Origin of the sequence: Aureibaculum koreense, from assembly GCF_034296135.1 — a bacterium.
Classification (GTDB): Bacteria; Bacteroidota; Bacteroidia; order Flavobacteriales; family Flavobacteriaceae; genus Aureibaculum.
The window spans coordinates 173015-230685 of record NZ_JAXKVV010000002.1; the positions used below are offsets into that span (position 1 = coordinate 173015).

Below are 57671 nucleotides of genomic sequence, written 5' to 3' on the forward strand. Positions count from 1 at the left end.
GAAAAAGCCGCCAGCAGGTTGCGTGAAGAATTGGAACTGGCCATTGAAGTCTATCCTGATTTTAATTTGGAAGCCTATAGAAACGCACAACAACAACCCGTGTTTTTTGGTTCTGCATTGAATAATTTTGGAGTTAAAGAATTATTAGATTGCTTTATTGAGATAGCTCCTCCTCCACAACCCAAAAAAGCGGAAGAACGTTTGGTAGATTCCAAAGAGAAAGAATTATCTGGATTTGTTTTTAAGATCCATGCCAATATGGATCCGAAACATCGTGATAGGTTAGCGTTTGTAAAAATAGTTTCTGGAATTTTTAAGCGTAATGCTCCATATCTACATGTAAGACATGATAAAAAAATGAAATTTTCCAGTCCCAATGCTTTTTTTGCAGAGAAAAAAGAAATTGTTGAAGAGTCCTTTCCTGGTGATATCGTAGGTTTACATGATACAGGCAACTTTAAAATTGGAGATACCTTAACTGAAGGCGAAGTACTGAACTTTAGAGGTGTTCCAAGCTTTTCACCTGAACATTTCCGTTATGTAAACAATGCTGACCCAATGAAATCCAAGCAGTTATATAAAGGATTAGACCAATTAATGGATGAAGGTGTGGCTCAATTATTTACCTTAGAAATGAATGGTAGAAAAGTGATTGGAACTGTTGGAGCTTTACAATACGAAGTTATCCAGTATCGATTGGAACATGAATACGGAGCTAAGTGTACTTATGAAAATTTGAATGTCCACAAAGCCTGTTGGGTTGAACCAAGTGACCCTAAAAATGCTGAATTTGCAGATTTTAAACGAGTTAAACAGCGTTATTTGGCAACAGATAAACAAGGTCAATTGGTTTTTTTAGCCGATTCTGCTTTTACCATACAAATGACGCAGAGCAAATACCCAAGTGTGAAATTACATTTTACAAGTGAGTTTTAAGATATAATTTTATATTTTTAGTTAACACCCCTATGGTCCCTCAAGGGGACAATACTATAAATATTAATTCTCAGTGGAAAACAGGATTTTTGCTAAATCATTAATCTAGGTTAATTTCTATAAACGAATTTTAGTTGCAACTAATTGTCCCCTAGAGGGGACCATAGGGGTGTTTTTCAATTTAGAACTAGAAATGATGATTATTTTTCTATTTTTAGAATCTAATTTATTCATGTTTATTCATGGTTTGTAGAATGCAAAAAAAGGCTCCATTACGGAGCCTCTTTCAATTTAACTAATCACTTTAATTATTTATGGTTTTATAACCTTAAAAACACCAGTATTTTCACCAATATTTACCTTTACAACATACGCCCCTGAAGCTAAATGTTGCATATCCAGTTTCGATTCTAGGTTTAAAGATTCTTTGAACATAATTCTTTGTCCTATACTATTATAAACATTGATAGATGAAATTTCTTTGCTAGACAGCAATGTCAACTCACCGTCAGTAACAGGATTAGGATAGTACTTAAAACCTATGCTTTCAAGACCCTCAACTTTTGATGCTTCAACACCCATTAGCTTGTAATCATCAATACCTACGCCCCAAGTACGTGAATTTTCATCATCATATACAAACTTCACTTTAAAATCGCTATTTATAAATGCCGAAACATCTAAAACAGCTGTTTTATTCTCACCGCTATTTTTTAAGCTAGTGTTTTCAGATTCTGTTAAAATATTTTGCCAGACCACTCCATCCCAAACATACACATTAAAACTACCGTCACCAGCAAAAGCTCTAAGGTTGTATGTAATTTCAATACTTGCCTCAACAATGTTTTTTTGTTCTAAATTTATGGTAGGACTTGTCAAAGAAACTACATTATGGTTAAAATCACCAGAATCATAATCATTAAATACCACTCCACCAGATTGAAAAGAAGCTGGATTTTGAATTCCACTACCTTTTAAATTGTTTTTATAACCGAAAGTCCAAGACTGACCGTTGTCTGCATTTGTTGCCGACCATCCGTCAGGCATACTAGTTGCATTAAAATCCTCATGTTGTAATTGGGCATTCGCTATGAAGCCAACACAAACTAAAATATATATAAAACTTAATTTTTTCATCTTTTTAATTTTTTGATTTAACATTGACTTCCTAAATTTCTATTTCCACACGTTGCACAAATATGGCTACATTACCAGCAGCATCGGTTACTGTCCACTCCCTTACCCATAAATCTGCACCATCTCTAGCTCTAACACATTTGGTAAAAGCTGCATCCATTTTAATATGTTCTCCACTTGGAATTGCCTGTCCACCAACGTTGCCTGAATAAGATATCATGAATGAAACATTTGGGTAACCATATCTATCTCTCGGTCCAATATCCAAATAATGTGGATTACTATTTACTAATTCAATATTATCGTTTGCATTGGTTCCAAAACCTATAAAACTATTCGGTTTGGTAAAATCTACATTTGCATATTTATGACGATCTTTATCTGCCGCCGTTCCAACTTGTCCACCTGCATTTATCCACAAGGCATAACCCATTACTTCTCCGAAATAAATTTCAGTATCCCAACCGGAATTCGTATCAACATTGTTTCTCATTTTTCCGAAGATTTTAGCGGTACGGTCTAATGCTTGAACATAATGTCCTTTATCCCAATAATGTTCCTTATTAGATTGCATTCCGTTAAATACAATACTTGAATTAGTATTAGTAGTATTAAATTCTACATCACAAGACTCTCTACTTTTATATTGTCTATATTCTATGGTAACCTCAGAACAGTTGTCGGAAAAAGTAACCTCAGGTAATTGAGACATATCTTCAATAAGAATATAATCAATAAAATTGTTGGCAGTTGGTAATTCTGTATCGTTTTCAACACAACTACATCTAACATTTGTTTTAACAGCACCGCCCATTACCCATGATTGGCCATTAACGGTTTGTCCGTTTTTATTGTTTCTGGTATCTATTTTTACTTCTATCTCATCTACTGTACCCGCTACATTGGTCATTTCAAGTTCAAAAATTTTAATACAACACTCTCCTGTTGGAAAACTGCTTATAGTTTCAGTTAACTCGGCAAAACTACCATCGGCAGCTGAAATCTCAATATGAATATATCTACCGTCGGGTGTTAATTCAGAAATTGGTAGTTCAACAGTTACGGTTCTCGGTCCTGAATCGGTCTGAATTGGAATTGTGGTAGTTTCAATATTATTATAACCGCTTAATGCAGTAAACACACCTGAGCTGGCAGTGCCATTGTTCTTTTTTCTAAATACGTAAGCCAACATTGATTGGGCATGTTTTGCTTCACTAGTATTTGAATAATTAATTGCAGTTGTGGCTGGTAATTCAGTTCGGTAATACCAAACGTTTGAGCTACCCCCTGTTGGCACAACTCTTGTTGCAGCATATTTATTGCCAGAAGCATCTTCAATCTCAATAGTATTTCCAGGATTATTCCCTTTATATACGATCTCAACTACAATACGTTCCATATCTGTTACATCTCCTATATTTAATGTAGCAGGGACGTTATTTTTTAAACCGATGCTTAATAATTCTACTTCAATGCCGTCATCACAAGTGTAAGACCACCCTGGGTCCGTAGCACTTGTAAAAACATTTGATTTAATTGGTATCTCTTTTGAGGTTGGTTTTGGCTTTTCATTTGAAAATGCCGTAAGTTGTGATAGCAATAAAACTAGCACTAACATTTGTGTTAAATAATTTTTTTTCATGATGTTTAGCTTTAATTAGATTAGCGAAAAAATCGCTGTTTTTTACTCCTATTTAATATGTAACAACTAAAACTTTAAAACTCCTACCCCTATTCCTAAATTTTTTTTAAAATAAATTTATTTCCTGTTTACAGAATTGAAATTTTTCTAGTAATAATTCGTTATTTTTATATTAATTATATAAATACTTGCACTCTTTTTTAATCTAACGAATGGACACAACAAAAATTATTGAACTTTTAAGTTATACGCTACCTGCTATTATTACCGGTATGGTAGCTGTTTTTTTCTTTAAACAAATAAGTAAGAACGAGTCAAATAGACGGACCTATAATCTTTTGAAAGAAAATCAAAAAACGGCATTGCCCTTACGTTTACAGGCCTACGAGCGTATGACTCTTTTTTTGGAACGTATTTCTCCAAGCAATTTATTGGTAAGGGTAGTACCTTCTAGCGAGGACAAACCTGCATATTTTAAAAAATTATTAGCCAATGTGGAGCAGGAATATGAACATAATTTGGCTCAGCAAATTTATATCAGTAGCGATTGCTGGAAAACCATTGTAACCGCAAAAAATAGCACTTTAAATGTTTTAAAAGAAGCTATGCTACAAGGCGAGGTAAAAACTGCCAATGCCATGCGAGAAGCGGTGTTACAACAACAGTTAAATGAAGAAACACCTACCCAAGTTGCCATTGAATATGTAAAACAAGAAGTTAAAAAAATATTCTAATTATGAGTAAAATAGTCCTAACAATAATATTTTCGTTGCTTTTGTCCGCAATAGGATTTGCTCAACTTGTACCAGCTGATACTATAAAAAGTAATGAAGGTAACATTATTATTCAGCCTATAACACATGGAACTTTGGTATTACAATGGAACAATACTACTATTTATGTGGATCCTTATGGCGGAGCTGAACTTTTTAAAGGTATTGCCCCACCTGACCTTATTTTAATTACAGACATTCATGGTGACCATACCAATTTGGAAACTTTAAAAGGGTTAGATTTAGAAAAAGCAAAATTTATTGTACCAGCGGCAGTAGCCGAAATGCTTAAGCCAGACTATGCTGACCAACTTGAAATTATAAATAATGGTGAAATGTCGGTTCAAGGCGATATTTTTATCAATGCCATACCAATGTACAATTTACCTGAAGATGAAACCTCTAGACACCCAAAAGGGCGTGGCAATGGTTATTTTTTAAATCTTGGTGGAAAAGCTATTTATATTAGTGGTGATACTGAAGATATCAAAGAAATGCGTGGTTTGAAAGATATAGACATTGCTTTTGTCTGTATGAATCTACCTTACACGATGGATATTAACCAAGCTGCCGATGCTGTTTTAGAATTTAAACCAAAAGTCGTTTACCCCTATCATTACCGTGGTAAACCGGACATGAGTGATACTGAAGCCTTTAAAAAGTTAGTAAACTCTGAAAATACCGAAATTGAGGTTAGATTAAGAGATTGGTATAAAAAATAAAGCAGCAATTATTTTGCAAGAGATCTTCATAATTTTAGGCTCTCCAAATTCTCCGGCTGGCGAATTGAGCCAAATCTCTAAAAGTAGACTAAACTGTTGCGTTCAGCATTACAAAGAAGGAAATTTAGTACTTTGCACGGGTGGTTGGGGAGCACATTTTAATGTTGCTAAAAAACCACATGCTCTATTTGCAAAAAAATACTTAGTTGAAAGTGGAGTAGCAGAAAATGACTTTTTAGATTTTGCTCTATCCTCGAATACCGTTGACGACGCGGTAAAGATAAAACCGATCATTGCAATCTTAGAAAATCCAAAATTGACAGTAATTACGTCCGACTATCACATAAAGAGGGTAAAATTGATTTTTAATGAGATTTTAGCTGATTATAAAATAAAATACATTGGTGTGATAAATAATTTACCATCGGAAGAATTGGATGCTCTAGTTTGTCATGAAAAAACAGCGATAGATCTAATTGTAAAAAACGGATTATACTATTAAATTTATTTAACAATAGAAGTTGCCGCTGGGCAAATACGCTCAACAAATTGTTTATATGCTTTTCCGGAAGGGTGCAAACCATCACTAGCCACCAATTCTTTATCTTGTAAACCCTTACGGGTAATGTCAGTAATATTTATAAACTTTACGTCATTAGCTTTTGCTGTTTTTTCAGCATAATGATTGTATTCATCAATCTCTTTTGAAATTGCTCCAGAATTACTATTTCCTTGGCCAAAAGGTGTATAGGCGTAATCAGGAATGGAAATTACTATTACATTCTTTTTTTTATTATTTGCCATCTTTATAGATTTTTCTAACAAACTGGTAAATTCTCTTTTATAAATATCAAATGATTTACCTTGATATTGGTTATTAACTCCAATAAGCAAAGTAACGAAATCATAAGTGCTTCTTTTAGTACCATAATCTATCGCTTTTAATAGGTCTCCAGTTGTCCAACCCGTAGTTGCAATTATTTCTAAGTCTAACTGAAGGTCATGGTTTTCTTTTAAGCACTTAACTAATTGAGCAGGAAAACTTTCACTTGAATCAACACTTTCGGCTACTGTATAGCTATCACCCAAGGCCAAATAGAATTTTGTAGAATTTGACATCGTATTTGTCGTGTCAAGACTGGTAGTACTAGTTGTATCAGAAATTATTGCTGTGGAATCATTTTCGAAAGTTATATCATCATTTTCTACAACCAAAGTGTCTTCAGCACTACACTGCGAAAAAAAAACGAGGAAAAATAAAAATTTAATTAAACGCATCATAATTTTAAAATATATACGAAAAGATGCTACTGATGGTTTTATTGAGAATAAAAAACTAATTATCTTAACTTGTTGTGCATTTTGAATCAAAATAGTATCAAAGTGTCGGTTCGAGTGATTTTGAGGTACGAAAAATTGTATAGAGAAATAATTAACAGGCTAAAATTCTTATTCTCGATATAAATTTTACTCATTTCAATCGTAAAATCCACTCGAACTGACAGAATTTTATCAAAATGCACAAGAGGTTATCTTATTAATTTTTTATATCTAATCCTCTTAGGCATCAAATCGCCACCGAGACGCTTCTTCTTGTTTTCTTCATATTCCGAGAAACCACCTTCAAAAAAGTACACCTCGCTATTTCCTTCAAATGCCAAAATATGTGTACAAATTCTATCTAAAAACCAACGGTCGTGACTGATAACTACCGCACAGCCTGCAAAATTTTCAAGACCTTCTTCTAAAGCACGTAATGTATTAACATCTAAATCATTAGTAGGTTCGTCTAAAAGTAACACATTACCTTCTTCTTTAAGTGTCATAGCTAAGTGCAGACGGTTTCGTTCACCACCAGATAGGGTATTTACTTTTTTATTTTGTTCGCTTCCAGAGAAGTTAAATCGACTTAAATAGGCACGGGAATTCACCTGCTTTCCTCCCATTAAAATCAATTCTTGTTCATCGGAAAAATTCTGCCAAATGGTTTTTTCGGGATCAATATTTGAATGCGATTGATCTACATAAGCTATTTTGGCAGTATCGCCCACAATAAATTCCCCTTTATCAGGTTGCTCCTCACCCATTATCATTTTAAAAATAGTGGTTTTTCCAGCACCGTTAGGACCGATAATTCCAACAATTCCCGCTTGAGGTAAATTAAAGTTTAAATTTTCGTACAATAATTTGTCGCCAAAAGCTTTGCTGACACCTTTAGCCTCAATAACATTTGTACCCAGACGCGGACCATTGGGAATATAAATCTCTAATTTTTCATCCAATTGCTTTTGATCTTGACTTAGTAACTTATCATAATTCTTAAGCCTCGCCTTTTGTTTGGTTTGGCGACCCTTTGCACCTTGCCTAACCCATTCCAGCTCACGCTCTAAGGTTTTTTGACGTTTAGAAGCTGATTTGCTTTCTTGAGCTAATCGTTTAGATTTTTGATCGAGCCAAGAAGAATAATTCCCTCTCCAAGGTATGCCTTCTCCTCTGTCCAGTTCGAGAATCCATCCTGCAACATTATCCAAAAAATATCTATCATGCGTTACGGCAATTACCGTCCCTTTATATTGTGCCAAATGATGCTCTAACCAATGCACAGATTCCGCATCTAAATGGTTTGTAGGCTCATCTAACAATAAAATTTCAGGTTCTTGTAACAGTAGTCTACAAAGTGCAACCCTTCTTCTTTCTCCACCCGATAAAACTTTAATTGGCGTATCTGGTTCTGGAGTTCTTAGAGCGTCCATGGCAATTTCCAATTTGGTATCCAGTTCCCATGCGTTAGAAGCATCAATTTTATCTTGGAGTTCGGCTTGCTGTGCCATTAGTTTCTCCATCTTATCGGCATCTGAATACACTTCTTCCAAACCAAACATATCATTAATTTTATTGTATTCATCCAAAATGGCAACTGTCTCTGCAACACCTTCTTTAACTATATCAATTACAGTTTTAGTTTCATCTAATTTTGGTTCTTGCTCTAAATAACCCACCTTATATCCCGGTGCAAAAACCACATCACCCTGATAGTTTTTTTCAACTCCTGCAATAATTTTTAGTAAGGTAGATTTACCTGAGCCATTAAGACCTAAAATACCTATTTTAGCCCCATAAAAGAAACTCAAATAAATATCTTTTAAAACCTGTTTGTTAGTGTTTTGATAGGTTTTTGAAACCTTGTTCATCGAAAAGATGACTTTTTTATCGTCACTCATTGTTTTTCTGTTTATCTGTTTGTGGTTGTACTGTTGTTCTGTTTGTGGTTTTTGGTTCTTCTGTTACCCCGTTTGCCTTCGTTATCGCTTCAGGGAGCTTGTAGTTATTTTTTATTGAATTTTTGGCCTTTGATGTTAGAATTACGAAGATAGTACATAAATGCTCCAATTTTGTTTTTCTCGGTTTCGCACATTTCAATTAGTTTATCATATTGTTCTTTATTGATCAATTTTTTATCAAAAGAACGATAGGTCTGTGATTTTAATTCTCCCACAGATCCTTTGGAGTAGCTCAGAAAATTATGGAATTCTTTATTGCCATTTCTGTCAAATCCTTCTGCAATATTATCCATTATAGATCCTGAACTTCTTTCCATTTGATTTCTCAAACTAAAATTATTCTTTAACAAGGTGTTCTGAAATAAATATTCAACATATAAACAAATATCGCGGGCAATAATCCAAACTTCTAAATCTTCAAATTTCTTTATACTCCCCAAAATATTCTTGTTTATACCTTTTTAATAAAAAAACTACTATTTTTTTTCTTATCTGGGTTTAGTTCTAACTTAAAACAGAAAAACCATAAACAATTTATACCCTTCCCTTAAGTGCGTTAAACACCCAAGCAATGGCAAAAAAACCAATACCTACTGAAGCAAAACCCCATCCTGCAACGTCGTCATATCTAAAAGCACCAAGTGCAATTAAGACTATACCAACAATAATCATTATTAATGTGGCATAACCCAGTACGGTATTTTTATTCATTGACATATTTTGTAGTTTTGGTTCAACTGCAAATATCGTAATTATTTGATAAATTCTCTAACGTAAATGCCTTTGTATTGCTATTCTTCACTCTTTTGACTTTTCAAAAAAAACTATTTGCACATAAAAACTATCCTCTTAATTTTAATTCTTTCATAACCTTGTTAAACGTATCAGATGTAGGTGTTAAATAGATTTCTCCATCAACAATCAAGGTTGGATACTTTATAGCACCATCATACAATTCTTTAGTATGCCGTCTTGCCTCTTCATCATTTGCCAAATTTTTATAAGTAAAATCAATCTCGGCCATTCTTAAAAAATTTTTAAAAGCTACAGTATGTGCATCACCTTTTTTGCCGTAAATAGTTATTTCCATTTTCTAGCCTATAAAATTAATTTTTCTATGTTGCCCGTCACAATAGGGTTTGTTAGAGCTAGCACCGCATCTACAAAAAGCAGTTACCTTATCTTTAGTTTCAAGAGAGCCATCAGCTTTGGTAATTTCGCAAGTGCCGTTGACTAAAAGCGGCCCATTCTCAGCTACGCTTATCTTGATTTTATCATTCTCCATATTATCGTTTTTTGGTACCGTTTTAATTGACAATGCACCTGATGGACAAGCTTCTACCTGTTTTTTGATACGTTCAGAAGAAGCTCCATCCATATTTATCCAAGGTCTGTTTTGCGGATTAAAAACCTGCAAAAGACCTTTCCAGCAAAGTTTAGAATGAATACATGTATTTGGTTTCCAAACAACTGTCAAATCATCATTGCTGTATTCTTTTACTATTTCTTTTTTTGAATCCATTTTATAATGCTTTTTGAAATTTATTGATACATTTATTAAACTCCGTATTTAATTGTTCGTCCACTATCTTATCTTCACTATAATTGTCCTTAAAAAAAGGGAGTGAAAAATTGGCAATAATATCGGCTCCCATCCTCGGAAACTTGCCCAGGGCAATTTCCATTACGGATGCCCCGCCCCTACCTCCAGGAGATGCTGACATTAACAACATTGGTTTGTTTTTCCATACCATTTTATCAATTCTTGATACCCAATCAAATATATTTTTAAAAGCTACCGTATATGCACCATTATGCTCTGCCAATGAGAGTAATATTCCATCTGAATCTTCCAATAGCTTATTGAATCGTTTGGCATCTTCGGGAATTCCATTTTTATTTTCTTTATCAATACCATAAATAGGTAACTCAAAATCGTTCAGATCTAATAAATTTACTTCTACATTCTTTAATTGTTTGGTAGCCAAAACAACCAATTTTTTATTTATTGAGTTCTTACTATTACTTCCCGCAAAAGCAATTACTTTCTTTTTTGTCATTTAATAAATTCGTTTTAAAATGATTTCATTTTCTCAAAGATACGATAAAAATTTCTTGAAATTATTCGTCTTAAAATTAAGCTGACACCAAAATTTTATGTACGATGAATTACTCTGCGTCGGTATAGCTGAATTTTTATCTTACCTCACCCGTAACTGTAAAGAAAAATTACAGTTACGACCTCTCCGAAGGAGAGGTGAAAAATGGACGACATGAAAGGATATTTTGATTCTGAAATCGTTTATTTTTGTATTTTAGCCAACGTTACCGAAATCTATTATATGAATATAAACTTCAATAAAAACGAGGACCACAACAAATTACAAGTTGCAGCTCTCAAAAACAAACTCCGAAATGTATATAATGGCGGTGGCAAAAAACGTATCGAAAAACATCATGCCAAAGGCAAACTAACTGCTAGGGAACGTATTGACTACCTGTTGGATGACAACTCTGACCGAATAGAAATTGCGGCATTTGCGGGTCACGGAATGTACGCCGAACATGGCGGCTGCCCGTCAGGAGGTGTGGTCGTAAAAATCGGCTATGTAAAAGGCAAACAATGTATTGTCGTGGCCAATGATGCTACTGTAAAAGCCGGAGCTTGGTTCCCTATTACCGCTAAGAAAAATTTAAGGGCTCAAGAAATTGCTATTGAAAATAGATTGCCCATCATTTATTTAGTGGATTCTGCCGGTGTTTATCTGCCTTTGCAGGATGAAATTTTTCCCGACAAAGAACATTTTGGACGTATTTTTAGAAATAATGCCATAATGAGCAGTATGAGCATTACCCAAATTGCCGCGGTTATGGGCAGTTGTGTTGCCGGAGGTGCCTATTTGCCAATAATGAGTGATGAAGCCTTGATTGTGGATAAAACGGGAAGCATTTTCCTTGCAGGAAGCTATTTGGTAAAAGCAGCCATTGGCGAGAGCATTGATAATGAAACACTTGGTGGAGCAACCACACATTGTGAAATTTCTGGGGTAACGGATTATAAAGCCAAAGATGATAAAGACGCTTTAGATACCATTAAAAATATCGTCGATAAAATTGGTGATTTTGACAAAGCGGGGTTTAACCGTGCAAAAGCTGTAAAACCTAAGGAAAATCCCGAAGAAATTTATGGAATTCTTCCAAAATCGAGATCGGAACAGTACGATATGTACGAAATCATTAAACGTTTGGTTGACGATTCCGAATTTGATGAATACAAAGCGGGTTACGGTAAGACATTAATTACTGCTTATGCCCGTATTGACGGCTGGGCTGTTGGTATTGTTGCCAACCAACGTAAAGTAGTAAAAACTAAAAAAGGCGAAATGCAGTTCGGCGGTGTCATTTATTCTGATTCTGCAGATAAAGCCACGCGATTTATTGCCAATTGTAATCAGAAGAAAATTCCATTGGTTTTTTTACAAGATGTTACGGGATTTATGGTAGGTAGCAAATCGGAACACGGTGGTATTATAAAAGATGGTGCTAAAATGGTAAATGCTGTCAGCAATTCTGTAGTGCCAAAGTTTACGGTGGTTATTGGCAATAGTTACGGTGCTGGAAATTATGCCATGTGTGGAAAAGCTTATGATCCACGACTTATTTTTGCTTGGCCCAGTGCTGAATTAGCGGTTATGAGCGGCAATTCTGCCGCAAAAGTATTGCTACAGATAGAAAAAGCATCGCTACTTAAAAAAGGAGAAAAAATTACTAAAGAAAAAGAAGATGAACTTTTTAATAAAATTAAAGATAGATACGACAATCAAGTCTCACCATATTATGCAGCTTCTCGAATTTGGACAGACGCGGTTATTGACCCGTTGAACACGAGAACTTGGTTAAGTATGGGTATTGAAGCTGCCAACCATGCTCCTATTGAAAAGAAATTTAATTTGGGAATATTGCAAGTATGATGATTAAAATAAAAAAATGGTTATTTCCAATACTATTTATTCTTTGTGTTAAAGGGTTTTCTCAAATTGAGTTGAGACGGAATCCATATATAAAAAGTTCAATTGTCTTTAAAAATAAGGATTCCATTTCAGGATTCGTTAAATTGAATGGATCAGCATTTGATATTAGATTTAAAGATAGTATCAAACAAAAAAAATCGAAAAAAATTAAATATAAAGAGGTTGAAAAGATAATGACTCTTGTGGATTCTTTAAATCCTAGAGAGTTTTATTATAAAAAAACCGACCAAACAAAATTCTTTTATTTTATAGAATTAATACATAATGATTTTATAAGCATTTATGTCAATTCAAGTGACCGATTAAATTTATTCTATTACGATTCAGGTATGGACCGAAGATCGGCAAATGAATTTATGAGTGAAATGAGGAGTGAAAATAACTTTCTGAATTTATTAAGTCCAGACCAATTTGGATTAGTTTTTTTTAATTCATATAATAATTTCTTTAATATATCGAGTGGTGGTTTTAATCTGGAATTTGAGCGTATTGACTTTTTTTTACATAAGGAAGGGCAAGATAAATTAGTTTTAGTGGGGGTTACAGGAAGTCCGTTTTCTAAAAATTTTAAAAAAAACAGCTTCAAAATATTTCGAAGATTGCCCAAAATTGGTCGAAAAATTAAAGGCAAAGGAATTAAAATTAAAGAATTTACCTGAAATCATAGAGTATTATAAAACAGTTTGTAAAAGAATAAAAGATGAATAAAGCGAATTTTAGAATATTTAGCCTGGGGATTTTTATATTTCTTTTTGTGTTACCAATGACTGGACAATCAAATAAAGGAGCAACATTATATTTTAGAAACGGAACGGATATCAAAGGATTTGCAATAATAACCAACAAACAAAAAATTAAATTCAGAAAGGAATTAAATTCAAAAAATATAGTTTACACCAACAAAGAAATAGATTCGATAAGAATTAAAGTAAATAAATGGCCTGGATATGAAATTAATACTTATCACTATAAAACATTTGGGAAAAAAAATAAGCCCATATTATTAAAACCAATTACTTATGGAAAAGTAACACTGTATTTACATAAAAGTCTCGATCGCCATAGTGGAGTTTATAATAATAAAAATTATTATGTTTCTAAGGAAAACATGGATAGTGTGACACATTTAGGAAGAATAGGTCCGTTAAAGTTATTTGACAAAAACATAATAAACGAAGCCATCGAATATTTTAAAGATTGTCCAGAATTAGTTAAGAAAATTCAAGCTAGAGAATACAAAAAACGAGATATCGTTGAAATAGTTGAATATTATAATGAACATTGTGAATGAAAAAAAAATGCAGAAGTAGGCTTAAACAGATTCCTCGTACCTTGGAATGACAAGGGTAACAATGCAATCAGAATAACGGATTAATCACAAACAATAATTAGTGCCAATTTGTGAAATTAGTGTCTTAACAGAAAAACCACAAACACAATAACAGAACAACCTAACAAAATGGGAAGAGCATTTGAATTTAGAAAAGCACGGAAAATGAAACGTTGGTCGGCCATGGCCAAAACCTTTACACGCATTGGTAAAGATATTGTAATGGCAGTTAAAGAAGGTGGTCCAAATCCTGAATCGAACTCTCGGTTAAGAGTTGTCATTCAGAATGCCAAGGCAGCTAATATGCCCAAAGACAATGTAGAACGTGCCATAAAAAAGGCCTCTGATAAAAATACGGCAGACTATAAAGAAGTCCTTTTTGAGGGCTATGCCCCACATGGAATTGCCGTGCTGGTAGAAACCGCAACCGATAATAATAACAGAACGGTAGCCAATGTAAGAGCTGCTTTTACAAAATATGACGGGAATTTAGGCACTTCAGGTTCAGTAGTCTTTATGTTTGACCATACCTGTAACTTTAGAATTTCAACCGAAGAGTTAAAAATGGATTTAGAAGAACTTGAACTCGAACTAATCGATTTTGAAGTTGAAGAAATTTTTGAAGATGAAGATGGACTGATGATTTACGCTCCTTTTGAACAATTTGGTGCTATACAAGCGTATTTAGATGAAAATAAAATTGAAATTTTATCTTCTGATTTTGAACGTATTCCTACAACTACCAAAAAATTAAGTGAGGAAGAAAAGGCAGATGTTGAAAAGTTATTGGAACGTTTAGAAGAAGATGATGATGTGCAAAATGTATATCACTCCATGGAAGAATAGTGATGAATAAACGTTATACTTTAAACGAACTTTCCGAAGTTGCGAATCAAATTGTTGAATCAGCGTCAAACAAAGTACTATTGTTTTACGGTGAAATGGGTGTAGGCAAAACAACCCTTATCAAAGAAATCTTTAAACAATTAAGTGTTGAAGATGTAGTAAGTTCACCAACCTTTTCTTTGGTTAATGAGTATCTATCCCGACAAGGTGAAACCATTTATCATTTTGATTTTTACAGAATAAAAAATGAAGAAGAAGCGTTAGATATGGGTATAGAAGAGTATTTTGACAGTAATAACTGGTGCTTGGTGGAATGGCCAGATAATATTAAAAATTTGTTACCTTTAAATGCTGTAAAAATTAAGTTGCTATTGAATGAAGATGGAAGTAGAAGAATTGAGGTTGAAAATGAAAAAGAAATCTAAATAATTAGGTTTAGAATTAAATTCAAAAGATTGCTTCGTCGCCTCTAAACTTTGAATTGGTTTTGAAATTTTCGTTAAGACTCCTCGCAATGACTTGTATGTTAAAACAAATTAATTATTATAAAATTAACTAATAACATAGTAACCAATAACTCAATAACCTAACCTATGAGTAAACAATATTCGCCATTTAGCAAAGAACAATTAATGCCAAAACCTGAAATGCTTGAAATTAAAAAGCAAAAAGGCGAACTGTTTATCGGTCTTCCAAAAGAAACGCATTTACAGGAAAAACGTATTTGTTTAACGCCAGATGCCGTTGCTGCTTTAACCAATCAAGGACATCGTATAATAATTGAGTCCACCGCAGGTGAAGGTGCAAACTATACGGATAATGAATATTCTGAGGCTGGTGCTAAAATATCTTATGATGCCGAAGAAGTTTTTGGATGTAACCTAATTTTAAAAGTTGAACCTCCCTCACTTAAAGAAATTGAATATATAAATCCACAAAGTGTATTATTTTCTGCATTGCAACTCAAAACACAGCATAAAAAATATTTTGAAGCTCTAGCCAAAAAGCGAATTACAGCAATTGCTTTTGATTTTATTTCTGATGAACACGGTATTTTTCCCGTAGTAAAATCGTTAAGTGAAATTGCTGGCATATCTTCTATATTAATTGCTGCCGAACTGATGAACAATAGTAGTGTTGGTAATGGTTTGCTATTGGGCAATATTGGTGGTGTTGCTCCTCCTGATGTAGTTATTCTCGGTGCTGGAACAGTAGGTGAGTTTGCCGCACGTTCGGCTATTGGTTTAGGGGCACAGGTCAAAGTATTTGATAGTTCGGTAACTAAATTAAGGAGATTACAGAATAATTTAAGAACACCCATTTTTACATCAACAATTCAGCCCAAAACCTTACAAAAAGCACTGATGCGGTGCGATGTGGCCATAGGTGCAGTTAGGGGAAGAACAAGAACTCCTATTTTGGTGAATGATGATATGGTACAAAATATGAAAAACGGATCTGTTATTGTTGACGTAAGTATAGATAGTGGCGGTTGTTTTGAAACTTCAGAAATTACGACACATACGAATCCTACTTTTGTAAAACATGGTGTAATACACTATGCTGTACCCAATATTCCTTCACGATATTCAAGAACGGCATCATTATCCATAAGCAATATATTTACGCCTTATTTATTGGAAATTGGTGATGAGGGCGGTATTGAAAGTGCCGCAAGATTTGATAAAAGTTTACAAAGGGGTATGTACTTTTACCATGGTATTTTAACCAACAGAGCTGTGGCCGACTGGTTCAGTTTACCTTATAACGACATCAACTTACTTATTTTTTAAAACTAAAACCATTTGATGGATATAAAACGCCGATTTGTTTTTTTTGGATTTGGATTTTCTTTGGGTATAATTTTATTGTTGTTCTTTTTAAATGGTAAAGAGGCCTCCTGCAATTATTTTCCTAACGCCAGAATGCTGGAAATTTTGAGAAGTAAGCACCGAGTTTTTGATGCCGAAGTTTATCAGATAATGAATAATAAAAATATTGACTCCACTGAAGTTGCTGAAATGTTACTTAATGGAGATATAGATTTTTCTAAAAGTAAAGTCCGCCAAGAACCCTGTCGTTATTATTGGATTGACGGTTATATAAAAGCAAAAGAAGCTTCTATCTATGTTGAAAATTGTGATACGATTGTTACTGTTCAAAAATTATTGTTCTCGGAATAACTGTTTATTTTATAATCTATATGTAATGAAAATTAAATCACTTTTAATCTTATTAATAGTAAGTTTGTTTTGTAATACCATATTTTCTCAAGAAACTATAAATGGTGAAGTAAAAGACGTTGAAGGTAATCTTTTGGAAAACGTAAATGTGGTTTTAAATCCATTATTCTATGGTACTATTACCGACAAAGATGGCCAATTTAAGTTTGAAAACATACCCTCAGGAACCTATACTGTTACATTATCACATATAGGGTATAAATCTATAAATGAAGAGGTTAAAGTATTTGAAAAAGACGTATTTCTTAAATTTCAATTGAAAGATGATTTGCTGAGCTTACAAAACGTCATTGTAACTGGCACCTTTGAACCTAGGGTTCAGTTGGAATCAAGCACTTCAATAAGTATTTTAGATTCCAAGTTGCTCAAACAAGTGTATCCGCAAGGTACAGCGGATTTGCTTCAAAATATTCCCGGTACGTTCGTAGATGCTTCTGCAGGTGAAGTGTTTACTAAGGTTTATACGCGTGGTATATCAGCTTCTGCAGAAGACGATATGGGTTGGTACTATGTTTCTTTACAAGAAGATGGTCTCCCTGTCAGCCTTTTACAACACTCTTATTACAGCCCAGATCTTTTTCATCGTATGGATTTGACAACCGAAAAAGTGGAAGCTATTCGTGGTGGAAGTTCAGATATTACAGCAATGAATGCTCCTGGAGGTATTTATAATTTCATATCAAGAAAAGGGAGAAATGAATTTGGAGGTGATGTTCAAATCTCAAGTGGTTTTCAGGGAGAAGATAATTATATCTACAAAATCGATGCGAATATAGGAAGCCCATTAGGTAATAATTGGTTTTTAAACGCGGGTGGACATTACAGAGTTGACGACGGTGCAAGGAATACCAATTTTAAATTTAGTAAAGGCGGCCAATTCAAATTCAATGTGATTAAGCAAAATGACCACGGTTATCTAAAATTTTATGGTAAATACTTAGATGATTTCACGAATAGATATACTGGTGTTGCGGCGGTAAACTGGGACGAACCTACTCCGGCATTTGGACAAAATTTTAATTCCACATCTCTATTAATGCCTAGTTTTAGTGCTACTATTCCAGATGGAAGGTATTTAGATCAGAGCAAATCAAACGGTTTTAATCCCTCTAAAGGGGTACACGCCAAAGACCTAGCCTTTGGATTCGATATTTCCCAATATTTAGGAAATAATTGGACTCTGAAAAACAATCTGAAATTTTCAACCAAAGACGCCAATTGGCAAACTTCCATAAGTAATGCTTTTGTCTCCTTAGATAATCCGTTAGCTTATTTTATTAGTGGGGCCGATTTCCCTATTGGTCAAGTAGTTTTTAAAGATGCTAAATCAGGTTCAGAAATTGCCCGCCTTAATAATAGCAGAATTCTAGCAGGTCAGCCCAGTATTTACTTGGGAGATGGCACATTACCAAATGATGCTATTATGGGTACCTCCGCTTGGTACAAAGAAAATGAAGCAGATGAATGGATGAACCAGTTTACGTTGAGAAAAAAATTAGAAAATCATGATCTTACAACTGGTTTTGCTTTAGGTTTTTCAAATACTTCAATGTTTACACAAGGTAGTTTTGGATATGTAACCTACGAACCTAATCCTAGAATGCTCCAAGTTACCCTTGAGAACCCAAATGAACCTATAATCCAATTATCTGACTCTAATGGAATCAGCAATTACGGGGGCTTGTTCTTTGTAAATGCCAGGGCCAACGTTAGTCAAATCGCTGCTTTTGTAAATGATTACTGGAAAGTTTCCGATAAAATCCATATTGATTTAGGTATGCGATACGAAACCATTACGCATAATGGCAGTAAAGACCGTTTTGCTCCTTTTTCACAAGACGGAGGTCTTGACGGGAATAGCAATACTGCGTACGACAACGGTATTTTATCTCCTACAGGAGAAAAAGATAATTTTGATTTTAACTATAATTACGTTTCATTTTCTGCAGGCTTTAATTATAAAATTGATGATACTTCTGCCCTATTTGCACGATTCTCGCATGGAAATAAAGCCCCTGAACTAAATTATTATTTTAATAACTTCTCAAATGTTCCCATAAACCAGAAAGGAGAAGTTCAAAAGATAAATCAAATTGAACTGGGTACAAAATATAGTCGTAATAACTTCTCTTTTACCAGTACACTATTTTGGAGTCAACTAAAGGACATTGGTAGCACTAATTTTGAATTTGACCCAGATAATAATAGTATTTTCTATACTCCTATTCAATTTAATACCTCAAGAACTATTGGGCTAGAATGGGAAAGTGTTTACACTCCGCTGCAAAATTTCATTTTTCGATTTAATGGTGTCTTTCAAGATGCCAAAGCTACGAAATGGAAAATCTACGATGCATCAGGTTCCGTTGATACTGCAGACGATGTTATTATTGATTATTCCGGTAACATGTTACCATTCAATCCTAAATTGATGTTCAATTTAAGCAGTGAGTTTGAGAAAAACAAGGTGTCTGCATTTTTAAAATGGCAATTTATGGGAAAACGTGAAGGAAATGTTGCTAATGGATTTAAGTTGCCAGCCTATAGTGTTTTTAATTTGGGTACAGGTTATCAAATAAGTAAACAACTATCATTAAACTTATTAGTAACAAACTTATTTAATTCGGAGGGTCTAGCCAATTTCTATGGAGCGAATAGTTTTGGGGCAAGTGCCAATGGTGCAACGACAGAATATATTAATGCGAACCCCGATCAGAGCTTTGTGGTCTTTCCTATATTGCGAAGAAGGGCAATGTTGCAGTTGAATTATAGTTTTTAAGTCACAATTCCATAAAATATTATACGATGGGACAAGTCGCGACTTGTCCTTGCAATAATTATTTCTTAGCCTTATAAAAAACCTGCTGAACAGCACTACGTACATTTAATTTATAGATATTACCATGAGTTCTGCTTGGATAAACCCTGTTGGAAAGAAATATATACACTAATTTTTCTTTAGGATCTGCCCAAACAAAAGTTCCGGTAAAACCTGAATGGCCAAAACTTTCGGCACTTACCTCTGGTGCTGGGTAAGCATCTTTTAAAGTTAATGTATCATTTCCAATAGAGGGTTTGTCAAATCCTAAGCCACGTCTGTTGTCGTTTTCTGGATATTGAATTTTTATAAATTCTTTTACTATTTCCTCAGAAAAATAGCGTTTACCATCATAAATACCGTAATTCTGATACATCTGCATTATTTTCGCCAAATCAGTTGCCGTAGCAAATAGGCCTGCGTTGCCAGAAATTCCACCAAGCAGTGAAGCATTTTCATCATGTACCCAACCTTGTGTCAATTCTTTTCTGAAAATGGAATCGTATTCTGTAGGGACAATTTTATTTTTAAAATTTTTAGTTTTTGGAACAAATCCCATTGTTTTTGCACCTAAAGGTTTGTAAAAATTATCATCCAGGTATTTATCGTAAGGCATACCTGTAATTTGTTCGATCAATTCAGGATAAATCAAAAAAGTAAGTCCCGAATATTTATATTTCTTCTCTTTAGAAACCTTTGACCGATTTGCCATTCGGTATATTTTTGTATTAAATCTATTTTTAATATAAATACCGTTATAAGCCTGTTTTTCAAAACGTTTGTTTGATTTATACCTTACAAAACGCTTTTTTATTTTTCCGTTTTTATTAATTACTTTATTTAAGAAAACTATATAAGATTGCAACCCAGCTTGATGGGCCAGAATTTCTCGTAGGGTGAGATCTTTTTTATCCTTCATATGTTTCCAAGGCTTCCAATAGGTACTAAAAGGTTTATCCAAATCGAGCTTGCCTTCATCAACCAATTTCATCAAAGCGGGTAAGGCAGCGGTTATCTTTGTGACTGATGCTAAATCGTATATATCATCTAAGGCTACTTTTTGAATAGAATCATAGGTGTGAAACCCATAAGCTTGATGGAAAATAATTTTACTGTCTTTGGCTACTAAAACTTGAGCTCCTGGAAAAGCTTCGTTTTTTATAGCCAAGGTCATTATAGAATCAACATTGCGGTAGATATAGGTAGAATCCAAACCAACCTCAGAAGGATGGGAATAAGTGAGTGTACTATTTTGAGTAAAAACGGAAAAAACCGATAAAAGCATCAAAAAAGTGATTATTTTTGAATGAATTATCAGTTTCATAAAATGTGTTTTAATAACTAATTTTCCGTTTCATAGATTTGGAAAACAAATTAGCTTGTCAATTATCCGCTAATAGTTCCCTTCCCCTTGGGAAGGGTTAGGGATGGGCTTAAAGCTTACTAAGTACTTCTTGAACTTTGTCAGCTGCTTCTTTAAATTCAGTGGCAGAAATTATTTCCATACCACTATTATCAATCAATTCTTTTGCTTCTTTGGCATTTGTACCTTGCAAACGTACAATAATTGGCACATTAATGGCATCGCCCATATTGGTATACGCATCTACAACACCTTGTGCTACCCTATCGCAACGCACAATTCCACCAAATATATTTACTAAAATAGCTTTTACGTTTGAGTCTTTTAAAATAATTCTAAAAGCCGTCTCTACACGCTTTGCATCAGCGGTTCCACCAACATCTAAAAAGTTAGCAGGTTCTCCACCGGCTTGTTTTATTAAGTCCATGGTGCCCATTGCTAATCCTGCACCGTTTACCATACAACCAACATTTCCGTCTAGATCTACATAATTTAATCCAGCGGCTCTAGCCTCCACTTCAATTGGGTTCTCTTCACGTAAATCACGCATTTCAGCATAATCCTTATGTCTAAATAAAGCATTATCATCAATCGATACTTTGGCATCTACTGCCATGATTTTATCATCAGAGGTTTTTAAAACCGGATTTATTTCAAATAAAGAGGAATCAGATTTTACATACGCGGTGTACAGAGAAGTAACAAATTTTACCATTTCTTTCTGGGCAACGCCTGACAAACCTAAGTTAAATGCAATCTTACGAGCTTGAAAAGGCAATAAACCAACAGCTGGGTCAATTTCTTCAGTAAATATTAAATGTGGGGTTTCTTCCGCTACAGTTTCAATATCCATACCACCTTCTGTAGAGTACATAATCATATTTCTACCACTTTCACGATTCAATAGCACCGACATATAGTATTCTTCAGGTTCATTTTCACCAGGATAATAAACATCTTCCGTAATTAACACTTTACTAACCTTTTTCCCTTCTGGAGGGGTTTGAGGTGTTTTAAGCATCATTCCTATAATGTCTTGAGAAATAGACTCTACTTCAGCTAAACTTTTTGCTAATTTTACACCACCGCCTTTACCTCTACCTCCGGCATGTATTTGTGCTTTTATAACCCACCAACCCGTACCGATTTCCGTAGCCAGTTGCTTTGCTACATCTACTGCCTCTTTATGGTTATTGGCAACCATACCTCTTTGAATTCTAACCCCAAAACTGTTTAATATTTCTTTTCCTTGATATTCGTGTAAGTTCATTCTGTATATTTTGTAAATAAGTTGTACAAAAATAACAAACCATTTCTTAATTCAATTAACTTTTAAAATAAATTGCTTTTTTCTTAAAATAATAGTTCTTTAACATTTTTTTAAGTATTTATTCTTGTTAAATAAATACTTTCGTGTACAACTCAATAATTCAACTGGTTTTAATGAAGTTTAATCTATTCATCCTATTCCTTTTTTTATGTTCTTTATCTTTTTCGCAACAAACCAAAAAGAAAATTGAAGCTTTAAAAATAAATGCCCCAGCTGTTATTAATGGGGTTTTAGATGAACCTTTTTGGCAAGATACTGATATTGCCAAAGATTTTGTAATGTTTCAACCTGGAGATGGAGATGCGGAAAGAAGCAATAAAAAAACCACAGTTAGAGTAGCCTATGACGATGAAGCCATTTACTTTGGGGCTACGCTTTATGATGATACTCCTGAAAAAGTACCCATGGAATTTGGTAATAGAGATCAGTTTGGTAATACCGATTTTTTCTTGATTTCTATCAATCCAAATAATGACGGACAAAACGATACAGAATTTGCCGTACAAAGTACAGGGGCTCAAGCCGATGCCAAAGTGGCCAATGGCGATGAAGATTTTACATGGAACGCCGTATGGTACAGTAATGCAAAGTTTAATGAGAATAGTTGGGTAGTTGAAATAAAAATTCCTTATTCGGCACTACGTTTTTCAACAAATGTGGAAACTTGGGGGATTAATTTTCACAGAAGAATCCATTATATAAATGAACAATATGTATGGAATTACATAGATAAAAGTAAAGGAGAGATTACGCAGTATTCAGGATTGTTAACGGGTTTAAAAAACATAGAAGCACCAACACGGTTAAGTTTTTCACCTTATGCCTCCGCTTCAATAACAAATTATGATGGCAACACAGAGTTTGATAAAAGTATTGGGCTAGATTTAAAGTACGGCATCAACGAAAGTTTCACGCTTGACGTTACGCTTATACCTGATTTTAGTCAAACCGCTTTTGATGATCTTGAACTTAATTTAGGACCATTTGAACAGCGATTTGATGAACAGCGGGATTTTTTTACCGAAGGCATAGAATTATTTGACAAAGGAGGTCTTTTTTATTCAAGACGAATTGGAAACAGACCTGTAGGATATAGTGCAGTTGATGATGAACTCGGTACAGATGAAATAATTACCAATAATCCTGATAAGGTTAATATGCTAAATGCCATTAAGTTGTCCGGAAGGACCAAAAAAGGATTGGGTATTGGTATTTTCAATGCCATTACAGAAAAAACTTCGGCCACTGTAAAAAATACGCTTACAGACAAAAAAAGAAATATCACAACCGAATCTTTGGCCAACTATAATGTGTTGGTTTTAGATCAACAATTTAATAAAAACTCATCTGTAACCTTAATCAATACCAATGTTACCAGAAATGGTAGTTTTAGGGATGCCAATGTTACAGGATTGCTTTACGACATTTCTAATAAAAGCAATAAATACAATATTAAAGGTAATTTTAAAATGAGCAATATCAAGGAAAATGGAAAACTTACCGATGGCTTTTCAGGATTTATTGAGTTTTCTAAAATCTATGGAAACATACAGTACGAAATAGGTCATTTCAGAAACAACGACACTTATCAAGTAAACGATTTGGGCTTTCAAAGAAGAAACAATACAGCTGATTATTTTGGTGAAATATCCTACGAAATATTTAAGCCCACCAAACATTTTAATGATTATAAAATTACATTTGAATCTAGAATAAGTTATTTGAACAATCCCAATGTCTATATTGGAAATGACTTTGAACTGGATGCTTTTTTTATAACCAAAAACAGGTTTGCTTTTGGTGCGGATATTGAAACCAATTTAGGAAATCAATTCGATTACTTTGAACCGAGAGTAGCAGGTCGCTATTTTAAACAAAACGGAATTTTAGAATTTGGTGCTTGGGTATCTACAGATTATAGAAAAAACTTTGCATATGATTTAAGAAGTACTTACGGAAAAAGATACGGCTCAAATGAAGATTTTATTGCTGTCAATTTTTCACCTCGTTTCCGCTTTAGTAATAAATTTCAAATAATCTATGATTTTGAATATATCAAATTGCAAAATGAAAACGGATGGGTAAATCAATTGGCAAATAATGATATTATTTTTGGAAATAGAGACGTAAAAACGGTAACCAATGCCCTATCTGGTAAATTAAGTTTTAGTGTAAAATCTTCATTGTCTCTTTCTTTCAGGCATTATTGGTCGCCAGTGACCTACAATCAGAATTTTTATACCCTCAACAATACAGGAACGCTGGATAATAGCACTTATGTTGGAAGTCATGATATAAATTACAATATTTGGAATTTAGATTTGAGCTATGCTTGGGAGTTCGCTCCGGGTAGTCAGCTCGTTGCTTTATATAGAAATACAATATTTAATGAGGATGACTTGTCGCATCTTAATTTTGGTGAAAATTTAGATAATTTATTTGAAGAATCTATTGTTAATAATTTCTCCTTAAAATTTATTTATTTTTTAGATTATAATAAAATAAAGACCTGGTTTTAGTGGTCAATTTTTCTTTGGTAAAAGTACTCAGTGAACCTCTATTAACTCTACAAAACTCTGTGGTATTGCTATTCCGAGGATACACTCGGAGCAATCGTAGAGATACACGGATAAAAAACAATAACAACCCAAAAAATAACTAATAATAATTATGTAGTTTTACCCTGATAATTTTATAGTATGATTTCAGCAAAGAATATTCACAAATATTATGGCGACTTACAAGTCTTAAAAGGAGTTGACCTACATATAAAACAAGGTGAAATAGTAGCTGTTGTAGGCCCTTCAGGAGCAGGGAAAACCACCTTATTGCAGATTTTAGGTACGTTAGATAAACCATCCAAACCAAGGGAACACGCTTCAACAATAAAAACCGAACTACAATTAAATAATCAAAATGTATTAAATTTAAAAGATAAAGCCCTGTCTAAGTTCAGAAATGAACATATTGGTTTTATTTTTCAATTCCACCAATTGTTGCCAGAATTTACTGCATTAGAAAATGTTTGTATTCCCGCATTTATTGCCAATAAACCAAAAAAACAAGTAGAAATTGAAGCAAAAAAGATATTAGATTTTTTAGGACTATCTGACAGGGTAGATCACAAACCAAATGAACTTTCAGGTGGAGAGCAACAACGTGTAGCGGTTGCCAGAGCCCTAATTAATAATCCTAAGGTTATTTTTGCCGATGAGCCAAGTGGGAATTTAGATACTGCCTCTGCTAAAAATTTGCACGAGCTGTTTTTTAGTTTACGTGATGAATTTAACCAAACTTTTGTCATTGTAACGCACAACACGGAATTGGCCAATATGGCAGATAGAAAATTGGAGATGCTGGATGGGAAAATAGTCGGCAGTCTACTAGTTAAAAGTTAAAGACAGGATAACCATTTTATTCTCCAAAATTTTAAAAAAGCAACAAGCTACTAAAAGAAAAAATAAAAATATATACTTGAAACGCATTTTACTAATCATATTATTCACCATATCTCAAATTACTCATGGGCAAACCATTAGAAGCTTCTCTAATGAGTTTTTAAACATTGGTGTCGATGCTGCTGCATTTGGCATGGGCAAAGCGGTTACCGCCTTTAGTAATGATGTCAATTCCATTTATTGGAATCCCGCAGGGTTGGTTGGGTTAACAGATTATCAAGGTTCGTTAATGCACGCTGAATATTTTCAAGGGATAGCTAATTACGATTATGTAGGATTTGCAAAACCCATTAATGACGAAAGTACAGTTGCCGTTGCCATAATGCGATTTGGTGTTGATGATATATTAAATACCACACAACTGATACAAGACGGACAAATAAATTACGATAGGGTAAGTCTTTTTTCCGCAGCCGATTGGGCAGTGAATGTAGCATATGCAAAAAAACTGATTGTTAAAGATTTAAATGTTGGTGTAAATGCAAAAATCGTAAGAAGAAAAATTGGCGATTTTGCGTCATCTATCGGGTTTGGATTGGATGCTGGGCTTCAGTTTAAACGTAATGATTGGCAATTTGGGTTAATGCTTCGTGATATTACAACCACCTTTAATGCCTGGTCTTTTAACGATGATGAATTAAATAATATTATTGATATTTACAACAACCTCAATGAGAGTATTTTAAATGATGGCAACCCAGATAATGATGATGAAATTATCCCCACGGTTACTCCAGAAAAAATTGAGCTTACAAAACCCAAAGCACAATTAGGCGTTGCAAGAGAATTTACAATTTCAAGAGATTTTAATCTATTGACTGCACTTGATTTGAATATGCGTTTTGCAGAAACCAACGATATTGTTTCAAGCTCGTTCGTGAGTGTGAGTCCTGCATTTGGCTTTCAGCTAGATTATCAAAATATGGTTTATTTGAGGGGTGGTGTCAATAATTTTCAAAACCAAACCGATTTTGACAATAGTAAATCTTTAACGTTGGAACCCAACTTTGGCGTTGGTTTTAACTATAAAGGAATTTCAGTTGATTATGCCTTGACTAATATTGGTGGTGCTAGCGGAACACTTTTTTCAAATGTATTTTCGTTAAAAGTAGATATTAGTTATTTTAGACCTGTAACTTTACAATAGCAATGCTAAAAAAAATTATATTCTATTTCTTAATTGTAGCATCAGTCAGTAGTTTTTCGCAACAGATATCATTATCTGACCAAGCGGAAATAAGTGTTATTACCGTTGATCCTGGCCATAATTTAAATGATGCTTTCGGACATAGTGCCTTTAGGATAAGGGATAATATTTTGGGAATAGACCAAGCATACAATTACGGGATGTATAATTTTAACACTCCAAATTTCTATACAAAGTTTGCTCAAGGAAAATTGTTATACGATTTAGCGGCATACCCTTTCTCCTATTTTTACAAAAGCTACAAAGAAGAAAATAGAGGCATTAGAGAACAGATTTTAAATTTATCTTTAGCCGAAAAACAGGCATTTTTCAATTTCCTGCAAAATAATGCCAAGCCTGAAAATAAATCGTATTTATATGATTTTTTTTATGATAATTGTGCCACTAAATTAAAAGATGTAGCACAGAATGTACTAGAGGAAAAAGTTGAATTTAATTATAGTTTTACTGACGGTAAAACTGAGACCTTTAGAGATTTGATTCATCAATATTCAGAAAAACACCCTTGGGGAACTTTTGGTATTGATTTGGCATTGGGATCTGTTATTGATAAAAAAGCAAATCCGAAAGATTATCTTTTTCTACCTGATAATGTTTTTAGAGCTTATGCTGAAAGTACTATAGAGGGTAAACAGTTGGTCAGGAAATCAAGAGTGTTATTTGAAGCAAAAAATAAAGAAGATGATTTTCAATTGTTAGTACCTGTTACTTTATTCTCTTTAATTGCTTTATTGGTTATTTGGATAACCTATAGTGATCATAAAAAAAACAAACGAACCAAATGGGTTGACTTTACTTTGTTTTTTGTAACAGGTTTGATTGGGTTAATTGTACTATTGCTCTGGTTTGCAACTGACCATACCGCTACAAAAAACAACTACAACTTCTTATGGGCTTTTGCTCCAAATCTTGTTGTTGCTTTTGTGTTGTTAAAAAATAAAATTCCAAAATGGGTCAAATACTATCTTTTTGTATTGTTACTACTGTTGGTAATTACAATAGTTCTATGGATATTAAAAATACAGATTTTTGCTTTTGGAATTATTCCGATATTAATACTATTAGCGGCTAGGTATTGGTTTTTGATCAAGAAGACTAAATTTGACATAAATTAATTCGCCCACGGATTACACTGATTTTCGCAGAAAAACCATGATTCTTAATTATGAAGCAATATCATTAAGCAGCTACTAAGTTGAGATTCGCAGAGATTCGCATTGAAAGACAAGTAAACCAGTTAGATTTGTTGTAGCAGATTGGCAGATTCTTCGCTCACTTTGAATGATCATTAACCGACTTTCTTTTGTTTACTCGCTCTGAATGACAACTAATAACAATTACGACCTTACCATCCTTAGCCCAGACGAAGAAAAAACCGGGAACTAAAGATTGGAGATGTAAAACTGCTTACTGAATACTGTGTACTGCAGACTCTTTTCCATCTAAACGTTCATATTCTGAATTGTTTGAAATATATTCTTTAACGATACTTTTCATTTTCGATACAATCTCATAATTGTCCATGTTATCGAGTTTAGACAATTCCACTATTTTACTTTTTACAACTTTATAATCTACCGGATCTACCTTGGCAATCATAATTTTTTCATTATAGGTAGGTATGGTATTTTCCTCATTGGTCAACAATTCCTCATACAGTTTTTCGCCAGGACGCAGACCCACAATTTTTATATCTATATCATCTGGAAATTTTAACCCGGAAAGGTGAATCATTTTTTTTGCCAAATCGTAAATCTTAACAGATTCTCCCATATCAAATACATAAATTTCTCCGCCCTTACCCATTACACCTGCTTCTAATACCAAACTACACGCTTCGCTAATGGTCATAAAATACCTTGTAATTTCTTTATGGGTAACTTGTATTGGGCCACCTTCAGCAATTTGTTTTTTAAATAAAGGTATTACGGAGCCATTTGACCCTAACACATTTCCAAAACGCGTAGTAATAAACTTGGTTTTTCCCTCAGTATTCAAACAATTGGCATACACTTCAGCCACACGTTTGGTTGCACCCATCACATTTGTTGGGTTTACGGCTTTATCGGTAGAAACCATTACAAATTTCTCTACCTTATTTTTTAATGCTAAGTCCATAATAGTCCGTGCACCAAAAACATTAACCCTAACCGCCTCATAGGGGTTTTCTTCCATTAACGGAACATGTTTATACGCAGCGGCATGAAAAATCATTTCAATATTGTATTTGTTAAAAATAGCGGACATACGTTTCTGATTACTGATATCAGCAACTTCGATCGAGAAATTTTTTCGTTTTTTTCTGTAAAAGCTTTGTTGAATATTATACAAATCCGATTCTGCTTGATCTAACAAAATGAGTTGTTTATAGTTATAATTCCCAATTTGATGTGCTATTTCGCTACCTATAGAACCCGCTGCTCCAGTTATCAAAATGACCTTATTGTCCAACTCTTTTTGAAGTATTGGGTTGTTGATTTTTATTGGTGTTCTGTTTAATAAATCTTCAATTTTAACCTCGGTAAGCTGCCCTACGTTCAAATCGCCATCTATCCATTGATCTACTGGTGGCACTACTTTTACTTTAGCAGGTAAAGGAAGCAAATTATCAACAATTTCAAATAATTTAAAAGGTTTGATATTATGGATAGAGACAATAATCTCTTTTATATCTTTTTCTTTAATAAATTCTTTGGTAATATCTTCAGAACTATATACTTTAACCCTGTTGTATTTTTTACCCCTTTTCTTTTTGTCGTCATCAATAAATCCAACAATGTTGGCACTATTATTTATATCGCTGTTAATTGCTGTATAAGTAAGCATTCCTGAATCTCCTGCTCCATAAATGAGGGTGTTTTTTGGGGGTTTATATGCCATTAACACTCTTTGAATGAACCTTTTGAATATATACCTACTTGCAATTAAAATTATTATGTTTAAGAGATAATTGACAGTAATAACCCTAAATGGAACAGCGAATCTTTGGGTAAAATTATAGTTTCTATCTACTAAAGTTATTATTAATAGGGCGATGAACAATAAGCTAACAGCATAAAAAATATTTTGTGCATCTTTTATTCCAGTCTGTCTAACGGTGCCTCTATATGAACCAACAATTAAAAAGCATATTAGCGAAACAACTGAAACCAGTATAATTTGTGAGAAGAAACCAAATCTTTGAAAATTCAATTGAAAATTGAATACAATAAGGTAAGCAAAGATAAAACACTGCACCACCAAAACAATATCAATGAGCAAAACTACCCATCTAGAAACATTTAGCTTTGCCCCTTTTTGAAATAACGATTTAAACATTTGATCTTTTTATAGATTTTAGTTACAAAGTACGCAAATAATTATTAATAATCTATACATGGTATAAACTATTAAAACAATTTTCTAATTGAATCTATAACCCTTTGTTGTTGCTGATTGGATAAATTAGAACCACTAGGTAAACATAATCCTTTGATAAATAGACCTTCAGAAACGCCATTGACATATTTTGGATAGTCTTTAAATATAGGTTGTAAATGCATTGGTTTCCATAATGGTCGTGATTCGATATTTTCAGCTTCCAATGCTAATCTGATTTTCTCTCGCTGTTCATAATTATCTAAAAAAATAGTGGTTAGCCATCTATTGGCATAAGTATCTTTAGGTTCCTCCAAAAACCTAATTTCTTTAATATCTTTTAAGCTTTTGACATAATTATCAAAGACTTTACGCCTAGCACTTACCCTATCGTCCAATACTTCTAATTGCCCTCTACCAATACCCGCAAGAATATTAGACATTCTGTAGTTATATCCAATATGAGAATGTTCGTAATGTGGAGCATCGTCACGAGCTTGAGTGGCCAAGAAAGTAGCTTTTTTACAATATTCAGGGTTGTCGGATACCAATGCACCTCCTCCTGAAGTAGTAATAATTTTATTACCATTAAATGAAAAGATGCCTAGTTCACCAAAAGTTCCCATAGCTTTATTTTTATAAAAAGCCCCCAAAGCTTCCGCTGCGTCTTCTATAATAGGTATTTCGTACTTTGAAGCTACTTTCAAAATCTCATCCATTTTTGCAGGCATACCGTATAAATGAACCAAAATAATAGCCTTTGGCTTTTTTCCTTTACCAATCCTATCTTTGATGGTATCTTCTAAAAGCAAGGGACACATATTCCAAGTCTCTTTTTCTGAATCTACAAAAATAGGTATTGCTTTTTGGTATCTTATCGGGTTGGCGGAAGCAGAAAATGTAAATGTTGAACAAATAACCTCGTCATTTTCCTCAATTCCTAAAAGTATTAATGCCAAGTGAATTGCTGCTGTACCTGAACTCAAGGCGGCACATGATGCTGTACCTGTATAATTACAAATGTCTTGTTCAAGACCATTTACATTAGGACCCAATGGTGCGACCCAATTGTCATCAAATGCTTGCTTGACGTATTTTTTTTCTTCACCAGTTAAATGTGGCGAAGAAAGCCATATTTTTTCTTTCATTTTATACTAATTGTAATAAATCTTCAACAATACGTTTTGCAGTTTTACCATCCCATAAATGTGGGATTTCACCAGACTTCCATTCACCATCATGCAATTTTTTCATATAAGGAGCAACATTTTTAGGATCCGTTCCTACCAATTCATTAGTGCCAATAGTAATGGTCTCTGGACGTTCGGTATTGTCACGTAAGGTCATACAGGGCACTTTCATTACAGTGGTTTCCTCAGTTATACCACCAGAGTCCGTAACTACAGCAAAAGCATGTTTTACCAAATAGTTAAATTCTAAATATCCTAAAGGTTCAATCATATGTAAATTATCGGCTTCAATACCAATTTGTTGTAATATTTTGGCTGTTCTTGGATGCACTGGGAAAACCAATGGCATTCCTTTAGCCCCTTTTACAATCTCATCAATCAAAGATTTTAATTTTTGTTCTTGATCCACATTGGCGGGACGATGCAACGTCATTACAAAATACCCTTTTTCTTTTAAATTCAGTTCCTTAAAAACATCTGGTTGCTTAAAACGAGGCATATTGTCGAGTAAAGTATCTATCATAGTGTTGCCTACATATCGAATTTTGCTTTCGTCATGTCCTAAATGACGTAGATTTTCATTGGCCACCTCTGATGTAGTGTAAAATATATCGGTAATTGCATCTGTTACCATTCTATTGATTTCTTCGGGCATTGTAATATCGTTTGATCGAATACCGCCCTCTACATGAATTACTTTTACCCCTAGTTTCTTAGCAGCAATAGAACAGGCCATGGTAGAGGTTACATCACCCACCACCAGACAATAATCAGCCACATCTTTTAACAATAAGGCCTCATAACGTTCCATAATTCTAGCCGTTTGTTCTGCTTGTGTACCTGAACCTACTTCCAAATTAACATCTGGGTCGGGAATACCAAGCTCTTCAAAAAAACTACCCGACATTTTTTTATCGTAATGTTGACCCGTATGGATCAATCTATATTGTATTTTGTCTTTTACCTTTTCCAATTCTTCAATAATCGGGGCAATTTTCATAAAGTTGGGCCTTGCTCCGGCTATAATGTCTAATTTCATTTCTTTTTAAATTTATTAAATTTCTCTAGCAGGATTTCCCACCACTTTTTGACCGTCTAAAACATCCTTTAAAACAACTGATCCTGCACCGATGGTACACCACTTGCCTATGCTTATATTTGGTATTATAACCGCTCCTGCACCAATATGTGTACCTTCACCTACGTTGACACCACCACATAAAGTTGCATTGGGTGAAATATGAACATAATCCTCCAAAATACATTCATGATCAATCGAAGATGAAGTGTTGACAATACAATGTTTTCCGATAATGGTAGATGAATTTATTATACTTCCCGCCATAATAACGGTACCTTCATTTATTTTAGAAGTCTCATCAATAACAGCTTCGGGATGTACAATTATACCAAATCTGAATTGGAAATTTTCAGCTATTCGTTTACGAACTATATTATTACCGATAGCTATAATCACTTTATCACGGATTGCATCGTTTTTATCAAACTTACAAACTGAATAGTTTAAAATTGAGGTTATAGCTTCGTTATCATCCCATATTGCAGATATGTTAATATTTAGCTTTTGACAAATATCAATAACTACTTTTGCATGTCCACTTGCTCCATATAAAATCATATAAAATCAATTAATTTTTTCCATTGAAAGGCTCGGTAGTTGCTACGCCTTTAGTGTTAATATCTTCCGACCGAATCACTTTTACAATTGTTTTCAAGAGTATTTTTAAATCAAGTACAAACGAGAGATTTTTGACATACCAAACATCATATTTCAGTTTTTGTGTCCAGCTAATGGCATTGCGTCCGTTGATTTGTGCCCAACCTGTAATTCCTGGTTTAATATTGTGTCTTTTTTTTTGCTCTTCTGTATATAAATTTAAATATGCTATTAAAAGTGGTCTTGGTCCTATTAAACTCATTTCTCCTTTTAGGACATTAATCAATTGGGGCAATTCATCCAACGATGTTTTTCTGACAAATTTTCCAATGGGAGTTAACCTATCTTTATCTGGTAATAGATTACCTTGACCATCCCTACGATCAGTCATTGTTTTAAATTTTATCAATTTAAAAACTTTTTCGTTCTTCCCTGGTCTATTCTGAAAGAAAAAAGGTGTGCCATTATTGGAAAAACTTAATAAAATCACCAATATAATAAAAATTGGGCTTAGCAAGACCAAGCCAATAAATGCCAAAATAAAATCTAAAATTGGTTTTACAATTCTAACATACATCATTTTGCCAACTTTTCATTAATTTGGTTAAGGTAATCCGATGCCAATTTATTCCTATCAAAGTGTCTTTTTGCAAATTCGTATCCATTTTGGCCCAAATCGTTCAGCCTATCTTTATGCTCTATCGCCATCAATACACCTTCAACTATCGCCTTGGTGTTCTCTGGCTCAACATAGAATCCACAGTCAGCTTCTTTTACCAATGCTCTTGATACACCATCAATTGCCAACAATATTGGCTTTTTACAAGACATATAGTCAAACGTTTTATTTGAATATATAGTCTTAAAAGTATCTACTTTTTTTAATACCGAGGCTCCCATATCAGAAGCCAATATGTATTTAAACACCTCTTTTTTTGGTACTGGGTCAACGAAAATAACATTATCTAAATTTCTTTTAGCTACTTCATTAATTAGCATTGGTTTTTGCATTCCAGAGCCTATGAGTTGAAAAACAATTTCTGTGCCTTGTAGTTCTTCGGCAACATCAATCAACTGAATTAAATGATTGGCAACACCATGAGCCCCTACGTAAGTAATTATAAATTTATCATTAAGGTTCAATTTTTTTCTGAACCTTTCAGCATTAAAATCTTTGGAAATAGCTTCTGCGAGCGAAAAATCTGCGGCATTGGGAATAAAAATAATTTTATTGGCGGGAATACCTTTGCTCTCAATTAATTTTTGCTTAAAAGCCGGTGTTAATACATTAATAACTTTAGATTTTTTATAAATAAATTTTTCAAACCAATAGGCAAATTTAATTATGTATTTATTGCTTATAACACCAGTATCAATAGCTGATTCTGGCCAAAGATCTCTAACTTCAAAAACCAATGGCAATCTTTTAAGCCTGGATAAAATATAACCTGTAATACCAATAAACAATGGCGGTGAAGTAACAATTACAACATCGTACTTCCCTTTTGCCTTAAAAATTCCAGCATACATACTCGAAAAAACAAAAGAAAAATATCCCCAAAGCCTCCCCAGGAAATTTACATTATATGACTCTGAAACATGGCTTCTTACAACATCTACATTTGGATAAAAATCGTTTTGTTTATGAATAAACCTGCCTTTACAGTGCTCATATTTTTTTCCAGAATTGTAATGCACCATTCCCGAAATTACGGTTATTTTATGCCCCATTTCAGACCAAACCTGCGTCATTTCATTAAATCTAGATCCACCTCCATCATTTTTTTCTAAAAAGTATTGGTGAATCAATAAAATATTCATAGCAATTAATGGTTAGGTGTTTTTAGATATTCAATTCTGGTGTGCAAATATCCAAATTTTGTTTTAAAACTTATTCGAATAGAGGGTTCTTTTATTCCATAATAACTCGAATACCATTTTTTCTCAATAATTGGATTCAATTCTATTCCATTAGCGTCGTAAGATTTTATAATTAGCTTTTCTTTTACTTCTGGATTTATATGCCAATATTGTATAATCTCTTTATTTAAAACATTCTCAAAGGTATCAAATATTTCCCAGGCACAGGATTTTTCCAGTTTGACAACTTCTCTTTTATGGACAATGTTTTTTCCAATGTACTTAAACGCATTTATTTGCCCTTGAAAAACAAATTCCTCTTTGCTTTTAGTCAACTTGGCTTTTGCGTTTTTAATCCAATAAAACCAGATAAATCTACCACCTTTTAACATTTGATCTGTACCGTCAAGACTTACTGTATTGTGTCCTCCAGTTCCGTTGAAATAACTACTATATTCTTTAGTGGTATTATATTTATATGTACCCGAATCCCTCAGAATATTAATTCCATCCGCCCAGAGATCTAAGTGTAAATTATCTGATTGTGCTGGTCTATCCTTATAACTTGTACACCTTATAAAGGTCTTGTTATGTTCTTGATTTATAATGTAATATCCACCGTTATCGAAAGTATAAGTTCCTAATAATAAACTATCTATTTTATCAGGATTTCTAATACCGTACCAATTATAACTATCGGTATTATAGGCTATTTTATTTTCAAGTACCGCTCTTAAATCATCTAGTTGGGACCTGTAATCTCTATAATCATTATCTGTAAGTTTAAAAAATAAAGCCCCATCGTTGTGTCCGTAATTAGGTAGCGTTCCATCCGTTCTATTTAAACACGTATCTAAAAAATAAAGTGATTTCTTTGCTTTTTCATAAACAACTTCTTGAAATTGATCTTTATTCAATTCGGCCAATCTTATTGCCCAGGTCAATAATTGGATTACAATTCTATGATAATTCATGGAGTGTTGCAAATAGGTTCCATCCTCATAAATTTGATAGGCTATTTCCTCCTCAAACCACCTTTTGCCTTTTTTACTCCATGCTTTAGTTTCAGGGATAAAGGAAAATAATAAGTTCGATAGATATAACATCAATGTTTCAGTGATTGCATGATTATTTCTAACCGCTATTCTGGAAAAATAAATATTATGGTACACATGTTGAATTTGCCAGTAAATAGCATTCATTATTTTTTTAAAAATAGCATCGGTTAAGGTCTCGGCATCTCTGTAATAATACAAGGCGAAAGTCCAATTTAAGATACGTAAACTCGTTTCTTGACTGCATTTGTAATTTGGACCTTGATTTATAGGGTTTTTATCAATAAAATCGATAATTTGATCGAATACAAATTTTGATTGGTCTTTATTAGAATGATAATCGTATCGAATAAGATCGTACAAAAAAGAGAATCTGGCTTTTTCCCAGACATATTTTATATCTCCAGAATCTTTCGTAAAATCTTTAATGCTTGTAAAATGTAATTGGGGGTCATATTTATAACCTGAATCCGGATTTGTCATCCAGTCGTAATCAACACCTAAATCAAAAACTTTTTTCGAAAAAAAAATATACTTCCCTTTTTTAATATTATTTACAGTCTTCTCTAATTTCTCAATATTGCATGGAAGCAATTGTAACGCTGCTTTATTTTTAAAGAAAAACGGAGGTGCATTGTTTCTCCAAGCATTTAACTCAATAAATTCTTTGAAGTTCGGATTAACAGGGAACTTTTTCTTATAAATACCCAAGCGAGTTTTAACTACATGAAGTACTCGAAAAACTACATACCGCAGTCCCATATTTCTAAATAAGTCTAGGTATAAAGTTAGTTTCATTATTGATTGATGAAATTATAATTATTATGTGCCTTCGCTTTGTACTCTCCGTGGTTAAGCTTTTTTAGCTATAAACATTATCTTACCTCTAAATCTGAATCCACTTTCCTTGCTTTAAACTTTCAATTGCGGCAAAAGAAGCTTTGGTGGTATTTATAATGATATCAAAAGGAATAATTGGGTCGCTTCCCGATTTTTGTTGATTGATTAATGCTTCAAATTGATTAAAATGTCCTTTATCTTGTTTTGACTTGCTATTACCTCCCTTAAAACCATAGGTTTTTAGCTTACGCCAATTGTCCATAATCATTGTGCGTTCTTGTGAATAGACTTCCAAACGTTCTTTAACATAGCTTTTACTGCCATTTGCAAAATAATTGACCACAGCATTTGTTCCATTTTCATATTTCAATAAAATAGAGGCGTTGTCTGTGCTTTCATCAGGGTTAGTTCCCATAGCGTTCATGCAGACCGCGATAACTTTACTACCTGCAAAATATGTACATAAATCTATATAGTGACACGCTTCACCAATGATACGACCACCTCCAACTTCCATATCATGTACCCAGACTTCTTTGGGAATAAATCCTGCATTCATGGTTGCAATGATATTTTTTGGTGTATTATCATTGCCCAATAATTTTTTCATGTTTTTTGCTAAAGGGGCAAAACGTCGGTTAAATCCTACGGAAAGTGTGCCATTACTTTTGTTATACGCTTCAATTATTTCAGCTAATTCCGTTTCATTTAAAGCCAATGGTTTTTCAACAAAAACACTTTTCCCTGCCTTTAAAGTCTCGATAACAAATTTAGCGTGTGAATTATGTTTTGTAGTTATGATTACCAAATCGGTTTCTTCATCTTTTAATATCTCTTGATAATCAGAAGTTGAATTGGCTACGTTATATCTTTTTGCCAGCGTTGTAGAAGACAATCCTCCAGAACTGGCAATATACTTTACATCTGCATTTAGTTTCTTTAATTGTGGCATTAAGGTAGCACTTGTAAAATTACCGGCTCCAATAATGCCAATTACTCCCTTTTGACCTTTAAAAGATTTATTAGTCACATTTACGGTCTTTACAGGACTTTCTGTACTGTCATATACTAAAATAGAAGCAATGGACTTAGAATTTCCCATATCCCCATAAATGGTATCATAATCCTTTAATGAAACACGTTCCGTAATCAATGGGTTAACATCTAAACTTCCATTGGACAATGCATTTAGAATGGCTTCAAAATTTCGTTTTTCTGTCCAGCGAACAAAACCGATCGGATAATCATTTCCTTTTTGTTCGTACTCATCATCGTACCTACCTGGACCATAAGAACAAGATACTTGAAAAGATATTTCTTTAACATAAAAATCAGCTCTACTTATATCTAATCCAATTACGCCTACAAGTACTACCCTACCTCTCTTTCTACACATTTTGGCAGATTGAGAAATGATTTCATTGCTTTTGTTAGATGCAGTTATTATTACACCGTCAGCTCCAATTCCATTAGTAAACGATTCCATAAATTTTACTTGATCTGTGCCTTCTGCTGGATTAATTGCTATAATACCTTTTTGGTTGGCAATCGCCACTTTTTCAGCATCAAAATCAAACCCAATGACTTTACAACCATTGGCTTTTAATAACTCCGCAGTAACCAAACCAATTAATCCCAATCCAACCACCACAATGGTTTCTCCAAAAGTGGGGTTTAACAGTCTAATCCCTTGTAAACCTATGGAGCCAATAACGGTAAATGCTGCTGCTTCATCGGTAACATTATCTGGAATTTTGGCCACTAAATTTTTTGGCACCAATACATATTCTGCGTGGGTACCGTTAGAGGCAACTCTATCTCCAATTACGAATTCGGTTACGCCCTTACCTACAGCAACAACTTCTCCCACATTGCAATACCCCAACGGTAAAGGTTGGTTTAGTTTATTAAAAACAGAGTCTATAGTAGGTTTCAAACCGTCTGTTTTTATTTTGTCCAATACCATTTTCACCTTATCGGGCTGTTTTTTGGCCTTTTGTAGCATATTAGCTTTGCCGAATTCTACCAGCATCCTTTCCGTGCCTAAAGACACCAACGTTCTTGTAGTTTTTATTAAGACTGCACCTGCTTTTACACTCGGTACAGGTACTTCTTCTAATAGGGTATCTCCTTTTTTAAGGTCTTGTATGATTTGTTTCATTCGCTAGTGGTCATCCAAAGGCAGGAGCAATCTGTTAATACTACCGCCTCTTATTTCTTAATCTCTTTTTTTGATAGTTGCAAAGGTAGTAAGTTATGGTGGATTTTTAACGTGATAATTGTGAAGTTGATAAACGACGCTTAAACTCTAGAAGTACTATGGTATTAAACGAAAGAAATTCTGCTATTAATAATATCTCTTATGCCCATATAATTTACTACGTTATTGGATTAACTTATGTGCTTTTAACAATTTATTTTCAATGCTTTCCCACGAATATTTCTCAGCATTCTTTTTATTAAATGAAAAAGAGTCCTTTTTAAAAAGTAATTCCTGATAAACTTCATCCACATTATAATTAGAAAAGGATGAGAGAATAACCCCTAGATTTTCTTCTTTTACAAAACTAGAAACCTTTACTTCACTATTTATTATTACAGGCGTATGTGTTTGAATGGCATCGTATATTTTATTTGGACTGGCATTAATGTTATTTTGATTTGAGGGTTCATAACAACACATTATATAGTGTGCTTGATTCGCGGCAATTTTTGAAGCTTCTAGTTGTGTGAGTACTCCTTTAAAATCAACCGATTTAGATTGAGCAAAATTTTTGGTATTCTCATCAGACAACCAACCTGCCATAATAACTTTGACATCTTTGTATTTATCCGTTAAATTTTGCAATAATATGGTTCCCCTAGAGTTATTCATTGAGCCATTATAAAAAATAGTAAGTTTATCTACTTTTTTTACCACATCACCATGATAACGATTTGGATAATTTTCTAATATGCCTAATTTATTTTGCACAAAATCAGGCATTAGAGATTCCCTGTTTTTATCAGTTACAAAAATGTAATTTATTGGAGCATAAACCATTTTCTTAATTAATTTCCATTGGTTTTTAGGTTTGTTCTTTTTCATAAAAAAAGAATCGAAAATGTCAAGAACTACATATTGTTGAAACAACCACGGATAAAAAAATATCATCAATTGTTCATTAATAATATGAATAGAGGTAAACTTGTGTTTTCTGTTTAGTTTTAAAAAGGTTTTTATTTGTTTTAATATGGCATTAATGGAATTTCTTTTTTCTTGAATTAAAATAAATTCTTTACAGTTTTTTTCTGCATAATTGCTGTTTCCATATTTCCCCACACCTAAAAAGTAAATATCCGTATGCTTTGATAAGGTTTTAATTTCCTTATTAATACGCATGTCAGAACCATTATTGGTGGATATAAACAATAACTTATTCATAGGTTAAGACTTAACTTCTTTAAGAATATTCAAAAAATTATCTATCAAGTTGTCAGAATTAAATTGCTGTACATGTTTATAGCCTAATTTACTTTTTTTGATTCTCAACGTACTATTTTTTATACATTCTTTGATAGCTTCAGACAATTCCAAAGGGCTATTTGCGTTCACTAGCCAACCACATTTCCCATAATCTAACACTTCTGGAATTCCGCCTACATTAGTACTTATTACAGGTATGCCAGAGGCTAAGGCTTCCATATTGGCAACACCAAGAGCTTCTTTGTGTGATGGTACACAGAAGATATCGGCACTGTCGAAGTACTTCTTAACTTTTTCAGGGTGAAGAGGACCGTTCAGGTCATAATCTTTCAGTCCTTTTTGGGTTATATACTCTTTAATTGAATTTATAGAATTCAAAGGTGGGCCAATTACAGATAGTTTAACTTTATAATCTTGAATAATACTCAAAGCATCAATCAAATCAAATAAGCCTCCTCTATTATAGTCTGCCTTAACAAACAAAACATGAACTGGATTATTTAATTTTTCTCTGATTTTAAAATGATATTTCTTTAAGTCAATTCCTTTAATTAAAATTTTTATTTTGTTTTCCTCAACATCATATACCTCATTTAATAAGGATTTCATATATTTTGAGTTAACTATAACTGTATTTGCATTTCTTGCGGCTCTTTTTTCAATATAATAAAGCGTTTTGTATTTAAAATAGGTTTTTTCAAAACTTAAACTTTTATTTTCATAAGCAATCTTATTATCATCATTTACCATGACGACAACAGGTTGCTTACTTTTTAATGTACTTATAATGCCTGTAAAAGCATTATTATAAACCAATACATCATAGTTAAATTCCTTATTAATAGCAACTGCTGACTTATGGTATTTAAACATACGTATAAACTGATAAAAAAAACTATTCCACTTGGTTTGCTTTAAATTAAGTTTATAAAGTTTAGGTCTAATTTTACTTTTATCCTTTAAATCCTCTGATAAAATTTTCAATTCATAATCCGTCGATTCATTTAACTTATTATGCAATAAGTTAGCAAACAATGCTGGACCATTATCAATAGTGTCAAAAGAAGTTGTGGAGAATAAAACTTTGTTCATTTTATTTTTATTTTACATAGAAATTAAATTCTTTAGCATTCATTAGTGTCATATAAGTGAACCACGGAAAAAACAAAAATTGACCTGCAGTTAGATTACTTTCAAAGAAAGGGATAAGTATTAAAGGAAAAATAAGCAATGAATAATTTGATGTGACTTTCCAAAAGATACGGAAAGGGTGAATAATCATAAAATATAAAAATAGTAAAAACACTGCAATACCAGCACCGAAAAGAATTTCCCAATAAGAATTATGATAAGAACTTAAGACACCTCCATACATTCGTAATTCAGTATAATCGAACATTCCAACTCCAGTAAACCAATGAACGGGATTATGGTCAAAACTTCTTAACATTGCGTTTGTTCCTATTAATCTAGCTTCCTGTCCAGTTTCTATCTGAGTTTTGTTCTTCTCTTGTAAAAATTCAACTATCGAGTTATCTTGAATTGCTATAAAACCATAAATAACAATTGTTCCAAAAATTAAATAAATTTTATATGTTGATTTAATAAAACTGTCTTTAAATATAAGAAATACCAATGCTATAAGTACGGATAATAATCCTGAACGATTACCACTGATAATTAATAGGTAAAAAACAAAAGGTAAATATAAATACAGAGTTAACCTCAAATAGGACTTTAGAGGATAATACCTTAAAATAGTTAATGCACTTAAAATAAATAAGGAACTACCCCAACCATAATGGTTTGAAAAGAAAAAATCACCTGTTTGACTACCATATATATTGATTTCACCTATCCCTTGTCCAAATATGAAATAAGTCAAAGGAACCATAGCGTAAACAATTAAAACCCCTAAAGACAATGCTATTAATAAGTTAAAGGCCCCAAAACGCAATAAGTAGTTAATTGAAAAAATAATGTATAGCAGTGGATAAACAAATGTTAAACTTTTATACAATGCCGGAAAAGGATTTTCTGCAAAAAATGCTAATATAGAAACACCAAGAATGACTAAAAAGATACTCCATTTATTAATTAATAAATTCACATTCAAACCATTCCTATAAAGTACTAAAATCAAAGAACTAATCACAAATATTAGTTTAAATGAACGTACATAAGGCAAAATAAAAATACCTAAGCTCGAAACTAAAGCGTAACCTAAAATAACCCAAAACATATTGAGAACTAACAGTCTAAAAACTAAATCATTAAATAAAAGTTTTATTTTATAGTTAATTTTCATTTAGCTAAATTACGTTTGAGGTTTAGATTACCAAAATCAAGCGTTATTAAAAACAAAATCATCAACAAATACGCTCCATACATATATGCTTGAATAGGTGGATAATATAATGTAAAACTACCAATTGATAAGCCTATCATTAAAAACCATAGATACTTTTTAAAATATAATAATAGACAAGCTAGTAAAAAACCAGTAAAGGAAATTATATAATTTATGTTATCTCCAGCTTTATTTATATATCCAATTGAAAAACCTTGTAATGTGTTTACAATAGCATTTTTTATAAATAGCATGGGTGATTTGTTAAATATCTTTAATGTTTCAGATTTTGTAATTTCAGTATACTCATTTATTATATCGTTATTGTAATAATTACCCCCAATTGATGCGTTTAACTTTTTTCCAGTTTTATTTTCATATAACTTATACGTAGTGTTATCATTTAACTTTATATTATAGGAATTGGTATAAGCCCCTAGCCCTGTATAAATTGTATGCCAGATGTTTTTTTTGATCGGCTGAAATAACCAAAAAGAAATTAAAACAATATAAATTGTACTAGATGTCAAAAACAATAAAGATGTTCTTTTATAAAGTAGAAATAAAGCAATTAATAGTGCAAAAACAACAGTTGGTCGAGTAAGGATTATAAACGGCAATAATAAAATCATTATTGATAATACAGCAGAATTAGGTTTTTTACAAAGTATCAAATACCCAAATAGAACAGAAGGTATAATTTGCCAGAAATAATAAAAATTAAAGGTAACAAACCTTAATATAATAGGGTTAACAGTGAATAAAATAAGAAAAAGCCATTTTTGTTTATTATTAAAACTGTTTAATGTTAGAAAAAGAAAGTTAATTAAAAAAAAAACAAAACATTGTAATAATATGATTGCCATTTGGTGCCCAACAAAAGGGAATAAAAAAGTAGCTCCTCTAATCAAATAGGCATATCCAATGGGGTTATGATTGTAATGACTAAGTCCAGTAGATTGACTAAACCTATAACTATCTTGACTTTCAACATCCAAATCCTTAAAATAATTTACTTCATTAACACTAATTTTAAAGTCGCCCGACCATTCCAAATTATGAGCAGCAGATAAATAAGGCCCCATCCAATTATCGCTCATTCTTTTATCTTGGACAATAAAATATGAAACTATCAGCGAAATTATTATTAAAATTAACTGAAAGAATATCTTTCTATTTTTCATTAGTTGCCTTTTCATTTACAAAATACAAAGGTCTATTTTTTGTTTCCTTAAATACACGTCCTAAATACTCTCCTATTAAGCCTAAACTTAATAATTGAATGCCTCCCAAAAACAAAACCGTAATTATTAAAGAAGGATAGCCTGGTACTGATTCATTAAAAAACAAGGTTTTTATTAAAACTTTCATTAACCAAATAAATGCAATACCAGAAACAATCAACCCTGTAAAACTTGCTAATCTAAGCGGTCTTATTGATGAAGAAGTAATACCTTCTATAGCTAAGTTTAATAATTTAGTAAAACTCCATTTTGTAGTACCCGCTTTTCTTTTTTCTATATCATACTCAATATATGCTTTTTTGAAACCTACCCAAGTAAATAGTCCCTTATTATAACGTTGAGATTCTTTTATTTGAGAAAAAGCATTAATTATTTTTCTATCTAACAATCTAAAATCACCAATATTTGTTTGTATTTCTTCTTCAGATAACTTATTTAAAATATGATAATAAAGTTTTGAAAAGATCCTTTTTGAAAAACTTTCATCATTCCTATCATAACGCTTTGCATACACATCTTGATTACCCTTTTCCCACAACTCAATCATCTCAGGAATTAATCTAGGCGGATGCTGTAAGTCAGCATCAATTATTATAACTGCTCTTGATTCTTTCTTAATAAAATCAAATCCAGCAGTTAAGGCTATTTCTTTGCCAAAATTTCTTGATAAGTCAATATAGCAAACTCTACTATCACCTAATCTCAGGGATTTTATAATATTTATAGTATTATCATTACTCCCATCATTTATAAAAAGAAATTCAAAATTATACTTTATTCTATCTATCTTATTTAAAACAATACAGGTTTCTCTATAAAACAACTCAAGAACGTCTTGTTCGTTATAGGCAGGTACTAGTAATGTAATTAATTTACTCATATTTTACTTGCTTAAAAACTTAATGATTGTTTTCACTGCATAACCATCTCCATAAGGATTGTGAGATTTTGTCATTTTAGAATATAATGATTTATCATCAATTAACAATTGCACACCGTTAATAATATTCTCTTTATTTGCTCCAACCAATTGCACCGTCCCCGCAGCAACTGCTTCAGGTCTTTCCGTGGTATCTCGCATAACTAAAACAGGCTTACCCAAACTAGGTGCTTCCTCTTGCACACCTCCTGAATCTGTTAATACTAAATAACAATGCTTCATTGCAAATACAAAATCTTGATATTCCAATGGGTCTATAAGTTGTACATTATTTAAGCCAATCAATAATCTCTTTACAGGTTCTTGTACATTTGGGTTTAGGTGAACTGGATACACAAAGTGAAAATCAGAATTTTTAATGGCTAACTCTTTTATAGCTTCACATATTTGAATAAATCCACCTCCAAAATTTTCTCGTCTATGCCCTGTAATTAAAACATACTTTTTATTTTCTGCAACTAACTTTGGTAGAATGGTACTATCGAGTTTATTACTAAAATTGGTTAATTTATTAGATATATACAATAAAGAATCTATAACCGTATTACCAGTTTTAATTATTGAGTTTTTACTTACACCTTCGCACAATAAATTTTGAACATTGGTATCTGTTGGTGCAAAATGAAAATTAGTTATTTTACTAACCAATACTCTATTAGCTTCTTCGGGAAAAGGTGATTGCATATTGCCAGTTCTTAAGCCTGCTTCTACATGACCAACTTTAATTCCTGCATAAAATGCTGCCAACGCCGTTGTAAAACATGTAGACGTATCACCGTGAACGAGTACCAAATCAGGTTTCCATTCATTTTTAAACAGATCACGCATACACAACAAAATTCTAGCTGTTACATCGGACAAGTCCTGACCATGTTGCATGATATTCAAATCAAAATCTGGTATTAACTCAAACAAATCCAACACCTGATCCAACATCTCTCTATGTTGACCTGTAACACATAGTTTATGGTCAATGGTGGACGTTCTGTTTAATTCTTTGGCCAATACCGCCATTTTTATGGCCTCTGGACGTGTTCCGAAAACGGTAAGTATTTTTTTCATAATTCAATTACTTTTTCTATAATTTGTCCAGCAAAATTTTCATAGTTCCCTCGCTCTTCCTTAAATTTTACAATTGATTTTTTCTTTGATTCACTGTTCTTATTTATTGCTATAATAACCGCAGCTATATCCTTTGGTGAATTAGGGTCAGCAACATTTACTGCAAATGGATATTCTTTTGAAAGAGATTTAAACGATGGAAAATTAGGTAAAATAACTGGTGTGTTATTATTAACAAATTCGTATAACCTATTTGGTGCAGCATAAATATTGTTTAATGAAGTTGGACTATAAAAGCCAACACCTATATCCGCAGTTGACATTGAATCAAGATGCTTAGGTGGTACTCTAGATTTTAGAAAAAAAACTCTTTCATTCAGATTAAGATTTCTAATATGATGCTTCAAATCGTCTTTATCTTTTTGGTTCACATTAAAAGAGGGAATTAAAACTAAAATATATTCGTCAGGTAAATAACTTAAGGATGAGACCAATTCCTTTAAATTTCTTTTCTTATTATCCAATAATCCCGAATACATAATTACTATTCTGTTTTTAGTCTTTAAACCTTCAATTTCAGAATCCGTATTAATTAAAGTATTTGGATAATATGGTATGTTTGGTAAAATATATGGCAACCTTTTCAATTTAGCTTGAAAGTAGGTTATCCATCCTCGATTCTCTTCAGGTACAATTAAGTAGTCAGCTTTTCTACAATCATTGTATTTTGATACTTCCAGTTCATGATAGTGATAAATAATTTTAGAATTCCCTTTAAAAAAATTTAATCCCCACACGTCCCATGCACCTAGCCAAATAAAATCAATTTTATCTTTAATTTTGAAAAAATAGGAATAAAATTTTAAATGGAAAAGTGATTTAGCGATTGTTCTTTTAAAAATTGAACCTACAGGATAGGAAGATTTACTGCAGGTTCTAATTTTTATGTTTTGAGTATTAAATAGAACTTGAGTATGATAAGTGAAAATTTCGATATTATATCCGAGTGCAGATAAATAATTTATTATTGCAATTGTTGGAGGAATTGTTTTAAAATCCCGCATTAGTGGAAATATTATTGTTTTTTTTTCTTTCATAGATAGTTATTTCAATACTTTATAAGTACTAAAAATAGGGTACAAAGATAACAGTATTACTGAAAGCAAAAAGAATAATATTAACAGTATATTATTTTCCAAGAATATAGTGTCCTTAAAAAGATATTTGATAAAAATAGCCACTCCGATCAATACAATTGCAATTGCATTGTTTCTTGAATAAAATTTAAAATCTATTGAGTTATCTGTTAATTTATAAACTAAATAACTGGTCAACCCCATTAAAAACGTATTGAGAGGGATTATAAAAAGCAAACCCTGTATTCCAAAATATTTTATCAAAAGAAAAGAAAAGAACGCTGACAATAATTGAGCGATTACCCAAAATAAATACAATTTTTTAGCCTTGCCATGGGCCACAGCCATTTTACGATAAATAATACCTAAACTACTTAATAATACTGCGACAACATTAAACAATAAAAAAACATACGCCAGTTGCACGTTTTCTATAGAAAATTTTTCACCACCCCAAATCAAGTCAATGATAAAATCACCTAATAAAATAGTACCTATGATTACAATTGCATTCACATTTATAATACTAATTATATTCTTATTAAATTCCTTATAGACTGATTTTGCTTTTTGTAGCAAAATTGAATATTTGGTAAAGAAAATGGTCATAAAAGGTTGAATAAACAACCCTTTTATTTTATTAGCTAGGTTTTGTACATATTTAAAGATGGCATATACTCCTTCTGGTAAAAAAGAAATGCTTGCCGTTAATACTATGCTGTAAATCTGTGTAGCACCTACGTATAAAAAGGTGCTTTGCATGGTTTTAAAAAAAGAAATATGATCAAACTCTTCAATTGACAATACCCTTTGAAAGCGATAACCATTTTTGTACAATTGCCACACATAAAATATAAACTCTATTATCTTACCGAGTATAAAAGAAATAACCAATGCCCATAATTCGATAAATGGATATAAAACCACCAACACCAGAATGTTAACAATAGTATTGGTCAAACCTAACAACTCTGTCCTACCAAACCGTTCTTCGGCATTTAAAACCGTTATATAAAATGAATTCATTAATGCTAAATACAAAACCGGTAATAATATTCTAAAAATTAGAGTTGCAAAGTCTTTGTCTTGCTGAGAAAACCCTGGCACCATCAAATCCACAACATAATGGGCAAAAGCAAAAATAAGGACTATTAATAAGGTACCGAAAAGCACCATCCTGTTGATGACTACGTTAAGCCCTTTATAGCCTAAACCAGCTTTTATTGTATTTAATTTATGATATTCAGGTAAAAAAACCTCGGCCAATTGTCCGCTTTGGGTTAAAGAGGTTACCAAATATACTAAACTTTGAGCCGCAAAATAAATTTCTATAGTACGTGAAGCTCCGAAATAATGGACTTGTATAATTGAATACAACAAGCCTAATAGTGATGATACTAATTTTAATGAGAAAAGTTTTAATAAAATTTTCATTTAATTTGTAGTTCTTAGTCTCTTAACCATTCCAAAAATTTAATATTTAATTGGTCTAAAACCTCTCTATCACTTATTAGCTTTTCTATCTTAAATTTTTTGGTTTTTATTTTTTCTAAAGCAAGTTTATATTTATTCAAATCACCCATTGGGTCAATAACCTCGGGATTCTCATAAAACAATTCACTTGCGTATTTTAATTTTGGATGTAATTTAACAGCAACGAATGGTGTGTCAACTAAACCAGCAATAAATAAACTGTGCATTCTACTTGAAAAAACAACTTGAGCATCTTTAAATAATACGATGAACTTTATAATACTCATTTTAAAAGGATTCCAAACTGTTATTTTAAACTTCCCTTCTAATTTGTCCATTAATTCGACAGAATCCTTTTGCAAAAATACCCAATGTGTTTTAAAGTCATTATTTTCTAAGTATTCAGCGAATTTTATTAATTCATAAAGATGATTTTCAAATTCCGGCTTATGATGATAAGACCTTGGGCAAATAATAATTTCATTTGAATTAACTATTTTTACATTTCCTGGCAATTTTTCATAACCAATGCTCAAATCATTTGATAAGTACAGATTTTGAACCCCCATGGATTTGGCAATATCGAAAGACTTTTTATCTCTTACTCCTAAAAATTGAAAACTCGAAATAATCACCTTGTGCAATTGGAAAAATTTATCGTTACTGTAAGGTCCAATACCCAAGCCAATTCCACCAAATTGTGTTCCCAATAATTTTGGAATTTTGTATCGAATTAAATTGCTTGAATAATTTTTGAAGAATGATAGTATGCTTAAACTTGTTTTATAATCAAAAAATACTCCACCTCCTATATAATAGACCTTATCAAACTGATTGAAAAACAAAAGGGGTAATTTTCCATCAAACCTTATGATTTTCAGTTTAGAATAGAACTTTCTTAAATAATCTGGATCTATACTATTATCTGTAATAGATACTGAAATTGAGATATTTGGAATATCCTTAATTTTATTAATTGCTATTTCAAACAACAAATCATCACCAAAATTTTGATACCCTATATAACCTTGTAATAATATTTTCATTTAATTTGAACGTTTATAATTACCAATTGGTTATCCAATTTTTTAATTTTGAAGAAAAAATATTATTATCAGTCTTCACTTCATCTAAAAGGTTTAGATAATTTTTCTCGTTTATTTTAAAAACACCTGGAAGTGATAATATATATTTATTTAAGTGATAAGTTTTGCAAAACTTATCAAAACCTAAAAAACCATCAATCTTCATATCTAATTGAACAATATTCTTATCCATTAGAGCCGCTTCTAATGCAAATGTGGTTCCAGCATTAATTACATGATTTGATTCTTTTAATAGAAGATACCTAAAAATATGATAATTATCATCAAGCATATCGCTACCTGTACTATTATTGGAATAAATACCAACTATAACATTCTTATACTTTTTAAATTCATCGTAATCTCCTTTTGGTGCATTCGGTTTGGGTTTAATATATAGATAATAATTACTGTCATTAAAGGCTTTACAAAGTAAATCAATTAATAGCATCTCACCCTGATGCATAATTCCCGCAGATGAAGTCGTTGTAGGATACAAAATAATTTCTTTGTCTTTTAAAGTGCTTAATTCATTATAATAATCTGTTCCAGTTATTTTATTTAATAAATCGGTATCATTCTGATTTTCATAATCATAAATATACTTGAACTTTAATGGCTTAATTTTACCAACTTTAGATAAATGCTGGATTCTCTTTGTGTCCTCCGCCAAATCTTTATTCCATGTGAGACAATAGTCTGGAAAGATATAATATGGAAATTTCATTGGATGGTCCCAACTTTCCATGATACTTATATGCGACAAGCTAGTTTTATTTGGTATTAAGTGAGCATAATATACTTTTGTAAAGGTTATAATTAAATCAAGATTAAAATAATTATCTATGGATTTTTTCCTGAAAAAAAATTGATTGAGTATTGTAAAAATATAATTTATCCTTTTTGCTGGAATTTTAATAAAAAAAATCTTTCTCAAAAACCTTTTTTTTAGCGATTCTTTTCGTACGAATTCATTTTTATATACAAAAGAGAAATTCTCTGAAATAAATAATATTTCAAAAATTTCTTTAAAAATTGAAGCTGGTTTATAAATATAATTATCCAAACTTTCAACGATAAAATTGTCATCATTTATTATTCCTTTGGCAATTTCAACATTTTCTTGTTTTGTGAAGAGTATTACCTCACTTTTTTGTAAATACTTCTGTATAACTGGAATTGCAGAATAGATTTGAAAGCTATGCTCACACCAGACCCCTATCTTTTTCATAATTATTTAATTAATAGGTTTGTTAAACTAACCCATTGCCATATATGAAAGCTAGATTCATTATCCCCATCTTTATATTTTTTCCATTCCTTTCTCAAAATATCAACATTAAACCAGCAGTTATATTTACTATCAATGAGCTTATTTAAATTTTTATCTACATAAGTAGAAAGCTCATTCCCTAACCATTCTCTCTGTGGTGTCTGCAAAGGTCTTTTGGGAGCATATGTAATTTTATCGCTTAAATGTTCTGAGACTATTTCTCGTAACATATATTTTTGAATGTTTTTATTGATTTTATATTCTATGGGTTGTGCAAAAGCAAATTCAACTAGTCTATAATCTAAAAATGGTTCTCTAAGCTCTGTACTATATGCCATAGATACGCGGTCATTGAATCTTAATGCTCTAGGAATTTTAGTATAAAATAAATCTCGATATTGTAAATTCAATAAATCATCATTAAAAGGTTTTGGATAAACTGGTTTTTGGGCTAATTTGAGAAGGTTTTCGTGCAAAACATTTGGTCGAAATGGACTTTTATTAACTCCTTGAATTAGAGCATTGCTATTCTGTAGATAATAGTCATATCCGGCCCATTGCTCATCCATTCCTTGTCCATCAAGCAAAACTATAACACCTTTTTCTCTAGCCGTCTTAAAAATTTGAGCGTATGCCAAAGTAGGGATGCCCCCAAATGGTTCATCTTGTACACTATGTAAATCAGTTATTTTTTTGTCAATTTTATTTGTAGATAATAAAACTTTGTGCAATGGGTTTTTTGTAATAGATATCATTTCTTCTACCCAAGGTAATTCATCGTAATCAGAATTTCCTGTGTAAAAGGTAAAAGCCTTAATTTTACTCTTTCCTTCATTTAAATTTACAAAAGCCAACAAAGCAGAACTATCTAAACCTCCACTAACGTTAAATCCAACTTCAACATCAGCACGAAATCTAAGCTTAATACTGTCTTTTAGAATTCGAGTGTATTCTTTCTTTGCTTCTAAATAGCTGATAGATTTATATTTCTTAATCTCTTTTTCAAAATGATACCATTTTTTAATTAATAATATATCATTATCTAATTCCAAAAAATGACCTCCAGCTAATTGCTCAATGCTTTCCCAAAACGTTTCATTTGGTAAACCGTAGCTACCAAAAACCAAATAATTAGCCCATGCCTTTTTATTAGGTATTTTATCAATGCCTACAGCATGTAAAGATTTAATTTCAGAAGCAAAATAGAAGTTGCTTTTATTCTTAAAATAATAAAAAGGTTTTACTCCAAATCGATCTCGAGCAGCAAATAATTTGTGCAATAGAGAATCGTAAACTATAAACGAAAACATTCCATTAAACCTTGACAAACAGTCTTTACCCCACTTAATGTATGCTGCAAGTAAAACCTCTGAATCAGAATTTGTTTTGAATTCATAACAAGATTCTAATTGCTGCCTTAATTCTAAATAATTATAAATTTCTCCATTATAAGACAAGATGTATCTACCGCTGTTATCAATAAATGGTTGGTTAGAATCTACGGATAAATCTATAATAGACAATCTATTATGCCCAATAGCAATATTTTGATCAACCCAAATTCCAGTATTATCAGGACCTCTGTGAGCTTGTGCAGTAAGCATTTTCCCTAAAACTACACTATTTGACTCATTACCAAAAACACCAGCAATACCACACATATCAAAACTTATTTAATCCAACAATTATTTCAGCTTTTTTCCAATCATCAATTGTATCTATATTTACATAAGATTCTTTAGGAGATTCTATATGGGCAACAGAATCACCATACAAAGATTTTTTTTTCAACAGCGTTTCAGTTTTGGTTATATAAATACTACCATCTCTATGAAAAGCTTCTGGTAGTTCTTGCCTTCGAGCAATAATTTCCTTATCTCCGGTAGCTATTTCTAAATTTCCTATATGATTCCTAACAAATACCCAATGCGGGTTATACTCGTGTGGTACTTTTTGAACAGAAATTAGCGAATCAACGTCACTTTTAATAAACTTTTGAATTGCATTATCTAAGAACTCAACTGTCCGAAAAGGTGTTGTTACCTGTAATAAACAAACCGTATCGAATTCTTCATTGTATTTATCCTTTAAAAATTGAAGCATATGCTGAATTACCGGAAGCGTAGGTGAATTATCATCTGCTAATAACTCTGGTCTTCTATATGGCACCTCTAAACCCAATTTCTTTCCAATCTCAATAATCTCATCATCATCAGAACTCAGCACCACTTTTGATAGTAGTTTTGATTTTAATGCAACTTCAGTGGTATATTGTAATAATGGTTTACCTCCTAATAATTTAATATTTTTTTTTGGTACACCTTTAGAACCTCCCCTTGCCGGTATAAGACCTAAAATCCGCATTAGTACGTTATCGTTTTATGAAAATTGAGTTCTATTTTGGCTAATTGATTTGCTATATTTAGACCAGATTTACCGTTGCCATATATTTGCTCAATTTTTCTATTGGAACTTATTCGTTCTTTTATGGCATCTATGATTTTTTGTTTATCATAAGTTACATCAATTACATTTTTACCACGTTCTCTTCTATTCTGTCGTGTGCCAATATTAACAACAGGAACTCCTAAATAGGAACACTCTCTGATGCCTACACTAGAATTACCAATTAAACATTGACTGTTTATAAGTAATTTTAAAAAGTCATCAGGTTCCATGTTTTTAAAAAAATGAATGTTCTTGGGTTGAATTCTTTCTCTAAAAGATCGAATTCCACTTGAGGTACCATCAGAACCTGCATCTACATTTGGCCAAAACCAAAATGTGGGTATATTTAATTCGTGTACCGCCTCTAACGTCTTGGTAACATCTTTTCTAGCTTCTTTGTACTCTGTAGTTACTGGGTGTTGCATTACAACTAGATAACCTTCTTTCCAATTCAAACTGGAACCCACACCTCCATATTTATCAATAGGATCAAAATCCAATTCTGGATGTTGTAAAACTTCATCTGCCAAGTCTATAGACGGACATCCCGTATTAATTACAAAATCAGGATTTTCTCCCATTTTAATTACACGTTCTCTAGCATCATCAGTAGAAACAAAATGAATATCAGCCAATTTAGTATTGGCATGACGTACTTTTTCATCAATATTACCTGTTACTTCTCCACCTTGCAAATGAACTAATGGTATATTTTGGTATGCCGCCGCAATACTGGTGGCAATAGTTTCAAAACGGTCGGCTATGGTTATAACAGCGTCAGGTTGTAAATTATAGAATACATTTGCCAACTCCATGACTCCTAAACCAGTAGTTTTAGCCATTGCGGTTTTGTTTTCACCTTCTAAAACCATAAAAACTTTTTCGGATATCGTAAATCCATCGTTTTCGATAAAATCAACGGCATTTCCATACCTACCTAATAATGCAGAACCCGCAACAACTAATTGCAATTCCAATGCAGGATGGTCTTTAATAGCTTTTAAAGCCGTCTTCACCCTGCTATAAGATGGTCTGGCGGTTACCACAACGCAAATTTTTCTTTTACTCATTTTAAATCGTCCTCATTTAAAAAACTCCATTGGGTCATGTCTTTTTTTAATTGTTTACCCAATACTTGCTCAAATTCGCTTGCTAAAATACCATATCCTTTTGGTTTTTTTGCTTCCAAGTCATCAAAAGTTATTACATGATTCTTTTTTAAGTCTTTATTAATAGCCAGTGATTTTTCAAAAATTTTTTTCAACTCTGAAAATCTGCTATTATCATTTTTATCAATGGGGTTTTGAATTGCTTTGTCAATATTTTTTACTGCCGATACCAAATGTGTTGTTTCTTCAATGGTAAGAGAAGATTTGGAATCGGGACCAAATAATTCTCTGTTAAGCGTAACATGAAACTCTAAAATTTCTGCTCCTAAAGCAGTTGCAGCAATACAAGTTTCTATATTTGCAGAATGGTCAGAATATCCAACAGTAACGTTATAACGTTCTTTTAATTCTTGAATTATATTTAAACCATATTGGTCTGGTTTTGTTGGATAAGAAGTGGTGCATTGTAAAATTGAAAAATCAACTTCTTTTTCTTTTAGAAAATTAACCGTTTTATCGAGTTCTGCAAATGAACTCATACCCGAAGAAATGATTACTGGTTTACCAGTTTTAGCAATTTTATTTAATAATAAAAAGTTATTTACTTCTCCAGAACCTATTTTATACATTTTAACTCCTACTTTTTCTAATAAATCTACTGCAGTATTGCTAAATGGCGAACTCATAAATTCTAAATTAACATCATCGCAATGCTTTTTTATGCCTACCCACTGATCTAAAGAAAATTCCATTCGTTTCCAATAGTCATATCGTGTTTTATCTTCATAAGAAAAATTAATACGAAAAGGTTCAAACTCACTACTTTCTGCCTCAGCGATATGGGTTTGAAACTTAATGGCATCTACACCCGTTTTAGCAACGGCATCAATATATGAATGGAGAATGCCTAGACTTCCTTCATGTGCTTGAGCTATTTCGGCAATAATTTTCATTCTTTATTTCTTATTCATTTCCAAATACTTATCCACAAAAGCATTAATTCCCTCTTGAATTGGTGTTTGAGGTTTGAAATCGATATAATCGAAAAGACTTTGTACATCTGCATATGTTGCGGGTACATCACCAGGTTGAATCGGTTTTAAATTAATCTTTCCTTTTTTATTCAATGCTTTTTCAATACCTTTCACAAAATCCATCAATTGTACAGGACTATTATTACCAATATTAAACAGTTGATAAGGTGCAGTACTTGAAGAAGGAATGGGCTTTTTAGGGTTGAAATTTGGATTGTTTTTTTGTGGTGCCAATGGAATTAATCTTTTGATACTTTCTACTATATCAGCTACATACGTAAAATCCCTACTCATGTCACCATAATTAAATACATCAAACTCTTCATCATTTACAATCGCTTTTGTGAACAAGTATAATGCCATATCCGGTCTTCCCATAGGGCCATATACAGTAAAGAAACGTAATCCAGTTGAAGGTATATCAAATAAATGAGAATATGAATGTGCCATCATCTCATTTGCTTTTTTACTTGCCGCATAGATGGCCATTGGATGGTCCGTATGACTATCAACCGAAAAAGGAATTTCTTCGCTCAATCCGTAAACCGAACTAGATGAAGCATATATTAAATGTTTCACGGGATAGTTTCTACATCCCTCTAATATATTTAAAAAGCCAGTAATATTATTGTCAATATACGTTTGTGGATTTTCTAAAGAATATCTTACTCCTGCCTGAGCGGCCAAGTTTACTACATAGTCGAACTTTTCTTCTTTAAAAAGCTGTATTAGATTTTCTTTGTCTTGTAAATCGAGTTTTATAAAGGTAATAGCACCCTGAACTGCATTGTTATCAGTAATTTTAGATTTTTCTATCCTTAAATCGGCCAAACGAGCATATTTAAGATTTTGGTCGTAATAATCGTTTATGTTATCTATACCAATAACCTGATAACCGTTTTTGGTCAGTAATTTTGATAAGTGGTAACCGATAAAGCCTGCAGCACCTGTTATGAGAACTTTATTCTGTTTATTGCTTTCTTTAATCATTGCTTTTAATGTACTATATTTCCTTTATTATCACATTTGTTATTACGAGGCACGAACCCGTCTGCCAGACGGGCAGGGAATCTGTTTAAACCTTCTTCACCAATTGTGGGATTCTTCGTTCGTTTTGAAACATTACCACTACTTCTCGATACATTTTCTTTTCGGCTGTCGCCTCTAAGAAAACACTCGAAGTGACATTCGTTTATCCCATATTGTCAGTTCGAGTGATGCTTCTAGACAGTATTTCGCTTCCAGAATTTTTAAGCATCGTATCGAGAACCCTTTTTTTACTGCGGACTGCCATCTGCGAAATAAATTACAATCTACTATGCGATTTCTCTTTTGGCAACGTTGCTTTTACATCAAAAATAATATGATCTTCGGCACAGAAATTATCGAGATTTAAAACTTTAAATTCTTTGTGCGAAACAGCAATAACTACTCCATCATACTTTTTCGTTATGTCACTTCCACTACATATTAAATCAATACCATATTCGTGCTTAACTTCTTCTGCTGTAGCCCAAGGATCGTAAACGTCTATATTCACTTCAAAAGATTCCAGCTCACGAACTATATCAATGGCTCTGGAGTTTCTAATATCAGGGCAATCTTCTTTAAAAGTTATTCCCAGCACCAATACATTAGCTCCTTTAATAGGTATTCCCTTTTTAATCATCATCTTAACAGATTCTTGAGCTACAAAAGGCCCCATACTGTCGTTCAATCGTCGCCCTGCCAAAATAATTTCAGGATTATATCCCAATTCCATCGCTTTTTGAGCCAAATAGTAGGGATCTACACCTATACAATGGCCACCTACTAGTCCTGGTCTAAACGGTAAAAAATTCCACTTAGTTCCTGCAGCTTCCAAAACTTCAAGGGTATCAATATTCATTAAACGGAAAATTTTAGACAATTCATTAACAAAAGCAATATTAATATCACGTTGAGAATTCTCGAT

The 57671-nt window shown here is 32.6% G+C and carries 51 protein-coding genes (2 of these 51 running past the window's edge); 16 read left to right on the forward strand and 35 right to left on the reverse strand.

Annotated features, from left to right (window positions below; genetic code table 11):
• Positions 1-936: the 3' portion of a peptide chain release factor 3 gene (locus UMM65_RS02830; protein ID WP_321974956.1), read on the forward strand. It extends 651 nt beyond the left edge of the window; only the last 936 of its 1587 coding nucleotides appear in the window; its start codon lies beyond the left edge, outside the window; its stop codon occupies positions 934-936.
• A 312-nt stretch (positions 937-1248) separates the two neighbouring features.
• Here the strand turns inward: UMM65_RS02830 and UMM65_RS02835 are convergent, their stop codons facing one another.
• Positions 1249-2073: a T9SS type A sorting domain-containing protein gene (locus UMM65_RS02835; RefSeq protein ID WP_321974957.1), complete on the reverse strand. Its 825-nt coding sequence runs from the start codon at positions 2071-2073 to the stop codon at positions 1249-1251.
• Between the two features lie 31 nt (positions 2074-2104).
• A complete protein-coding gene (locus UMM65_RS02840) occupies positions 2105-3715 on the reverse strand; it encodes a hypothetical protein (protein ID WP_321974958.1) in 1611 nt (536 codons plus the stop codon).
• Positions 3716-3927: 212 nt separating this feature from the next.
• Between UMM65_RS02840 and UMM65_RS02845 the strand changes: the two genes are divergently transcribed.
• Genes UMM65_RS02845 through UMM65_RS02855 form a run of 3 tightly spaced genes read left to right on the forward strand, consistent with a single transcriptional unit; the run spans position 3928 to position 5712 of the window.
• Positions 3928-4449, forward strand: coding sequence for a DUF7935 family protein (locus tag UMM65_RS02845; RefSeq protein ID WP_321974959.1), 522 nt, complete (start codon positions 3928-3930; stop codon positions 4447-4449).
• A gap of 2 nt (positions 4450-4451) precedes the next feature.
• Positions 4452-5210, forward strand: a complete 759-nt coding sequence (locus tag UMM65_RS02850) for an MBL fold metallo-hydrolase (RefSeq protein WP_321974960.1) — start codon at positions 4452-4454, stop codon at positions 5208-5210.
• A gap of 13 nt (positions 5211-5223) precedes the next feature.
• Positions 5224-5712: a YdcF family protein gene (locus tag UMM65_RS02855; RefSeq protein WP_321974961.1), complete on the forward strand. Its 489-nt coding sequence runs from the start codon at positions 5224-5226 to the stop codon at positions 5710-5712.
• Between the two features lie 2 nt (positions 5713-5714).
• Here UMM65_RS02855 and UMM65_RS02860 read toward each other — a convergent pair whose 3' ends face one another.
• The 7 genes from UMM65_RS02860 to UMM65_RS02890 form a co-directional block, all read right to left on the reverse strand.
• Positions 5715-6491 (reverse strand): SGNH/GDSL hydrolase family protein, encoded by a 777-nt coding sequence (locus UMM65_RS02860; protein WP_321974962.1) that lies wholly within the window; start codon positions 6489-6491, stop codon positions 5715-5717.
• A 248-nt stretch (positions 6492-6739) separates the two neighbouring features.
• Positions 6740-8431 (reverse strand): energy-dependent translational throttle protein EttA, encoded by a 1692-nt coding sequence (gene ettA / locus UMM65_RS02865; RefSeq protein ID WP_321974963.1) that lies wholly within the window; start codon positions 8429-8431, stop codon positions 6740-6742.
• A gap of 104 nt (positions 8432-8535) precedes the next feature.
• Complete coding sequence (locus UMM65_RS02870; RefSeq protein WP_321974964.1) at positions 8536-8931, reverse strand: four helix bundle protein; 396 nt, start codon at positions 8929-8931, stop codon at positions 8536-8538.
• Positions 8932-9025: 94 nt separating this feature from the next.
• Positions 9026-9208, reverse strand: coding sequence for a CAL67264 family membrane protein (locus UMM65_RS02875; RefSeq protein ID WP_321974965.1), 183 nt, complete (start codon positions 9206-9208; stop codon positions 9026-9028).
• A 124-nt stretch (positions 9209-9332) separates the two neighbouring features.
• Positions 9333-9581, reverse strand: a complete 249-nt coding sequence (locus UMM65_RS02880) for a glutaredoxin family protein (RefSeq protein WP_321974966.1) — start codon at positions 9579-9581, stop codon at positions 9333-9335.
• A 3-nt stretch (positions 9582-9584) separates the two neighbouring features.
• Complete coding sequence (locus UMM65_RS02885) at positions 9585-10013, reverse strand: (4Fe-4S)-binding protein (RefSeq protein ID WP_321974967.1); 429 nt, start codon at positions 10011-10013, stop codon at positions 9585-9587.
• Between the two features lies 1 nt (position 10014).
• On the reverse strand, positions 10015-10551 hold the full coding sequence (locus UMM65_RS02890; protein ID WP_321974968.1) for an NADPH-dependent FMN reductase: 537 nt from the start codon (positions 10549-10551) through the stop codon (positions 10015-10017).
• 282 nt (positions 10552-10833) lie between these two features.
• Here UMM65_RS02890 and UMM65_RS02895 point away from each other — a divergent pair, with 282 nt between their 5' ends.
• From UMM65_RS02895 to UMM65_RS02930, 8 genes are all read left to right on the forward strand, one after another.
• Positions 10834-12462, forward strand: a complete 1629-nt coding sequence (locus tag UMM65_RS02895) for an acyl-CoA carboxylase subunit beta (protein WP_321975134.1) — start codon at positions 10834-10836, stop codon at positions 12460-12462.
• Positions 12459-13181: a hypothetical protein gene (locus tag UMM65_RS02900; RefSeq protein ID WP_321974969.1), complete on the forward strand. Its 723-nt coding sequence runs from the start codon at positions 12459-12461 to the stop codon at positions 13179-13181. The genes UMM65_RS02895 and UMM65_RS02900 overlap by 4 nt, the downstream gene beginning before the upstream one ends.
• A gap of 41 nt (positions 13182-13222) precedes the next feature.
• Positions 13223-13813, forward strand: a complete 591-nt coding sequence (locus tag UMM65_RS02905) for a hypothetical protein (RefSeq protein WP_321974970.1) — start codon at positions 13223-13225, stop codon at positions 13811-13813.
• A 168-nt stretch (positions 13814-13981) separates the two neighbouring features.
• The gene (locus tag UMM65_RS02910) at positions 13982-14698 is read left to right on the forward strand and encodes a YebC/PmpR family DNA-binding transcriptional regulator (protein ID WP_321974971.1); all 717 of its coding nucleotides are present in this window, start codon (positions 13982-13984) and stop codon (positions 14696-14698) included.
• Between the two features lie 2 nt (positions 14699-14700).
• Positions 14701-15123: a tRNA (adenosine(37)-N6)-threonylcarbamoyltransferase complex ATPase subunit type 1 TsaE gene (gene tsaE, locus UMM65_RS02915; RefSeq protein ID WP_321974972.1), complete on the forward strand. Its 423-nt coding sequence runs from the start codon at positions 14701-14703 to the stop codon at positions 15121-15123.
• 168 nt (positions 15124-15291) lie between these two features.
• A complete protein-coding gene (locus tag UMM65_RS02920) occupies positions 15292-16491 on the forward strand; it encodes an alanine dehydrogenase (RefSeq protein WP_321974973.1) in 1200 nt (399 codons plus the stop codon).
• A 15-nt stretch (positions 16492-16506) separates the two neighbouring features.
• On the forward strand, positions 16507-16881 hold the full coding sequence (locus UMM65_RS02925) for a hypothetical protein (RefSeq protein WP_321974974.1): 375 nt from the start codon (positions 16507-16509) through the stop codon (positions 16879-16881).
• A gap of 25 nt (positions 16882-16906) precedes the next feature.
• A complete protein-coding gene (locus UMM65_RS02930; protein ID WP_321974975.1) occupies positions 16907-19720 on the forward strand; it encodes a TonB-dependent receptor in 2814 nt (937 codons plus the stop codon).
• Between the two features lie 58 nt (positions 19721-19778).
• Here the strand turns inward: UMM65_RS02930 and UMM65_RS02935 are convergent, their stop codons facing one another.
• Together UMM65_RS02935 and sucC are read right to left on the reverse strand one after the other, a co-directional pair.
• The gene (locus UMM65_RS02935) at positions 19779-21083 is read right to left on the reverse strand and encodes a serine hydrolase domain-containing protein (RefSeq protein WP_321974976.1); all 1305 of its coding nucleotides are present in this window, start codon (positions 21081-21083) and stop codon (positions 19779-19781) included.
• A 109-nt stretch (positions 21084-21192) separates the two neighbouring features.
• Positions 21193-22392 carry an ADP-forming succinate--CoA ligase subunit beta gene (gene sucC / locus UMM65_RS02940; protein ID WP_321974977.1) on the reverse strand — a complete coding sequence of 400 codons (1200 nt, stop codon included), beginning with the start codon at positions 22390-22392 and terminating at the stop codon, positions 21193-21195.
• 173 nt (positions 22393-22565) lie between these two features.
• On the opposite strand from sucC, the gene UMM65_RS02945 reads away from it, so the two are divergent.
• The 4 genes from UMM65_RS02945 to UMM65_RS02960 all read left to right on the forward strand — a co-directional run bounded on the left by UMM65_RS02945 (position 22566) and on the right by UMM65_RS02960 (position 28232).
• Complete coding sequence (locus UMM65_RS02945) at positions 22566-24971, forward strand: DUF5916 domain-containing protein (RefSeq protein WP_321974978.1); 2406 nt, start codon at positions 22566-22568, stop codon at positions 24969-24971.
• A 180-nt stretch (positions 24972-25151) separates the two neighbouring features.
• Positions 25152-25850 (forward strand): ABC transporter ATP-binding protein, encoded by a 699-nt coding sequence (locus UMM65_RS02950; protein WP_321974979.1) that lies wholly within the window; start codon positions 25152-25154, stop codon positions 25848-25850.
• A 76-nt stretch (positions 25851-25926) separates the two neighbouring features.
• Positions 25927-27057, forward strand: coding sequence for a putative type IX sorting system protein PorV2 (locus UMM65_RS02955; RefSeq protein ID WP_321974980.1), 1131 nt, complete (start codon positions 25927-25929; stop codon positions 27055-27057).
• Between the two features lie 2 nt (positions 27058-27059).
• Positions 27060-28232 (forward strand): lipoprotein N-acyltransferase Lnb domain-containing protein, encoded by a 1173-nt coding sequence (locus UMM65_RS02960; protein WP_321974981.1) that lies wholly within the window; start codon positions 27060-27062, stop codon positions 28230-28232.
• Positions 28233-28524: 292 nt separating this feature from the next.
• On the opposite strand, the gene UMM65_RS02965 is transcribed toward UMM65_RS02960, so the two are convergent.
• From UMM65_RS02965 to UMM65_RS03080, 24 genes are all read right to left on the reverse strand, one after another.
• Positions 28525-30435 (reverse strand): polysaccharide biosynthesis protein, encoded by a 1911-nt coding sequence (locus tag UMM65_RS02965; RefSeq protein ID WP_321974982.1) that lies wholly within the window; start codon positions 30433-30435, stop codon positions 28525-28527.
• Positions 30436-30506: 71 nt separating this feature from the next.
• On the reverse strand, positions 30507-31622 hold the full coding sequence (locus UMM65_RS02970) for a DegT/DnrJ/EryC1/StrS family aminotransferase (protein WP_321974983.1): 1116 nt from the start codon (positions 31620-31622) through the stop codon (positions 30507-30509).
• 1 nt (position 31623) lies between these two features.
• Positions 31624-32703 (reverse strand): non-hydrolyzing UDP-N-acetylglucosamine 2-epimerase, encoded by a 1080-nt coding sequence (wecB, locus tag UMM65_RS02975; RefSeq protein ID WP_321974984.1) that lies wholly within the window; start codon positions 32701-32703, stop codon positions 31624-31626.
• Between the two features lie 15 nt (positions 32704-32718).
• Entirely contained in the window at positions 32719-33303 is a 585-nt protein-coding gene (locus UMM65_RS02980) for an acetyltransferase (RefSeq protein ID WP_321974985.1), read from the reverse strand.
• Between the two features lie 10 nt (positions 33304-33313).
• Positions 33314-33919, reverse strand: coding sequence for a sugar transferase (locus UMM65_RS02985; RefSeq protein WP_321975135.1), 606 nt, complete (start codon positions 33917-33919; stop codon positions 33314-33316).
• The gene (locus UMM65_RS02990; protein WP_321974986.1) at positions 33919-35163 is read right to left on the reverse strand and encodes a glycosyltransferase family 4 protein; all 1245 of its coding nucleotides are present in this window, start codon (positions 35161-35163) and stop codon (positions 33919-33921) included. Before UMM65_RS02990 ends, UMM65_RS02985 begins: the two co-directional genes overlap by 1 nt.
• Before the next feature lie 5 nt (positions 35164-35168).
• Positions 35169-37055, reverse strand: a complete 1887-nt coding sequence (locus tag UMM65_RS02995) for an alginate lyase family protein (RefSeq protein ID WP_321974987.1) — start codon at positions 37053-37055, stop codon at positions 35169-35171.
• Positions 37056-37143: 88 nt separating this feature from the next.
• Positions 37144-39258, reverse strand: coding sequence for a bi-domain-containing oxidoreductase (locus tag UMM65_RS03000; protein ID WP_321974988.1), 2115 nt, complete (start codon positions 39256-39258; stop codon positions 37144-37146).
• Positions 39259-39480: 222 nt separating this feature from the next.
• The gene (locus UMM65_RS03005; RefSeq protein WP_321974989.1) at positions 39481-40521 is read right to left on the reverse strand and encodes a glycosyltransferase family protein; all 1041 of its coding nucleotides are present in this window, start codon (positions 40519-40521) and stop codon (positions 39481-39483) included.
• A 3-nt stretch (positions 40522-40524) separates the two neighbouring features.
• Complete coding sequence (locus tag UMM65_RS03010) at positions 40525-41655, reverse strand: glycosyltransferase family 4 protein (RefSeq protein WP_321974990.1); 1131 nt, start codon at positions 41653-41655, stop codon at positions 40525-40527.
• A gap of 7 nt (positions 41656-41662) precedes the next feature.
• Positions 41663-42871: an O-antigen ligase family protein gene (locus tag UMM65_RS03015; RefSeq protein ID WP_321974991.1), complete on the reverse strand. Its 1209-nt coding sequence runs from the start codon at positions 42869-42871 to the stop codon at positions 41663-41665.
• On the reverse strand, positions 42868-44097 hold the full coding sequence (locus tag UMM65_RS03020; RefSeq protein ID WP_321974992.1) for a hypothetical protein: 1230 nt from the start codon (positions 44095-44097) through the stop codon (positions 42868-42870). Before UMM65_RS03020 ends, UMM65_RS03015 begins: the two co-directional genes overlap by 4 nt.
• Complete coding sequence (locus UMM65_RS03025; RefSeq protein WP_321974993.1) at positions 44087-45037, reverse strand: glycosyltransferase family 2 protein; 951 nt, start codon at positions 45035-45037, stop codon at positions 44087-44089. Before UMM65_RS03025 ends, UMM65_RS03020 begins: the two co-directional genes overlap by 11 nt.
• 3 nt (positions 45038-45040) lie before the next feature.
• Positions 45041-46159: a non-hydrolyzing UDP-N-acetylglucosamine 2-epimerase gene (gene wecB / locus UMM65_RS03030; protein ID WP_321974994.1), complete on the reverse strand. Its 1119-nt coding sequence runs from the start codon at positions 46157-46159 to the stop codon at positions 45041-45043.
• A complete protein-coding gene (locus tag UMM65_RS03035; RefSeq protein ID WP_321974995.1) occupies positions 46156-47256 on the reverse strand; it encodes a glycosyltransferase in 1101 nt (366 codons plus the stop codon). Before UMM65_RS03035 ends, wecB (UMM65_RS03030) begins: the two co-directional genes overlap by 4 nt.
• Positions 47257-47262: 6 nt before the next feature.
• Positions 47263-48729 (reverse strand): lipid II flippase MurJ, encoded by a 1467-nt coding sequence (locus UMM65_RS03040; protein ID WP_321974996.1) that lies wholly within the window; start codon positions 48727-48729, stop codon positions 47263-47265.
• Positions 48730-48743: 14 nt separating this feature from the next.
• Complete coding sequence (locus UMM65_RS03045) at positions 48744-49814, reverse strand: polysaccharide pyruvyl transferase family protein (protein ID WP_321974997.1); 1071 nt, start codon at positions 49812-49814, stop codon at positions 48744-48746.
• A gap of 19 nt (positions 49815-49833) precedes the next feature.
• The gene (locus UMM65_RS03050) at positions 49834-51084 is read right to left on the reverse strand and encodes a hypothetical protein (protein WP_321974998.1); all 1251 of its coding nucleotides are present in this window, start codon (positions 51082-51084) and stop codon (positions 49834-49836) included.
• A gap of 2 nt (positions 51085-51086) precedes the next feature.
• Positions 51087-52787, reverse strand: a complete 1701-nt coding sequence (asnB, locus tag UMM65_RS03055) for an asparagine synthase (glutamine-hydrolyzing) (RefSeq protein ID WP_321974999.1) — start codon at positions 52785-52787, stop codon at positions 51087-51089.
• Between the two features lies 1 nt (position 52788).
• Positions 52789-53490, reverse strand: a complete 702-nt coding sequence (locus UMM65_RS03060; RefSeq protein ID WP_321975000.1) for an acylneuraminate cytidylyltransferase family protein — start codon at positions 53488-53490, stop codon at positions 52789-52791.
• Positions 53490-54644, reverse strand: coding sequence for a UDP-N-acetylglucosamine 2-epimerase (gene neuC / locus UMM65_RS03065; protein ID WP_321975001.1), 1155 nt, complete (start codon positions 54642-54644; stop codon positions 53490-53492). Before neuC ends, UMM65_RS03060 begins: the two co-directional genes overlap by 1 nt.
• Positions 54641-55636 carry an N-acetylneuraminate synthase family protein gene (locus UMM65_RS03070; RefSeq protein ID WP_321975002.1) on the reverse strand — a complete coding sequence of 332 codons (996 nt, stop codon included), beginning with the start codon at positions 55634-55636 and terminating at the stop codon, positions 54641-54643. The genes neuC and UMM65_RS03070 overlap by 4 nt, the downstream gene beginning before the upstream one ends.
• A 3-nt stretch (positions 55637-55639) precedes the next feature.
• Entirely contained in the window at positions 55640-56707 is a 1068-nt protein-coding gene (locus UMM65_RS03075; protein ID WP_321975003.1) for an NAD-dependent epimerase, read from the reverse strand.
• A gap of 316 nt (positions 56708-57023) precedes the next feature.
• On the reverse strand, positions 57024-57671 hold the 3' portion of the coding sequence (locus UMM65_RS03080) for a nucleotide sugar dehydrogenase (protein WP_321975004.1). Its footprint extends 654 nt past the window's final position; the window shows 648 of its 1302 coding nt (coding positions 655-1302); the start codon falls outside the window, past its right edge — the gene reads right to left on this strand; the stop codon is at positions 57024-57026.

Bases quoted from the DNA above. Each gene is read 5' to 3' on its own strand.
- UMM65_RS02835 (WP_321974957.1), bottom strand. From the start codon at position 2,073: ATGAAAAAATTAAGTTTTATATATATTTTAGTTTGTGTTGGCTTCATA.
- UMM65_RS02840 (WP_321974958.1), bottom strand. From the start codon at position 3,715: ATGAAAAAAAATTATTTAACACAAATGTTAGTGCTAGTTTTATTGCTA.
- UMM65_RS02845 (WP_321974959.1), top strand. From the start codon at position 3,928: ATGGACACAACAAAAATTATTGAACTTTTAAGTTATACGCTACCTGCT.
- UMM65_RS02850 (WP_321974960.1), top strand. From the start codon at position 4,452: ATGAGTAAAATAGTCCTAACAATAATATTTTCGTTGCTTTTGTCCGCA.
- UMM65_RS02860 (WP_321974962.1), bottom strand. From the start codon at position 6,491: ATGATGCGTTTAATTAAATTTTTATTTTTCCTCGTTTTTTTTTCGCAG.
- ettA (WP_321974963.1), bottom strand. From the start codon at position 8,431: ATGAGTGACGATAAAAAAGTCATCTTTTCGATGAACAAGGTTTCAAAA.
- UMM65_RS02875 (WP_321974965.1), bottom strand. From the start codon at position 9,208: ATGTCAATGAATAAAAATACCGTACTGGGTTATGCCACATTAATAATG.
- UMM65_RS02880 (WP_321974966.1), bottom strand. From the start codon at position 9,581: ATGGAAATAACTATTTACGGCAAAAAAGGTGATGCACATACTGTAGCT.
- UMM65_RS02885 (WP_321974967.1), bottom strand. From the start codon at position 10,013: ATGGATTCAAAAAAAGAAATAGTAAAAGAATACAGCAATGATGATTTG.
- UMM65_RS02890 (WP_321974968.1), bottom strand. From the start codon at position 10,551: ATGACAAAAAAGAAAGTAATTGCTTTTGCGGGAAGTAATAGTAAGAAC.
- UMM65_RS02895 (WP_321975134.1), top strand. From the start codon at position 10,834: ATGAATATAAACTTCAATAAAAACGAGGACCACAACAAATTACAAGTT.
- UMM65_RS02900 (WP_321974969.1), top strand. From the start codon at position 12,459: ATGATGATTAAAATAAAAAAATGGTTATTTCCAATACTATTTATTCTT.
- UMM65_RS02905 (WP_321974970.1), top strand. From the start codon at position 13,223: ATGAATAAAGCGAATTTTAGAATATTTAGCCTGGGGATTTTTATATTT.
- UMM65_RS02910 (WP_321974971.1), top strand. From the start codon at position 13,982: ATGGGAAGAGCATTTGAATTTAGAAAAGCACGGAAAATGAAACGTTGG.
- tsaE (WP_321974972.1), top strand. From the start codon at position 14,701: ATGAATAAACGTTATACTTTAAACGAACTTTCCGAAGTTGCGAATCAA.
- UMM65_RS02920 (WP_321974973.1), top strand. From the start codon at position 15,292: ATGAGTAAACAATATTCGCCATTTAGCAAAGAACAATTAATGCCAAAA.
- UMM65_RS02925 (WP_321974974.1), top strand. From the start codon at position 16,507: ATGGATATAAAACGCCGATTTGTTTTTTTTGGATTTGGATTTTCTTTG.
- UMM65_RS02930 (WP_321974975.1), top strand. From the start codon at position 16,907: ATGAAAATTAAATCACTTTTAATCTTATTAATAGTAAGTTTGTTTTGT.
- UMM65_RS02935 (WP_321974976.1), bottom strand. From the start codon at position 21,083: ATGAAACTGATAATTCATTCAAAAATAATCACTTTTTTGATGCTTTTA.
- sucC (WP_321974977.1), bottom strand. From the start codon at position 22,392: ATGAACTTACACGAATATCAAGGAAAAGAAATATTAAACAGTTTTGGG.
- UMM65_RS02945 (WP_321974978.1), top strand. From the start codon at position 22,566: ATGAAGTTTAATCTATTCATCCTATTCCTTTTTTTATGTTCTTTATCT.
- UMM65_RS02950 (WP_321974979.1), top strand. From the start codon at position 25,152: ATGATTTCAGCAAAGAATATTCACAAATATTATGGCGACTTACAAGTC.
- UMM65_RS02960 (WP_321974981.1), top strand. From the start codon at position 27,060: ATGCTAAAAAAAATTATATTCTATTTCTTAATTGTAGCATCAGTCAGT.
- UMM65_RS02965 (WP_321974982.1), bottom strand. From the start codon at position 30,435: ATGTTTAAATCGTTATTTCAAAAAGGGGCAAAGCTAAATGTTTCTAGA.
- UMM65_RS02970 (WP_321974983.1), bottom strand. From the start codon at position 31,622: ATGAAAGAAAAAATATGGCTTTCTTCGCCACATTTAACTGGTGAAGAA.
- wecB (WP_321974984.1), bottom strand. From the start codon at position 32,703: ATGAAATTAGACATTATAGCCGGAGCAAGGCCCAACTTTATGAAAATT.
- UMM65_RS02980 (WP_321974985.1), bottom strand. From the start codon at position 33,303: ATGATTTTATATGGAGCAAGTGGACATGCAAAAGTAGTTATTGATATT.
- UMM65_RS02985 (WP_321975135.1), bottom strand. From the start codon at position 33,919: ATGTATGTTAGAATTGTAAAACCAATTTTAGATTTTATTTTGGCATTT.
- UMM65_RS02990 (WP_321974986.1), bottom strand. From the start codon at position 35,163: ATGAATATTTTATTGATTCACCAATACTTTTTAGAAAAAAATGATGGA.
- UMM65_RS02995 (WP_321974987.1), bottom strand. From the start codon at position 37,055: ATGAAACTAACTTTATACCTAGACTTATTTAGAAATATGGGACTGCGG.
- UMM65_RS03000 (WP_321974988.1), bottom strand. From the start codon at position 39,258: ATGAAACAAATCATACAAGACCTTAAAAAAGGAGATACCCTATTAGAA.
- UMM65_RS03005 (WP_321974989.1), bottom strand. From the start codon at position 40,521: ATGAATAAGTTATTGTTTATATCCACCAATAATGGTTCTGACATGCGT.
- UMM65_RS03010 (WP_321974990.1), bottom strand. From the start codon at position 41,655: ATGAACAAAGTTTTATTCTCCACAACTTCTTTTGACACTATTGATAAT.
- UMM65_RS03015 (WP_321974991.1), bottom strand. From the start codon at position 42,871: ATGAAAATTAACTATAAAATAAAACTTTTATTTAATGATTTAGTTTTT.
- UMM65_RS03020 (WP_321974992.1), bottom strand. From the start codon at position 44,097: ATGAAAAATAGAAAGATATTCTTTCAGTTAATTTTAATAATAATTTCG.
- UMM65_RS03025 (WP_321974993.1), bottom strand. From the start codon at position 45,037: ATGAGTAAATTAATTACATTACTAGTACCTGCCTATAACGAACAAGAC.
- wecB (WP_321974994.1), bottom strand. From the start codon at position 46,159: ATGAAAAAAATACTTACCGTTTTCGGAACACGTCCAGAGGCCATAAAA.
- UMM65_RS03035 (WP_321974995.1), bottom strand. From the start codon at position 47,256: ATGAAAGAAAAAAAAACAATAATATTTCCACTAATGCGGGATTTTAAA.
- UMM65_RS03040 (WP_321974996.1), bottom strand. From the start codon at position 48,729: ATGAAAATTTTATTAAAACTTTTCTCATTAAAATTAGTATCATCACTA.
- UMM65_RS03045 (WP_321974997.1), bottom strand. From the start codon at position 49,814: ATGAAAATATTATTACAAGGTTATATAGGGTATCAAAATTTTGGTGAT.
- UMM65_RS03050 (WP_321974998.1), bottom strand. From the start codon at position 51,084: ATGAAAAAGATAGGGGTCTGGTGTGAGCATAGCTTTCAAATCTATTCT.
- asnB (WP_321974999.1), bottom strand. From the start codon at position 52,787: ATGTGTGGTATTGCTGGTGTTTTTGGTAATGAGTCAAATAGTGTAGTT.
- UMM65_RS03060 (WP_321975000.1), bottom strand. From the start codon at position 53,490: ATGCGGATTTTAGGTCTTATACCGGCAAGGGGAGGTTCTAAAGGTGTA.
- neuC (WP_321975001.1), bottom strand. From the start codon at position 54,644: ATGAGTAAAAGAAAAATTTGCGTTGTGGTAACCGCCAGACCATCTTAT.
- UMM65_RS03070 (WP_321975002.1), bottom strand. From the start codon at position 55,636: ATGAAAATTATTGCCGAAATAGCTCAAGCACATGAAGGAAGTCTAGGC.
- UMM65_RS03075 (WP_321975003.1), bottom strand. From the start codon at position 56,707: ATGATTAAAGAAAGCAATAAACAGAATAAAGTTCTCATAACAGGTGCT.